The sequence below is a fragment of the Sphingomonas sp. CBMAI 2297 genome (assembly GCF_029870595.1).
Taxonomy (GTDB): Bacteria; Pseudomonadota; Alphaproteobacteria; order Sphingomonadales; family Sphingomonadaceae; genus Sphingomonas.
In genome coordinates this window covers 1-57,671 of the sequence record NZ_JAPDIR010000023.1, presented here as the reverse complement: position 1 = coordinate 57,671, position 57,671 = coordinate 1, and the positions used below count along the sequence as shown (strand labels likewise).

At 65.6% G+C, this 57,671-nt stretch carries 42 protein-coding genes and 1 pseudogene (1 of these 43 running past the window's edge); 16 read left to right on the top strand and 27 right to left on the bottom strand.

Annotation, left to right across the window (positions count from 1 at the left end):
• Positions 1–5,975: the 3' portion of an MBG domain-containing protein gene (locus OMP43_RS21635; RefSeq protein WP_280281636.1), read on the top strand. The gene continues 2,965 nt to the left of window position 1, outside the view; only the last 5,975 of its 8,940 coding nucleotides appear in the window; its start codon lies beyond the left edge, outside the window; it ends in the stop codon at positions 5,973–5,975.
• Positions 5,976–6,227: 252 nt separating this feature from the next.
• Positions 6,228–9,008, top strand: a complete 2,781-nt coding sequence (locus OMP43_RS21630; protein WP_280281635.1) for an ATP-binding protein — start codon at positions 6,228–6,230, stop codon at positions 9,006–9,008.
• Between the two features lie 3 nt (positions 9,009–9,011).
• Here OMP43_RS21630 and OMP43_RS21625 read toward each other — a convergent pair whose 3' ends face one another.
• Positions 9,012–10,412 carry a WecB/TagA/CpsF family glycosyltransferase gene (locus OMP43_RS21625; protein ID WP_280281634.1) on the bottom strand — a complete coding sequence of 467 codons (1,401 nt, stop codon included), beginning with the start codon at positions 10,410–10,412 and terminating at the stop codon, positions 9,012–9,014.
• Between the two features lie 193 nt (positions 10,413–10,605).
• Between OMP43_RS21625 and OMP43_RS21620 the strand changes: the two genes are divergently transcribed.
• The 4 genes from OMP43_RS21620 to OMP43_RS21605 are packed head-to-tail and all read left to right on the top strand — an operon-like array spanning position 10,606 to position 14,818.
• Positions 10,606–11,913, top strand: a complete 1,308-nt coding sequence (locus tag OMP43_RS21620) for an oligosaccharide flippase family protein (protein ID WP_280281633.1) — start codon at positions 10,606–10,608, stop codon at positions 11,911–11,913.
• Positions 11,910–12,836, top strand: a complete 927-nt coding sequence (locus OMP43_RS21615; protein ID WP_280281631.1) for a glycosyltransferase — start codon at positions 11,910–11,912, stop codon at positions 12,834–12,836. Before OMP43_RS21620 ends, OMP43_RS21615 begins: the two co-directional genes overlap by 4 nt.
• A gap of 39 nt (positions 12,837–12,875) precedes the next feature.
• Positions 12,876–13,838: a glycosyltransferase family A protein gene (locus OMP43_RS21610; protein ID WP_280281630.1), complete on the top strand. Its 963-nt coding sequence runs from the start codon at positions 12,876–12,878 to the stop codon at positions 13,836–13,838.
• On the top strand, positions 13,835–14,818 hold the full coding sequence (locus OMP43_RS21605; RefSeq protein ID WP_280281628.1) for a glycosyltransferase: 984 nt from the start codon (positions 13,835–13,837) through the stop codon (positions 14,816–14,818). The genes OMP43_RS21610 and OMP43_RS21605 overlap by 4 nt, the downstream gene beginning before the upstream one ends.
• On the opposite strand, the gene OMP43_RS21600 is transcribed toward OMP43_RS21605, so the two are convergent.
• Genes OMP43_RS21600 through OMP43_RS21590 form a run of 3 tightly spaced genes read right to left on the bottom strand, consistent with a single transcriptional unit; the run spans position 14,794 to position 18,636 of the window.
• Positions 14,794–16,053: an O-antigen ligase domain-containing protein gene (locus OMP43_RS21600; protein ID WP_280281627.1), complete on the bottom strand. Its 1,260-nt coding sequence runs from the start codon at positions 16,051–16,053 to the stop codon at positions 14,794–14,796. The genes OMP43_RS21605 and OMP43_RS21600 overlap by 25 nt on opposite strands.
• On the bottom strand, positions 16,008–17,423 hold the full coding sequence (locus OMP43_RS21595) for a hypothetical protein (protein WP_280281626.1): 1,416 nt from the start codon (positions 17,421–17,423) through the stop codon (positions 16,008–16,010). Before OMP43_RS21595 ends, OMP43_RS21600 begins: the two co-directional genes overlap by 46 nt.
• A gap of 1 nt (position 17,424) precedes the next feature.
• The gene (locus OMP43_RS21590; RefSeq protein ID WP_280281625.1) at positions 17,425–18,636 is read right to left on the bottom strand and encodes a polysaccharide biosynthesis/export family protein; all 1,212 of its coding nucleotides are present in this window, start codon (positions 18,634–18,636) and stop codon (positions 17,425–17,427) included.
• Between the two features lie 214 nt (positions 18,637–18,850).
• On the opposite strand from OMP43_RS21590, the gene OMP43_RS21585 reads away from it, so the two are divergent.
• A complete protein-coding gene (locus tag OMP43_RS21585; protein ID WP_280281624.1) occupies positions 18,851–20,221 on the top strand; it encodes a sigma-54 dependent transcriptional regulator in 1,371 nt (456 codons plus the stop codon).
• A gap of 782 nt (positions 20,222–21,003) precedes the next feature.
• Here the strand turns inward: OMP43_RS21585 and OMP43_RS21580 are convergent.
• The 5 genes from OMP43_RS21580 to OMP43_RS21560 form a co-directional block, all read right to left on the bottom strand.
• Entirely contained in the window at positions 21,004–22,173 is a 1,170-nt protein-coding gene (locus OMP43_RS21580) for an AMP-binding protein (RefSeq protein WP_280281623.1), read from the bottom strand.
• Positions 22,170–23,063, bottom strand: coding sequence for a glycosyltransferase family 2 protein (locus OMP43_RS21575; protein ID WP_280281622.1), 894 nt, complete (start codon positions 23,061–23,063; stop codon positions 22,170–22,172). The genes OMP43_RS21580 and OMP43_RS21575 overlap by 4 nt, the downstream gene beginning before the upstream one ends.
• Positions 23,060–24,298: a hypothetical protein gene (locus OMP43_RS21570; protein WP_280281621.1), complete on the bottom strand. Its 1,239-nt coding sequence runs from the start codon at positions 24,296–24,298 to the stop codon at positions 23,060–23,062. Before OMP43_RS21570 ends, OMP43_RS21575 begins: the two co-directional genes overlap by 4 nt.
• Positions 24,295–25,122, bottom strand: coding sequence for a hypothetical protein (locus OMP43_RS21565; protein ID WP_280281620.1), 828 nt, complete (start codon positions 25,120–25,122; stop codon positions 24,295–24,297). Before OMP43_RS21565 ends, OMP43_RS21570 begins: the two co-directional genes overlap by 4 nt.
• Before the next feature lie 412 nt (positions 25,123–25,534).
• Positions 25,535–26,008 (bottom strand): LysR family substrate-binding domain-containing protein, encoded by a 474-nt coding sequence (locus tag OMP43_RS21560; RefSeq protein ID WP_280281619.1) that lies wholly within the window; start codon positions 26,006–26,008, stop codon positions 25,535–25,537.
• Positions 26,009–26,018: 10 nt separating this feature from the next.
• On the opposite strand from OMP43_RS21560, the gene OMP43_RS21555 reads away from it, so the two are divergent.
• Positions 26,019–26,219 (top strand): hypothetical protein, encoded by a 201-nt coding sequence (locus OMP43_RS21555; RefSeq protein WP_280281618.1) that lies wholly within the window; start codon positions 26,019–26,021, stop codon positions 26,217–26,219.
• A gap of 104 nt (positions 26,220–26,323) precedes the next feature.
• Here OMP43_RS21555 and OMP43_RS21550 read toward each other — a convergent pair whose 3' ends face one another.
• Positions 26,324–27,622 carry a carbohydrate porin gene (locus OMP43_RS21550; RefSeq protein WP_280281617.1) on the bottom strand — a complete coding sequence of 433 codons (1,299 nt, stop codon included), beginning with the start codon at positions 27,620–27,622 and terminating at the stop codon, positions 26,324–26,326.
• A gap of 267 nt (positions 27,623–27,889) precedes the next feature.
• Here OMP43_RS21550 and OMP43_RS21545 point away from each other — a divergent pair, with 267 nt between their 5' ends.
• The 3 genes from OMP43_RS21545 (at position 27,890) to OMP43_RS21535 (ending at position 32,884) form a co-directional block, all read left to right on the top strand.
• Positions 27,890–28,429, top strand: a complete 540-nt coding sequence (locus OMP43_RS21545) for a sigma-70 family RNA polymerase sigma factor (RefSeq protein ID WP_280281616.1) — start codon at positions 27,890–27,892, stop codon at positions 28,427–28,429.
• Positions 28,426–29,490: a FecR domain-containing protein gene (locus OMP43_RS21540; protein ID WP_280281615.1), complete on the top strand. Its 1,065-nt coding sequence runs from the start codon at positions 28,426–28,428 to the stop codon at positions 29,488–29,490. Before OMP43_RS21545 ends, OMP43_RS21540 begins: the two co-directional genes overlap by 4 nt.
• Positions 29,491–29,611: 121 nt before the next feature.
• Positions 29,612–32,884 carry a TonB-dependent receptor gene (locus tag OMP43_RS21535; protein ID WP_280281614.1) on the top strand — a complete coding sequence of 1,091 codons (3,273 nt, stop codon included), beginning with the start codon at positions 29,612–29,614 and terminating at the stop codon, positions 32,882–32,884.
• 367 nt (positions 32,885–33,251) lie between these two features.
• On the opposite strand, the gene OMP43_RS21530 is transcribed toward OMP43_RS21535, so the two are convergent.
• The 3 genes from OMP43_RS21530 to OMP43_RS22840 are packed head-to-tail and all read right to left on the bottom strand — an operon-like array spanning position 33,252 to position 38,688.
• Positions 33,252–33,920 carry a 4'-phosphopantetheinyl transferase superfamily protein gene (locus OMP43_RS21530; RefSeq protein ID WP_280281613.1) on the bottom strand — a complete coding sequence of 223 codons (669 nt, stop codon included), beginning with the start codon at positions 33,918–33,920 and terminating at the stop codon, positions 33,252–33,254.
• Positions 33,913–37,950, bottom strand: a complete 4,038-nt coding sequence (locus OMP43_RS21525) for a Pls/PosA family non-ribosomal peptide synthetase (protein WP_280281612.1) — start codon at positions 37,948–37,950, stop codon at positions 33,913–33,915. The genes OMP43_RS21530 and OMP43_RS21525 overlap by 8 nt, the downstream gene beginning before the upstream one ends.
• Entirely contained in the window at positions 37,951–38,688 is a 738-nt protein-coding gene (locus OMP43_RS22840; RefSeq protein ID WP_348538627.1) for a hypothetical protein, read from the bottom strand.
• Positions 38,689–38,931: 243 nt separating this feature from the next.
• Between OMP43_RS22840 and OMP43_RS21515 the strand changes: the two are divergent.
• Positions 38,932–39,324, top strand: a pseudogene (locus OMP43_RS21515) (hypothetical protein); the annotation flags it as partial.
• A gap of 134 nt (positions 39,325–39,458) precedes the next feature.
• Here the strand turns inward: OMP43_RS21515 and OMP43_RS21510 are convergent.
• From OMP43_RS21510 to OMP43_RS21495, 4 genes are all read right to left on the bottom strand, one after another.
• Positions 39,459–39,884 (bottom strand): hypothetical protein, encoded by a 426-nt coding sequence (locus tag OMP43_RS21510; protein ID WP_280281667.1) that lies wholly within the window; start codon positions 39,882–39,884, stop codon positions 39,459–39,461.
• A gap of 390 nt (positions 39,885–40,274) precedes the next feature.
• Positions 40,275–42,698, bottom strand: coding sequence for an MHYT domain-containing protein (locus OMP43_RS21505; RefSeq protein WP_280281611.1), 2,424 nt, complete (start codon positions 42,696–42,698; stop codon positions 40,275–40,277).
• A gap of 351 nt (positions 42,699–43,049) precedes the next feature.
• Positions 43,050–43,418, bottom strand: coding sequence for a hypothetical protein (locus OMP43_RS21500; protein WP_280281610.1), 369 nt, complete (start codon positions 43,416–43,418; stop codon positions 43,050–43,052).
• Between the two features lie 60 nt (positions 43,419–43,478).
• Positions 43,479–44,042: a helix-turn-helix transcriptional regulator gene (locus tag OMP43_RS21495; RefSeq protein WP_280281609.1), complete on the bottom strand. Its 564-nt coding sequence runs from the start codon at positions 44,040–44,042 to the stop codon at positions 43,479–43,481.
• A 91-nt stretch (positions 44,043–44,133) separates the two neighbouring features.
• On the opposite strand from OMP43_RS21495, the gene OMP43_RS21490 reads away from it, so the two are divergent.
• Positions 44,134–44,589 carry a DUF6456 domain-containing protein gene (locus OMP43_RS21490; protein ID WP_280281608.1) on the top strand — a complete coding sequence of 152 codons (456 nt, stop codon included), beginning with the start codon at positions 44,134–44,136 and terminating at the stop codon, positions 44,587–44,589.
• Here the strand turns inward: OMP43_RS21490 and OMP43_RS21485 are convergent.
• Entirely contained in the window at positions 44,582–47,062 is a 2,481-nt protein-coding gene (locus OMP43_RS21485; protein WP_280281607.1) for a DUF2339 domain-containing protein, read from the bottom strand. The genes OMP43_RS21490 and OMP43_RS21485 overlap by 8 nt on opposite strands.
• 101 nt (positions 47,063–47,163) lie before the next feature.
• Between OMP43_RS21485 and OMP43_RS21480 the strand changes: the two genes are divergently transcribed.
• Positions 47,164–47,838, top strand: coding sequence for a glutathione S-transferase family protein (locus tag OMP43_RS21480; protein WP_280281606.1), 675 nt, complete (start codon positions 47,164–47,166; stop codon positions 47,836–47,838).
• 32 nt (positions 47,839–47,870) lie between these two features.
• The gene (dapF, locus tag OMP43_RS21475; RefSeq protein WP_280281604.1) at positions 47,871–48,818 is read left to right on the top strand and encodes a diaminopimelate epimerase; all 948 of its coding nucleotides are present in this window, start codon (positions 47,871–47,873) and stop codon (positions 48,816–48,818) included.
• Here the strand turns inward: dapF and OMP43_RS21470 are convergent.
• Together OMP43_RS21470 and OMP43_RS21465 are read right to left on the bottom strand one after the other, a co-directional pair.
• Complete coding sequence (locus tag OMP43_RS21470) at positions 48,815–49,288, bottom strand: SRPBCC family protein (RefSeq protein ID WP_280281603.1); 474 nt, start codon at positions 49,286–49,288, stop codon at positions 48,815–48,817. The two genes, dapF and OMP43_RS21470, sit on opposite strands and share 4 nt — an antisense overlap.
• Complete coding sequence (locus tag OMP43_RS21465) at positions 49,285–50,607, bottom strand: dihydroorotase (RefSeq protein ID WP_280281601.1); 1,323 nt, start codon at positions 50,605–50,607, stop codon at positions 49,285–49,287. The genes OMP43_RS21470 and OMP43_RS21465 overlap by 4 nt, the downstream gene beginning before the upstream one ends.
• A gap of 46 nt (positions 50,608–50,653) precedes the next feature.
• Between OMP43_RS21465 and OMP43_RS21460 the strand changes: the two genes are divergently transcribed.
• A complete protein-coding gene (locus OMP43_RS21460) occupies positions 50,654–51,406 on the top strand; it encodes a folate-binding protein (protein WP_280281599.1) in 753 nt (250 codons plus the stop codon).
• Positions 51,407–51,984: 578 nt separating this feature from the next.
• On the opposite strand, the gene OMP43_RS21455 is transcribed toward OMP43_RS21460, so the two are convergent.
• The 7 genes from OMP43_RS21455 to OMP43_RS21425 all read right to left on the bottom strand — a co-directional run.
• Positions 51,985–53,118 carry an OmpA family protein gene (locus OMP43_RS21455; protein WP_280281598.1) on the bottom strand — a complete coding sequence of 378 codons (1,134 nt, stop codon included), beginning with the start codon at positions 53,116–53,118 and terminating at the stop codon, positions 51,985–51,987.
• Between the two features lie 102 nt (positions 53,119–53,220).
• The gene (locus OMP43_RS21450) at positions 53,221–53,457 is read right to left on the bottom strand and encodes a hypothetical protein (protein ID WP_280281596.1); all 237 of its coding nucleotides are present in this window, start codon (positions 53,455–53,457) and stop codon (positions 53,221–53,223) included.
• 167 nt (positions 53,458–53,624) lie between these two features.
• Positions 53,625–53,915 (bottom strand): hypothetical protein, encoded by a 291-nt coding sequence (locus OMP43_RS21445; RefSeq protein ID WP_348538626.1) that lies wholly within the window; start codon positions 53,913–53,915, stop codon positions 53,625–53,627.
• A gap of 449 nt (positions 53,916–54,364) precedes the next feature.
• Positions 54,365–54,676, bottom strand: coding sequence for an EF-hand domain-containing protein (locus OMP43_RS21440; protein ID WP_280281595.1), 312 nt, complete (start codon positions 54,674–54,676; stop codon positions 54,365–54,367).
• 381 nt (positions 54,677–55,057) lie between these two features.
• The gene (locus tag OMP43_RS21435; RefSeq protein WP_280281592.1) at positions 55,058–56,368 is read right to left on the bottom strand and encodes a terminase family protein; all 1,311 of its coding nucleotides are present in this window, start codon (positions 56,366–56,368) and stop codon (positions 55,058–55,060) included.
• Entirely contained in the window at positions 56,361–56,810 is a 450-nt protein-coding gene (locus tag OMP43_RS21430; RefSeq protein ID WP_280281591.1) for a hypothetical protein, read from the bottom strand. Before OMP43_RS21430 ends, OMP43_RS21435 begins: the two co-directional genes overlap by 8 nt.
• Before the next feature lie 341 nt (positions 56,811–57,151).
• Positions 57,152–57,671 (bottom strand): DUF1134 domain-containing protein (locus OMP43_RS21425; RefSeq protein ID WP_280281590.1); only part of this gene is annotated, 520 nt, incomplete at its 5' end.

Sequence of the window (57,671 nt, the reverse complement as noted above, 5' to 3'; positions counted from 1 at the left end):
TGGTGTTCGGGACCAGCGGCGACCTGGTCGTGGACCGCATCGGCGACATCAACACCAGCTCGTTCGACGGGATCGCCGGCGGCTCGCTGACAGAGCTGGGCGCGGCGGGGAGCATCCGGCTCAATTCGCGGATCACCGGCGGCGGCGAGGTGCGGCTGCGTGCCAAGGGAGCGTTCGTCAACCGCGCCGGCCCCGATGCGGTTTCGGGCCGGTGGCTGATCTATTCGGCATCGCCGGCCGGAAATGATTTCGGCGGACTCGACAGCATGAACCGCGCGGTCTGGAACACCACGACCGACATGATGCCCGCTGTCAGCGGCAACCACTATGTCTTCGCCTATCGGCCGGCGCTGGAGGTGCTGCCCTACAACAGCATCAAGAGCTATGGCGACAGCGCCAGCCTCTCCTATTATATCTCGCCCTTGCAGAGCGGCGTCGCCGGCGCGTTCCTCGGTGATGGGCTGTCCGGAACCGTGTCGGTCAGCTCGGCCGGCGCCGCCGGGACCGCGGGGGTCGGCAACTATGCGATCACCGTGGACACCTCCGCCCTGATCGTGCCGGAAGGCTATGAGCTGCGGACCAGCAGCGCCACGCTGACGGTCAACCGGCGCGCGATCGACGTCTTCGCCAACTCCGTCACCCGTGTCTATGGCGAGGCCAATCCCGGCCTGACCTATCTCGTCGGCGGCGGCGGGCTGGTGAATGGCGACACGCTTGCCGGGGGCCTTGCGACCAGCGCTGCCCAAGGCTCCGGCGTTGGCGGCTATGCCATCACCCAGGGCACGCTTGCCAATGCGAGCTACGTGATCAACTTCATCGGTGGCACGCTGAGCGTCACGCCGCGGGCGATCAGCATCGCCGCCAATGCTGCCACCCGCGTCTATGGCGATGCCGACCCGGTATTCACCTACAGCGTGGGCGGCATGGGCCTGGTCAATGGCGACACCCTGACCGGCGCGCTGGCCGGCAATGCGACGGCGGCGTCGAGCGTCGGCAGCTATCGCATCGGCCAGGGCACGCTCGCGGCTTCTGCGAACTATGTGGTGACCGGCTATACCGATGCGGCGTTGACGGTGACTCCGCGCGTGATCCAGGTAACTGCGGATTCGCTCAGCCGAGCCTATGGCGATGCGAACCCGGTGCTCAGCTACACGGTCGGCGGCATGGGGCTGGCGAACGGCGACACGCTCTCCGGTGCGCTCGCCACCGCCGCCACGACCGGATCCGGCGTCGGCAGCTATGCGATCGGACAGGGCACGCTTGCCGCCTCGTCGAACTACAGCTTCGGCTTCACCGGCAGTACGCTGATGGTGACGCCGCGCCTGATCAGCGTCATCGTGGACCCCAAGTCGCGCGTATATGGCGGCGCCAATCCCGAGCTTACCTACACGCTCGCCGGCACGCTGGTGAACGGCGATACGATCAGCGGCATGCTGGCGACCGCAGCGACGAGCGGCTCGAACGTCGGCAATTATGCGATCACGCAAGGCTCGCTGGCGGTCTCGTCCAACTATCTGCTCAACTATGTCGGCGCGAACCTCAGCATCCTGCCGCGCCCGGTGCTGATCTACGCCCATGACGTGAGCCGCAGCTATGGCGATGCCAATCCCGCGATCGGCTATTCGGTGGTCGGGTTGCTCAACGGCGATGTCGTCACCGGCGCGCTCGCGGGGCCCGGTGCCGGCGCTTCGGTGGGCAGCTACGGCGTGACGCTCGGCTCGCTGGCCGCTTCGCCCAACTACCAGCTCAGCGTGATGTCGGGCACCGTGACGGTCATGCCGCGCGCGATCAGCATCGTCGCGGATCCGATGACCCGCTATTATGGCGAGGCGAACCCGGCGCTCACCTATACCATCACCGGTGGATCCCTGCCCAATGGCGACCTGCTGAGCGGCGCGCTTTCGACCGGCGCGACGATCGGCTCGGGCGTGGGCAGCTATGCGATCACGCTCGGCACGCTGGCGGCGGCGGGCAACTATGTCATCGACTTCACCGGCGGCACGCTCACGGTCGCGCCGCGTCCGATCACGGTGATCGCAGATGCCCGCCAGCGCATCTATGGCGAGGCTAACCCGGTTCTGAGCTATACGGTTGGCGGTTTGGGTCTGGTGAATGGCGACGCGCTGAGCGGTGCCCTGGCGACGGGCGCGGATGTCCGCTCCGGGGTGGGCGGCTATGCGATCACCCTGGGCACGATTGCCGGGGCCAATTATGCGATCAGCTATACCGGCAGCACGCTGAACATCACTCCGCGTGTGATCAGCATCGCGGCCGACACTCTCGCGCGCGTTTATGGTGATACGAACCCGGCGCTGTCCTACAGCGTGGGCGGTTTGGGGCTGGTGAATGGCGACACGCTGACGGGTGCGCTCGCCACTTCGGCGGACGCGCGCTCGAACGTGGGGAACTACGCGATCGGGCTGGGGACGCTGGCGGCCTCGGCCAATTATCATGTGATCGGCTTCACCGGCGCCGACCTGGCGGTGACGCCGCGTCCGCTGGTCATCCAGGCGAACGACCTGAGCCGCATCTACGGCAATGCCGATCCGGTGCTGTCCTATGTGGCGAACGGGCTGGTGAACGGCGACATGCTCACCGGCCTGCTCGCCGGGCCCGGCGGGGGCGCTTCGGTCGGCAGCTATGCGATCGGGTTGGGGACGCTTTCGGCTTCGCCCAACTACCAGCTGAGCATGGGCGGCGGCACGGTGACGGTGACGCCGCGGCTGATCAGCGTGGTGGCGGACCCGCTGTCGCGTATCTATGGCGAGGCCAATCCGGCGCTGACCTACAGCATCACCGGCGGCACGCTGCCGAATGGCGACACGCTGACGGGGGTGCTTTCGACGGGGGCTACGATCGGCTCGGGGGTGGGCGGCTATGCCATCACCCTGGGTTCGCTGGCGGCACCGGCCAATTATGCGATCGACTTCACCGGCAGCACGCTGACGATCCTGCCGCGCCCGATCACGATCAGTGCCGATGCCGCCACGCGCATCTATGGCGAGGCCAATTCCGTCTTCACCTATGGCATCGGCGGCATGGGGCTGGTGAACGGCGATGCGCTGACGGGCGCGTTGGCGAGTGAGGCGGGGGTTGCCTCGGGCGTGGGCAACTATGCGATCGCGCAGGGCAGCCTGGCCAATGCGAACTATGCGATCAGCTATATCGGCAACACGCTCAGCGTGACGCCGCGAACGATCAGCATCGCGGCCAACGCTGCCACGCGCGTTTACGGCGATGCGAACCCGCCGCTCACCTACTCGGTTGGCGGCATGGGTCTGGCCAATGGCGACACGCTGACCGGCGCGCTCGCCACCTCGGCGGATACGGGCTCGAACGTGGGCGCCTATGCGATCCGGCAGGGCTCACTGGCGGCCTCGGGCAACTATGCCGTGACCGGCTTCACTGGCGCCGACTTGCTGGTGACGCCGCGGACAATCAGCATTGCGGCGGACGCTGCCGCCCGAGCCTATGGCGATGCCAATCCCGCGCTCAGCTACACGGTCGGCGGCATGGGCCTGGTGAATGGCGACACGCTCTCGGGCGCCCTGGCTACGGCCGCGACCACCGGCTCGAGCGTGGGCGGCTATGCCATAACCCAAGGCACGCTTGCCGCGTCGTCCAACTATCTCGTGACCGGCTTCCAGGCCGGCATGCTCACCGTCGTCCCGCGCGAGATCGTGATCACCGCCGACAACCAGCAGCGCGCCTATGGCAATGCCAATCCGGTGTTCACCTATAGGGTGGGCGGCGCGGGACTGGTGAATGGCGACACGCTGACCGGCTGGCTTGCTACCGTGGCGGATGCGCGCTCCGGAGTGGGCGGCTATGCGATCGACCAGGGCACGCTTGCGGCGTCGGCGAACTACACCATGCGCTATGAAGGCGGTACGCTGACGGTCACGCCTCGCGCGATCCTGGTATCCGCGCACGACGCGCAGCGCATCTATGGCGATGCCGATCCCGTGTTCGGGTACAGCGTCGGCGGCCTGGGGCTGGTCAATGGCGACACGCTGAGCGGCGCATTGGCAAGCGTCGCGGACCTGCGTTCGGGCGTCGGCGATTATGCGATCACCCAGGGCACGCTCGCCGGAAGCAATTATGCGATCAGCTATGCGGGGGGCATACTCTCCGTGACGCCGCGGACGATCAGCATCGCGGCAGACACTCTCGCGCGCGTTTATGGTGATGCGAACCCGGCGCTGTCCTACAGCGTGGGCGGTTTGGGGCTGGTGAATGGTGACACGCTGACGGGTGCGCTCGCCACTTCGGCGGACGCGCGCTCGAACGTGGGGAACTACGCGATCGGGCAGGGGACGCTGGCGGCCTCGGCCAATTATCATGTGATCGGCTTCACCGGCGCCGACCTGGCGGTGACGCCGCGTCCGCTGGTCATCCAGGCGAACGACCTGAGCCGCATCTACGGCAATGCCGATCCGGTGCTGTCCTATGTGGCGAACGGGCTGGTGAACGGCGACATGCTCACCGGCCTGCTCGCCGGGCCCGGCGGGGGCGCTTCGGTCGGCAGCTATGCGATCGGGCTGGGGACGCTTTCGGCTTCGCCCAACTACCAGCTGAGCATGGGCGGCGGCACGGTGACGGTGACGCCGCGGCTGATCAGCGTGGTGGCGGACCCGCTGTCGCGTATCTATGGCGAGGCCAATCCGGCGCTGACCTACAGCATCACCGGCGGCACGCTGCCGAATGGCGACACGCTGACGGGGGTGCTTTCGACGGGGGCTACGATCGGCTCGGGGGTGGGCGGCTATGCCATCACCCTGGGTTCGCTGGCGGCACCGGCCAATTATGCAATCGACTTCACCGGCAGCACGCTGACGATCCTGCCGCGCCCGATCACGATCAGTGCCGATGCCCGCCAGCGTATCTATGGCGATGCGAACCCGGCGCTGAGCTACACGGTTGGCGGCATGGGGCTGGTCAACGGCGATGCACTGGGCGGTGCCCTGGCGACGGACGCCGATGTCCGCTCGGGCGTGGGCAATTATGCGATCGCGCAGGGCAGCCTGGCCAATGCGAACTATGCGATCAGCTATATCGGCAATACGCTCAGCGTGACGCCGCGAACGATCAGCATCGCGGCCAACGCTGCCACGCGCATTTATGGAGAGGCTAACCCGGCGCTCACCTACAGCATCGGCGGCAAGGGGCTGGTCAACGGCGACACGCTCTCGGGCGCCCTGATCACCGCCGCCGCCGCCGGCTCAAACGTGGGCAGCTACGCGATCGGGCAGGGTTCGCTCGCAGCTTCGTCCAACTATGTCGTGACAGGGTTCACCGGCGCGACGCTGGCGGTGACGCCGCGGACGATCTCGCTGACCGCCAGCAACCAGCAGCGGGCCTATGGCGATGCCAATCCCGTGCTCACCTATATTGTGGGCGGCATGGGCCTGGTGAATGGCGACCAGCTTTCGGGTGCCCTGGCCACCACCGCGAGTGCCGGCTCGAACGTCGGCGGCTATGTCATAACCCAGGGCACGCTTGCCGCGTCGTCCAACTATCTCGTCACCGGCTTCCAGGCGGGCACGCTGGCTGTCATTCCGCGAGAGATTCTCGTCATCGCCGATAATCAGCGGCGCGCTTATGGAGAGGCAAATCCCGCGCTCACCTACACGATCGGCGGTAGCGGGCTGGTGCAGGGCGACCTGCTCATGGGCGGACTGGAAACGGCCGCTGGACCGAATAGCGTGGGAAGCTTCGCGATTACGCGAGGATCGCTACAGGCCTCGGCCAATTATGCCCTTCGTTTCTCTCCCGGCACGCTCACCGTCCTGGCGGCTCCCGAGGGGAATAACAGCGCTTCGACGATCTCCCGCTGGCTCGGACAATCCATGGTGCTCCAGCCGCTGCGGTTCGGGGCGTCCTATGACCTGGCACCCGAATATTTCGTCCGGGATGCCGGCACGGATCCGCGTTTTAGCGGCACCTGGCTCTGTGCGGCATCGCTTTGCCGATGAAGTGGACTCTCGGCGATCCCTGGCGGCTTGCCGGAAGGCTGCCGGGGACTGACTGTCCAGTCTCGATACGCCGGCGCAACTATCTTCGCAGCATTGGGCGGTTTCCGAGTTTGCTAAGGGAAGCTCGGGTCACACTCCGTTCAAATAAGACTCTCACGAAAGTTTCGAACTTTAAGGTCACTTCAACCACGATATTCTAAATGTAATATTGTGGAACGTCAGAGTGCCCGCGTATCGGACGGCCGCGACCGCGTGCCGATCTATATCTTGCTATTCTGCGCGGTAGCGGGAGCGAGTTGGCTTGCGATCGAACTCACGCGCGATATGGGGCGCATAGCCGCGATCTGGCCCGCGAACGCAATTCTTGTCGCCGCATTGCTACTTCGCCGCGATCTCTCGACGCCAGTCATGCTGGTACTCGGTTTCTTCGCCACGCTTTGCGCGAACCTGGCCTCCGGCGACACCAGCGCAATCGCAGTTGCTCTATCCTCGTGCAACACGCTGGAAATAGTGATGGTCGTCGTCCTTTGGCGCCGGTCACGCATACCGGTGCCGGATTTCGGCGGCTTCGTATCGTCCATACGGTTCGGCATCTACAGCGCAGCCGCCTCTTTCGCCTCCGCATCGCTCGCATTCGTGATCCTGGCGCTCAAGGAAGCCTCCACCTCTCCGGCAGTGTTTCTCGACTGGTTCCGATCGGACCTGCTGGGGCTGCTCGTGGTGACCCCGCTCGTGGTGACGCTGCTCACCAACAATCCGCGCGAATGCTTCGCGAGAGCGGGGTTCTGGCGAATTGCAGCTACGCAGGCGAGCTTGATCGCAGTTTCGATCATTACCTTTACCCAGGATAGATATCCCTTCCTCTTCCTGGTCACGCCCGTGATGCTGGCCATCGCCTTCGCCCTTGGGGCCTTCGGCTCGGCGGTGGGCTTGCTGCTGGTGGCGTTGATTGCCGCGACGGCGACCGCCCTTGGCATGGGGCCCATAATGTTGGTCGGCGGCGGGTTGCACGACAAGGTGACGGTCCTGCAATTGTTTCTGCTGGCGAATGCGGCCTGCTCCCTGCCGGTTGCGTCAGTGCTTGCCCAGCGCCGGCGCCTGACGGAGGAACTGGCTGCCAGCGAACAGCAACTCAAGCTGCTTGCCGAGAATGCCACGGATGCGGTTTTCCGTGTCGGCCTGGACGGGCGATGCAAATATGCCTCGCCCTCGGTCCAGTCGGTCATCGGCGCTTCTCCGGACCAACTGGTCGGCAACGATCTGCTGGTGCGCTTTCATCCGGACGATAGAGAGAATGTCGTCGAGACCTTTCTCGCGCTGGGCAGGGGCGAAATCGAGCGGTGCGTCCTGACCTACAGATCGCGTCCGCTCGATCGGCCGGACCAATGGATCTGGCTCGAGGCCAATTGCGGCCTGGTCCGCAAGGGCGCCGAACTCGAAGAGGTGATCGTCTCGATCCGCGACGTCACGGCGCGCAAGCAGCTGGAGCAGGAGATCGAGCGGGCGCTCGCCCTGGCCAATCAGGCAGTGGAAACGCGTGGAATATTCCTCGCGAACATGAGCCATGAGATACGGACTCCGATGAACGGAGTCATCGGTTTCACCGACCTCCTGCTTGCGGGCGAGCTTGATCCCGTGCAGCGCAGTCAGGCCGAAATCTTGCGCCAGTGCGGGCAGGCGATGCTCCAGACCCTGAACGACATCCTCGATTTCTCGAAGATCGAGGCTGGTGCGCTTTCCGTCGTCAACGAGCCCTTTGCCCTGCGCCAGATGATCGCGGAGGTCGAGGCCATGTTCTCGCTCCAGGCGGGTGCAAAGGGCCTGGACATGCGCGTGACCGTCGCCCCCGATGTACCCGCCTTCATATCGGGCGATTCGCATCGCCTTCGGCAAATCCTCCTCAATCTCATTTCAAATGCCCTGAAGTTCACCGAGAAGGGGAGCCTGGACATCCGCTTTACGAAGGTGCCCGAGGACCAGCTCGAGGTAATCGTCACCGACACCGGCTGCGGGATTGCAGGCGATCGCCGGGAAGCGATCTTCGATCCCTTCGTCCAGGCGGATTCTTCGACGGCTCGTCGCTTTGGCGGTACCGGCCTGGGCCTCGCGATCAGCCGACGTCTCGCCCGCATTCTCGGCGGGGATCTTTGGATAGCGGGTTCCGATGCCTCGGGGTCGAGTTTCCATTTGCGCGTCGACGCGGCTCCCGCCGACCAGCGGCTGCGGGCCTCGGAGGCGCGCGAGCCGAGGGCGGAGGCGGTTAGGGCGCGCATTCTGGTCGCGGAGGATGTCGAGTTCAATCGAACGCTTCTCAGGATGGCGCTAGCAAGATCCGGCCATGAAGTGGTGCTCGCGAGCACCGGCGCCGAAGCGGTGGACAGCTTTGCGGCTTCGCTCGCGGTCAGGCCCTTCGACATCATTCTGATGGATGTGCAGATGCCGATCATGGACGGGCTGGAGGCGACGCGGCGCATCCGCAGCCTGGGAGAGGCCGGCGCGCGGGTTCCGATCTATGCGCTGACCGCGAGCGCCTATGACAGCGACGCCGATGCCTGCCGCCTGGCCGGCATGAGCGGCCACCTCGCCAAGCCCTTCGACTATCAGCGGCTTCAGGACATCATCCGCGAGGCCGGCGAACGGACCTCCATGGCGGCGTTTCCGGGGGAGATTGGCCCGGAGCTCGAGGACGAGAGCGCCAACCTGGCGATCATCGAAGCCATCGGCGCCCTGCCCGTGAATGCCAGGAGGCTGGTAGGCGTGAGCCTGAAGCGCGATATTGACGGGCTCGCGCAATCCGCATTGCACGGTCTGGCGGAAGGCGATGGCGAAAGGACGCGCCGTGCGCTCCATGCGCTGAAGGGCGCAGCCGGAGGTTTCGGCCTTGGCGAACTGGCGGAGCTCTGCCGGGAAGTCGAAACGGCGCTGGCAAATGGTACTGGCATGGACGCTGCCGTGCAGGCCGACCGGATCACGGTGGCGGTAGCGAGCGCGCTGGAACGGGTGGAACGCATCCTGGCGCGCCTCGCGGCCTGACGTTCAATAAGCGCCTCGCGCAGACAGTACGGCGGGCAGAGTGCGTGCGAGAAGGAGCAGGTCACCGCGCAGCGATATGTCGCGCAGATATGCGATATCCATTTCGACCTGTTGCGCGAAAGCGATTTCCGCTCTTCCGGAAACCTGCCAGGTGCAGGTGATGCCCGGGCGGCCGCGCAGCCGCCCGAGTTCGTGTTCACCATAGCGGGTCACTTCCTCGGGAAGCGCCGGGCGCGGGCCCACCAGGGACATGTCGCCCGAAAGCACGTTGAATATCTGCGGCAGTTCATCGACCGACCAACGCCGGATGGCGCGGCCGACACGCGTAACCCTGGGGTCGCGGCGCATCTTGAAGCAGGTGGCGTCCCGTTCGCTGAATGCCAGGAGCGCACGCCGCCGTTGTTCCGCATCGACCACCATGGATCGGAATTTCCAGATGCGGAAAGGACGCCCATCCCGGCCGATGCGTAGTTGTCGAAAGAATACCGGCCCCTGGCTTTCGAGCCGGATGGCGAGCGCGGCCAGGAGCATTATGGGGGCGGCGGCAAGCAGCAGTGCCGCGCCCAGGGCGAGATCGAAGCAGCGCTTGGGATTGGGCAATTTGCGCGGCGCCGTCCGCCGCGCGATCCCATATGCGCATGCCCTTATCAGGAAGGCGAAATTGCCGCGGACATAGCGTTGGGCGAGCCTGCGCGGTTCCAGGGCGAGCCGCCACATCCATTCGAAGCCGAGGCGGCGGACCGGCAATGGCGCACGCGGCAATCGACCGGAATAATAGTCGAACAGGCCTCCGACGCCGAGAGTGACCGTGGCGCCCAGGCGTGCGCGATGGCGGTGTATCCATTTTTCCTGCAGCGGCACGCCCATGGCGACGAACAGGAGATCGGGGCGCAAGTCTTCGATCTCCCGCAGCAGGGCTTCTTCCTCGGCGGCGTCAAAGAATCCGTCATGGGTTCCGGCGACCTTGAGTTCCGGATAGCGGGCCTGCATCGCCTGGGCGGTGCGTGACGCTAGGCCAGGGCCCGCGCCCAGCAGATATATCGACAAGCCGAACCGGGCGGCACGCTCGCACAGCAACGGGAACAGGTCGGTTCCGTTGAGATTTTCTCCGGTCGGGACTCCGGCAATCCGCGCGGCGAGTTTCATCCCGCTGCCATCGGGCAGCAGCAATTCGCTGCTCTCGAGGCATTCCCGATAGACGGGGTCGGTCGTGGCGACATTCACGCAATGCGCGTTCACGAAGTTGACCACCATGGCATGCCCCATGCGCGCGCGCTGCGCGATGAGATCGGCCATTTGCGCCTGGTCGCTTCGCGCAAGGTCGAGTCCGAATAGTCGCGACTTCTCGACCGATATGGCGCGCGGCTCGATGTCGGCGGAATTGAGATCCTGGAAACGATACATGGAGGAACTCCGGCTTCAGTTGCCGGAAACACTGGGCATCGAACGTGCCAAATCATCAGAATGGCGGAATCGCGTCGTTTTCCGCTTCTGCCGGCGCGTTCGGCGCGGTCCATAATGCAATTCGGATTGCACTCTACAATTTCAGATTGCGAATTTTCGGGCGGTTTCCGCGCATCGCCGCCTTGCCGATCAATTGGCACGCTTGATGCTGAGGGGGCGTCGAGGTTTTACGATGCTATTCTTTTCCCGCCTTTCGCTCAGACTTGCCGCGCATCCCGTGGTCCGGGGCATATCCGCCTATGTCGGAGGGGAGCTGGTTGCGCGGCTATCCCGCCTCGCCGCGGTCGTGGTGATCGCTCGCCACGTCTCGCCAGTGATGATGGGAACGGCGGCGCTTTGCCTCAGCCTGTTCGAGATCATCAGGGTGCTCGCCAATGCCGGGATCGGCCAGCGCATAGTGGCGGCCTCCGATGCGGAGCTCGCCTCGGTATGCAATGGCGCGGACCGGCTCTTTCGTGCCTGGTGCCCAATCGTCACCCTGTTGCAGCTCGGCGTTGCGGGCGGCCTGGCGATCGCTGGCCAGCGGGAGGCCGCCACGATGCTGGCGGTGCTCAGCACGGTCTATCTCATGATGCCGTTCGGTCTGGTGCGCGTCTTCCTGCTGATGCGCGATGGCCGGCTGGGGACGACGGCGCGCATTGGCTCGCTCCAGACGATCACGGACCATTTCCTGACCGCGGTTCTCGTTCTGCTGGCGCCGGGTGCCTGGGCGCTGGTGCTTCCCAAGCTCCTCACCACGCCCCTGTGGGTGCTGCTCGTGCGTCGCGCCCGTTCCTGGCGGCCGGCGATTGCCGCGCCAATGTCGGCGCGGCATTTTCTTCGCTTCGGAAGCGGAGTGATCGTCGGCGAGCTTGTCACGGCGGCGCGTTCCCAGTGCGACAATCTCATCATCGGGGCGCTGCTGGGCGTGAACGCGCTCGGCACTTATTATTTCGCCTTCGGCGCCGGCCTGGGCATCACCTATTCGTTCGTATCGGCAACGCAGATCGTGCTGTTTCCGTTCATCTGCGGGGCAAGCGGCGCCGGACGGCACCAGCGCTTCGTCCAGGGTGCGGCAGTGTCCGCCGCCATCCTTCTCCCGGTGGTCGGGACCCAGATCCTGCTTGCTCCCCTTTATGTACCGCTGGTCTTCGGTGCCCATTGGGCGATGGCGGCTCCCTTGGTCTCCCTGCTCGGCCTGGCCGCATTTCCGCTGCTGCTGGGCGCAGTCGCGACGGCGCGGATGCGGGCCGACGGGAACGCGGTTGCCGATGCGGGGATCAGCACGATCGCGACATTGAGCGCCCTGGGCGGACTGGCGCTGGGCGCCTCGCAGGGGCTGGCGATCGCCGTCATTGGCTATGTGCTCGGCCTGACGATCATCCTGCTTCCCTACTTCATCTGGAACCTTGCGAACCGTCCGCATGCGCGCGGTTCGCGCATCGAGGAGTATGTGCTGTGAGCAACCCCGATTTCAGCGTCATAGTGCCCGCCCGCAACGCGGCCGCAACGATCGCGGCGACGATCGCAAGCGTGCTTGCTCAGACCGTGCGGGATTTCGAATTGCTGCTGATCGACGACGGATCGACGGACCGGACACTGCACATCATGCTGGAAGCCGCCGCCCTGGACGAGCGGTTGCATGTGATCTCGCTGGACGGGGTGGGAGCGGCGCGGGCGCGAAATATCGGCGTCGAGCATGCGCACGGCGCGCTCATTGCATTTCTCGATGCGGATGATCTCTGGGTCCCGGAAAAGCTGGAACGCCATGCCGCGTTGCACGCCGGCCCCGTCGCCCCCGATGCCAGCTATGCGGCGGTGACGTTCCTGGACCCGCGCCGGACATATGCGCACGGTTCCAGCCGTTCGACCGTCGGTGCTGGGCCACTAACCCCGGCACAGGCCGTTGCCGAGAATCCGGTTTGCACGATGTCCAATCTGGTCGTGAGCCGGGAAGCCTGGAAACGAACCGGCGCGCTTCGCAATGGGATGCAGCACGCCGAGGATCAGGAATGGCTCGCGCGGGCGACGTTGGCAGGCTGCCATATCGTCGGGATCGACGAGGTGCTTGTGCGCTATCGTACGACCTCCGGTGGCCTATCGTCCGACCTGCGCCGCATGCATGCGGGGTGGCGTCGTTTCGCCAGGACCTATCAGGACCGCGTCGACATTCGCGCGGCGGAAGCAGTCTATTGCCGCTATCTGGCGCGCCGGGCCCTGCGACTAGGGGAGCCGGCCCGGGTTGCCCGGCGCTACGCGTTGCTTGGCCTGCGCTACTCGCCGAGCGCTTTCCTGGCCGATCGATGGCGGGGCGGCATGACCCTGGCCGGAGCATTCGCCGGTCCCTTCCTTCCCCTCGTCCTGCGGAATCGCCTGTTCGCCTGAAGGAGCAATGTCATGAATAAGCCCCTCGTTTCGGTCGTCATGCCGGTATTCAACGTCGAACGTTATGTCGGCGAAGCCATAGATTCGGTGCTGGCGCAGAACTTCATGGATTTCGAGCTGATCATCGTCGACGATGGCGGAAGCGACGGCAGCATGAGGATTTGCCGGGAATTTCTCGACCCCCGAATCCGCATCGTCCATCAGGCCAATCGCGGCCTTGCCGGCGCGCGCAATACCGGGATCGCCGCCGCAAGAGGCGAGTTCGTCGCGCTGCTCGATGCCGATGACCGGTGGGACCGCGCAAAGCTGACGCTGCACGCCATTCATCTCCGCACGAATCCGCATGTCGATGTGAGCTTCTCCGGCTCTAGGCTCATCGACGCGCGAGGCCGTCCGCTTCGGGTGGCGATGCGCCCCAAGCTCAATGACATCACGCCGGCGGACATTCTGATGCGCAATCCCGTCGGCAACGGATCCGCTCCCGTGATCCGGCGCAAGGCGCTCGATCGGGCCAGGTTTGCGCATCCCGAGGAGCCGGGACGGCCGTGCTGGTTCGATGAACGCTTCCGCCAGTCCGAGGATATCGAGCTCTGGATGCGCATGTCGGCGTGGCATGAATGCCGCTTCGAGGGGATTGACGGCCTGCTGACGGACTATCGGATCGTCGGCGGCGGTTTGTCGGCCCAGATCGCCAACCAGTTCGAGAGCTGGCAGCGCGCCGTCCGCAACTGCCAGCGACGGGCGCCGCAACTCATTGCACGGCACGGCCAGGATGCGCGCGCTTTCCAGCTTCGCTATCTTGCACGCCGGGCCGTGCAGCTGCGCGACGGTCCCTTCGCCGCCGCGTTGCTGCGCGCGGCATTCGGCGCGAGCCCCCGGGCCCTGATGGGAGAGCCCGGCAAGACGCTGGCCACGCTCGCGGGGGTGATCGTCACGCGATTGATGCCCCCGCGCTTTTCGGAGCGTCTGCTTGGGGGCTATGCCGGGAGGGCCGACGCATGATGCGGATAGTGCATCTCCTCGACGACTTCGCCCTGGGAGGAGTGACGAAGTCCTTCAGGATCTTCGAGCATCCGATGCTTGCGGAGGATATTCGAAGCGACGTTGTGGAAGTCGCGCCGCGCCGGCAATTGGCACCATCCCTGGCCGCGGATGTCATCCTGACGCATTTCCCGCCCAGCTGGGCGGCCTTGCCCTTCATCCGAACGCTGCGCCTGCGCAATCCGCGCGCGCGGCTGGTCCATGTGGAGCATAGCTACTGCGCTGCCTGGGAACGGCTGAAGGTGCCGTCGCTTCGACGTTTCCATGCGATGCTGCGCCTCGCGCTCCCCGCCTTCGATCATGTGGTGACCGTCTCGGACGGCCAGCGGCGCTGGCTTTCCGGTGTTTGCCAGCCACGCGCCATCTCCACGATCCGGCCATGGAGCGGGGAGGAGCGCCTGTATTGCGTACCTCCGCCCATGCCGGCGCAGCGGTTGACTGTCGGGGCATATGGCCGTTTTGCCGAGCAGAAGGGCTTCGACACTCTGATCCGGGCCATGCATCGCCTGGACCCCGAACGGTTCAGCCTTCATCTCGGCGGTTTCGGCCCCGACGAGGCGATGCTGCGCGCGCTTGCGGGCAATGCCCCGCATATCCGGTTTCTGGGCAAGCTGGACGATCCAGGCGTGCTGCTCGCCAATGTCGACCTGGTCGTCGTTCCTTCGCGCTGGGAGCCCTTTGGGCAGGTCGCGGCGGAAGCCAAGCTCGCCGGCCGCGCAACCCTGCTTGCCGATGTCGATGGTTTGCCGGAACAGTCGGTGGCCGGCCTGGTGAGCGACTGCACCTCGCCGGAACTACTGGCCGAAGCGATCGAGCGAATGGCGGGCATGGACCTCAGGGACATGGGCCGGCGTAACCGCGCCGCGATGGTGGATGCCGGCCATGCTACTCCGGCGGCATGGCGGGCCCTGCTCGATCATCTGGTTGCATCCGCCTGTTGAGCGGCGCCAATTCCAATCAGCAACAGGCCGGGCCAGACCAGATAGCCGAGTACCTCCAGGTTCTCGCCGAAGCTGTAGAGCAGCAGCACCATGAGCATCGCAAAGGCGACGCGCCCGCTTGCGGAGCCCCGCACGGCGGATGCCGCCGCATCGATCAGCCCGACGGCGAGAGGCAGCGCAAGCGCCACCACGCCGCATAGGCCTTTGACGAACAGCAGGCCGTACCAGCTGTGATGGCTGCCGATCGGCATGTACTCGACCAGATGCGGCCCACGTTCCACGACGCCGTGCCCGAACCAGGGTGCCTCGTGGCGCCAGCGTTCGACCGCGATCCTGCCGAGCGTGGCCCGGACCCTGCTTGAATCGGCCCGTGCGCCGTTGAAACGCTCCGTCGCCTGGCTTGCCATCGCCGCGAGCTCGCTGGCCCGCCATCCGGCCAGCAGCGCGGGGACGGCCGCGATGCGCCAGAACCAGGGATATCGCATGCGTGACACAAGATGCGCGAGCGGCCAGATCACGGCCAGCGCGACGAAGGCGAGGCGGGATTGCGAGAGCAGGGCGACGGCGATCCCGGCGGCGATGCCCACGGCCTTCCATCCGGGATGCCTTTCTTCCAGCGCGCAGAGGATATGCACCACCGCGATCATTCCGGCGGCGGGAGACCAGGGGGCGAAAAATTGCCAGCGCGGTGCTCCCACCTCGGGATCGATGGTGTAGAGGACGACCGAGAAGAATTCGGGGCCGGAACCCCCCAATATCCTGAGCGGCGAGACATAGATCTCGCCAGGCAGGTGGAGATAGGGTGCCGCGACGAGGAGCGGCAACAGCAATAGCGTTTGCAGCCCGAGCCTGCATACTGCACGGTAGATGACCTGCGGCCTTATGCCGAGTATCGCGCCGGCGAACGGGAACAGCGCCAGCAGCGCCCAGCCCTTGGCCCAGCCGGTCGCCGATTTCAGGGTCTGGTCGAGGCCGAGGTCGTTGAGGACATGCCCTGCCAGCAGGATGACGAGCATGGCCAGCATCCCGCCCAACCAGAGCAGGATCGGCGCCGGGACACGCTTTCCGGACAGACCCAGATAGAGTTGCGCGGCCGCCATCGCGGCGAGAAGCCAGCCGAGCAACGGGCCGACGAGATAAAGCGCGCCCAGCGCATAGAGCAGCCAGCTCGCTTCGATGGCGCCGCTGGTCAGGCGTTCGGCAGCAGAGCGCGTATGATCGGTTGACGGAGCCATGCGAGTACGAGTCCGACCAAGAGTAGCAGGGATGCCCCGACCGCTCCGCAAAGCGCGAGCATCAGGGAAGGCGAGGACCGGCCGGTTGGCAGCGAGGGTGCCTCGAGCGTCTGCACCAGCGGATAGGAGGCGAAGGGGTCCGCCTTGTTCGTATCGAGGCGGGCCAGGGCCGACGAGAAGACGGCGTCGGCCACGCGCAGGTCGCGTGTCAGGTCCGCGAGCTGGGACGCTTCGGCCGCCAGCTGTGGCACCCCGCTGGCCTGATCGCCGATCTGGGAACGGATCTCGGCAACGGCGGCCCTGGCGCCGGCGGCCTGGCTGTCGCCGGTTACCGCGGCGCCCAGCAGCTGCGCACGTGCATCCGAAACCGACAGGTCGGCAAAACGGGCCATTGCCGGCTCCGACATGCCGGTCAGTTGCCGTCCGCGCGCCGCCAGCGCCTGGTGCAGCGACAGGGTCTGGGCCTTCAGCTCTTCGATCGTCATATGCCGATCGCCCAGCGTTGCGCTTTTCTCGTTCAACTGCGTGTCGAGCGCCGAGAGACGCGCTAGGATCGACTGGAACTCGGGATCCTGGCGCAGCAGCATCGCATCGCGAGCCGTGATCATGCTTACGCCGAGACTTGCGGCAATGCGCCTCTGGGCGACGTCGCTTTGACGATACATCGTCTGCGCCTGATGCTCACGGTCGCGCAGGGTGTCGAGCGCGGCAACCCGGTTGTTGAACTGGTCCAGCGAGACCAGGCCGGTCCTCCCCTGGAACTCGAGCAAGTGCTGCTGCGCTTCGCGCGCCTTCTCCTGCAGATTGGCGATCTGGGCGCGATCGGCGGCTTCCCGCTTGCGAGCCTCATCGGTGCGCAGGCGGTCGAGTGACAGCAGGAAGGCCTGCCGAATGGCTTCCATGCGCCGTTGCGCCTGCGACGGTGTCGCACCCGCCATGGAGGTCTCGATCAGGTTGGTCTGATCGGTGAGCTTCACGATCGGCACGGGAAATCGGTCCGGCGCCTCGCCCAGCATGCTGGCGGCGTTGCGCCGGGTGATATCCGCCATCAGCAGCCGCTTGTAGTTCTCCGTGGGGCTCAGCGAGGGACTGGAGAAGGCCGATGAAGTAACCGTCGACGCCTGCCCGATGGTATCGAGGTTCATGCTGCCGCCAACGCCGCTGCCGGGCAGGATCAGGGTCGCCCGGCTGGTATATCGAACCGGAGCGGTCGCGAGATAGGCGATCGTGCCAATCCATATCATCAGGAACGGTATCGCCGCGCTGACGGCATAACGACGATACCGGCCGATGACGGGGAGGCCATCGCGTACGACGTGCCAGAAGCGCACGAGACGCCTTGGCGACGATGCCGGCCGCGGATCCAGCATTTCAATTGCCTCCCTTGCGTAGCAGAAGGGCGGGCGTCACGGCGCTGGCGGTGCCGCTGACCAGCGACAGGATGTCGCTGAAATTCATCCAGCGGCTATCGTAACAGGCCAGCGCGTCGCCCGGCATCAGGTACGGATCCGCCTCGTCACGCGATGCCGAGCGCACCAGGCGCTCGACGTCACGCTGGATCACCACGCTCTGGCCGGTAAGCGGATTGCGCGAGATCAATATTGCCCGGCGACCGGCGTTCATGGCCGAGCCGCCCACGCAGTTGGCCGCCACCAGCGCCTGGAGCAGGCGCGTGCCGTAGGGGAGGCTGGTCGCGTCGCGCCCGATCGCGGCGCCGGCGTTGTTCGCCGCGGGCCTCGAGAGATTGGACATGTAGACGCGGATACCCGGCGGCGTGAGCGGACTCGGCCGCACGAGCGCCTGGTCGAAACAGCCGCTGCTGGACACGAAAATACTGTCCCCGCCGGCGACCGGCATATCCGCAAGCCCCGTCCCGTCGAGCGCGCCGCGCAGATCGAGCGATATCCAGCGTCCCTGGCGCATCAGCCTGACGTCCGACAGATCGGCATCGGGCCGGATTCCTCCGGCTGCGCGCAGCGCCGCGCTCAGCGTGCGGCCGGCATTGGCATCGCCATCCGCGATGCCTTCCTTCTGGCCCACACGGTCTTCCGCCTGCCTTTCGCCGGCGCGAACCGTGCCCGCTGCGAACACCGCCCCTTGTACGGATACCGATACGCCCGCTGTCTCGATGAGGGTCGCGTGGACGAAATGCCCGGGTGCCCGCAGCAACTCCGCCTTGACGAGGCCGGCTTCGATCCGATGGCCCGCTTCGGCGATGTCGACGCCGGCGATTTCGATGGGTGCTACCCCGGGCATCGTGAGGCGGCCATCGTCGCCGATGACATGCACGCCCGTCATGTCGTTCTCATCGCCTGCGACCTGCACGCGAAGGCGATCTCCCGGACTCAGGATCGCGGCACTGCTTTCCAGCAGGGAGCGATCCGTGCGCCGGGCCGCATCAAAGGAACTGGGGAAGCCCGATGCCGAGCTTCGCATGCAACCGTCCTGAGCATCGGACACAAGCTGCTGCTGGGGCATCCACCCTGCCGCAGGTGCGTTGCGGGGAAGCGGGCCCGCCGCGCATCCCCCGAGCAGAAGCGCAGAAACACCATTAAGCAGGGCAAGACGTGAGATAATACGCATCGACACGACTCCTTTGTGTCGCGTCAATCAATTCGCGTGCCATTTTGTCGGCAGGTGCGGAATCGGCGAAGATTCACGCGGCTATTTGCAAATCGCAAATCATTCTATTGCAGAATGCGATGCGCTCGCGAAATGCGAAGACCGGATTCGCAGTCGTTGCGGGAGATTTATTGGCACAACCCTTGCGTGGCCATGCCCGCTTTGAGGTGATGATATGCCCGGACGAATTCTGATTGTTGAGGATACGCCCTCGATCGCATTGGCCTATGCGGCGCATATCGAAGCGATGGGCCATGCGGCCGAGATCGCGGAGACCGGTGCTGCCGCGCGCGCATTGCTGGCAGGGGCTTCCAGTTTCGAAGCCGTGCTGCTCGATTTGCAACTCCCCGATTGCAACGGTCTCGAATTGCTGGCGAGCATTCCCTCACTTGCCGCAACGTCGAGCGTGATCGTCGTGACCTCGGATGGCTCGATCAACCGCGCCATCAGCGCCATGCGCCTCGGTGCCTATGATTTCCTGGTCAAGCCGCTCACGCCGGAGCGCCTGAAGACTACGATCCGGAATGCGCTGGAGCGATCGACATTGTCCCGTGAGGTCGCCCAGGCCAAGCAAGTGGCCAGGCGCGATCATTTCCACGGGTTCGTCGGCCAGAGTGCCGCCATGCAGGCCGTCTATCGTGCCATCGAGAATGTTGCCGATTCCAAGGCGACCGTTTTCGTCACCGGCGAGAGCGGCACCGGCAAGGAAGTGACCGCGGAAGCGATCCATCGCGCGAGCGGCCGTCGCAACGAACCATTTGTTGCGATCAACTGTGGTGCCATTCCCGAGAGCCTGCTCGAATCGGAGCTGTTCGGGCATGTGCGCGGCGCTTTCACCGGCGCGATCGAGAACCGCCCCGGTGCCGCGCGCGCGGCCAATGGCGGCACGCTATTTCTCGATGAGATCTGCGAACTGGACCTCAAGCTGCAGGTCAAGTTGTTGCGTTTCCTGCAAACTGGCCTGGTTCAGCCCGTGGGCAGCAATCGGAGCGAACCGGTGGATATTCGATTGGTCTGTGCCACCAATCGCGATCCGGTCGAAGAAGTGGCGGCCGGCCGTTTCCGCGAGGATCTGTTCTATCGGCTGGCGGTGATACCGATCGAGTTGCCGCCTTTGCGACAGCGCGGCAATGACCTGGACCTGATCGCGCAAACCTTCCTCGAGCGATATGCCATCGAGGAGGGCAAGACATTGCCGCCGTTGAGCGAATCGCAGCTTGCCACCTTGCATCGGCATCGCTGGCCGGGGAACGTGCGCGAATTGCAGAATGCCATCCGACGTGCGGTGGTGATGAGCGGCGGTCGCGAGATCAGCCTGCCGATCCCGCAGGAGGGTGCGTCGCCTTCCGTTGCGGAAGCGCCTGAACTCTCCGCGGGAGGATGGCGGGGCCTGACGCTCGATCAGATCGAGCGTCTCGCGATCGAGCAGGCGATCGCGGATGCGGACGGGAATCTCCCCAACGCGGCTCGCAATCTGGGCGTCAGCCCATCGACATTGTATCGCAAACGGGAGCGTTGGCTCTCCGCGAACCATGGCGTGAAATGATCGCCGGACCTGGCCTGGGCCCTTGGTCGTTCTTCCAGCATCGCCCGGGCTGGAATTTGCCCGAGCGTAAATTCGAATGAACGGCAACTTCCGGATTTGGTGAAAGCGGTTGCGCTGAGACGGTTGGGGCACCTGGCGGCATTATCGCTTTTACCCTGGGGTACTGAATGGACGGGCGAAGCGACAGCCCGAGCGCTCGTACCTTGGAGGCTTGATCAGCAGTCGAGAATAGTCCGCAGCCCCCTGAGATCGCCGTGGGCGGGGCACATTCTTCGTTCAATGATGGCGCATCATAACCATCTGAATCAGAATATATTTTTATACAGCTCGTTTTCTGACGTACCGTTATCTGTAAAAGCCCGATTCCGAGGCGCCGTTAAACGGGCGGGCCATGCCCGCCGGAAAACTGCCTCTCGCGGTTTTCCGCCATTTTCTTGAGGCAGCCTTATCTGGGCTCAACAGGATTTGTCGTACCCAATTAAGACCGCCTCATATCCAAAATAAGGATGCCTCAGAGGGTACGCTTCGTTAATCTCGGCCGATTGGAGACGCCGAGCGACGGATTTTGGGCCGGTAGCGGCCAAGCGGCTTTTGGCACGGGATCGCGGAAAGCTGTCTTCCAGCAATCGGCCTCTCAACCGTTAATCGGGTAGCCGGATCTGGGCCCGTCGGGCCGCCATGCGGCACCGGATCGCCAAAGCGGACACCAGGCGCTCTGCTGGACAATGGCAGGATCAGGACCGGATGCCACCTGCGCGCTCGGGTGCATCGATCTCCGTCAATCAGTGCCGCAAGTCGGCGATCAGTGGCGACTTGGCGGTAACGGGATCGTGATGAAGCATGGCCATCGTGACGCGTCGAACTTCGAGGCCTACTCGCGATCCCACGTCACACATCAGTTGCGCGAGCCCTGCGGCAGCAGCATCGGTCGAGCAATTCCCGGCCGGATCGACTAGAAGCAGTTCTAGGCGATCCCCACCCTGTTCCCCCTGCCGCAGCTGAATCTGGAATGCCTCGGCGCCAGCGGCGAGCGGTGCGAACAGGGGAAGGTCGAAATGCTGCTCGGCAAGCAGGAACGAGCGCGCGTTGCGACCGCGCAACTCGAGGAGACGAGAACCATCGCGCTCGACCAGGCGACCGACATCGCCGACAAGATAGCGAAATACCGGAAAGCGCTTTCGATAGCCGTTGGTGACCGCGAGCTCGCCAAACCCTTCGGAATCCGGAGACACCACCTCGACAACGACCTGCGGCAGGATACGGAACAGGCCGGGTTTGCGGCTCGCGTCGGACCACGCCCAGATGCCGGTCTCGGCGCCACCGTATAGCGACCAGAAGTCACGCGTTCCGAAGCTTTGGGCGAAGCGCTCAACGGCGCTCGCGGGGAGTGGCTCACCAGCGTAGAGCAGCCGGGGAATCTCCAGGCGCTCACCGGTGGCGCTCAGAAATTCGGCGAAAAGTCGAAGCTTTGAGGGGGTGCCGAGCAGGTGCGTCGGCGTGAAACGCCGCGCCGTCGCCAGGACGTCTTCGTAGCGCGCATGCGCGCTCATCGGCAGCGAGGTCGCGGCGCACCTCTCAAGCAGGTCATCGAGGATCGCCGCGGTGCGATATAGATCGGCATAGCCGAACAGATTGAGCGCCACCGTCCTCGCATCGAACAGCCCTTCGGCGAGCAAGGCGCTGGCCAGGGCATGACGCTGGGCATGATTTTCGCCAATATCGACTGGAAACACCAGCGGCGTGCTCGTGCTCCCGCCCGAGCGCACCAGATAGACGCCGCTTGGCTCGGAGCCGGGCGCGAACCGGTCGAGATGCGGCTTCAGCACGGCTTTGTCGGTTGCCGGCGCTGCGCGATGGTCGCCAATCCCGGCGAAATGGTCGCGGTAGAAGGCATGTGCGCGAGCCCGGGCAAAACCGTCGCGCAGCAGCGCCTCGTCATCGGGATGAGTCACGAGACGGCCGCTTCGAAAAGGTTGCGATAGTGCGCGAGGAACAACTGTCTCTGTTCCTCGGGGATGGTCGCAAGCGCATAGTCATGCCAGCGCGCAAGGAGCATCGCCGCCATCCTGTGATCGCGGGGATCCGCGCTGTCGCGATAGCGCAGCACCGTTGGGGGAATCTCGAGTGTGCGCCAATCATCGCGGCGGCGGCGCGACAAGCTATCGGGCACGACACGAAAGTGGATCAGCGGCGCTGCGATCAGCCCCACGCGCGCATCGGCGGCGGCGGCGTCCTTCAGCACACGATACCAGAGATCGACGCCCTCGTTGAGCTGAGCGCTCACATAGCGGTGTGCGCCAAGCCAGCGGCGCCGAACGATGACGTTGCTGGCGCGGCCCAGCATGAACTCGGGATGCGCAACGGCACGCGGAGGATCGACGAGAAGGAAGAGTTCATCCTCGATCGGCGTGAGCTCATCAGCGAACAGCTCAAGCTCCGGGAAAACCTCACCGGCGGGTTCGCTCGCAAAACCGACTACCGCCATTGCCAGTGCATGCCGGTCCATAGCGCCTCGCATGCGCCGCAGCGCATCGGGGCGCAGCATGTCGTCTGCGTCGAGGCAGAGGAGGAACTCGCAATCGGCGCGTTCGATGCCGCAATTGCGGGCCGCACCCGGGCCACCATTCGTCGCCCGCCGCACCAGCTCGATCTGTGTGCCGCCGAATGCGGCGGCGTGGAGGGAAAGTGCTTCCTCCGCGACTTCCGCGCTGCCATCCGTGCTCGCATCATCGACGATGATCAACACATCGGGCGGGGTTTCCTGGCCAGCAAGCGACGCGATTGCCTCGCCTATGAACGCCCGCTTGTCGAACAGCGGGATGACGACCGCGAGGCTGGTCATTGTGCGATCACCGGGACGTAGATCAGGCCGCGGTCGCCGTGGAGGTTAATCACCGACGCGCTGGAGCCTCGGAATATGCCCGGGCCATAACTGGTTGCGTCACGACACAGCTGCAATCCAATCAGATGCGTCGCGCGGGCATCGCCAGGCGCGCCGAAGTCGCGCTGCGCAAGATAATGCTGGTACATGTCCTGCGACCAGTCGCGCTCGACGCGCCTGCGCCATGCCGCCTCGCTGCACTCGCGGCGCACCAGCACGTCGATTCCGCGACCGCCGCTGCTCCGTTTCGCGATCATGTCCTCTCGGCGCGAAAGCAGGGCTTCGCAGCCACCGGCATCGGCGATGGTCCAGGAAGGGATCAGGAAGGCGCGCAACGCCTCCGCCTCGTCTGCCGACAAGAGATCCCGTCGGATCGCATCGTCCCACAGCACGGCGAGTACGCGCTTGTCATGCACCAGGATCAGCGTGCGGACGTCGTTGAAATAGTTCCCGGTGTCGATCAGGTGGCGCAGCACGTCATCGGGGATGGACGCCAGCTCGCTTCGGTCCATCTCGAGAATGACGTGGTTGATCGTTCGCCCGTCCGCGCGCAACCCGCCGTCTTCCAGCGCGATCGCCTCCGGTGCGAGGGACATGAAGCCGATGCCGCGTTCGCGAAGTGCGTCGGCAAGGAGAAATATCTCGGTTCCGGCCTCCGCTGCATGCAACATCGCCACGGTTTCGCCTGGACGATATCGGCTGCACAGTGCATCGACAAAGCCGTGCCCGGTCACCTCGCCCAGTCCTGTCGCGGCTGCGTGTGGTGCAAGCGCTTCGGCTGCCCGTTCACTCACCATCCAGCCGTTCAGTGGATAACGGGCGCCGATCTCGCAGACTCGTGGCTGGCCATCTGCATCGTGGACAAGGTCCGGGCGGTACCAGCCGATGCGGTAGGGCCTTGTGCTGGCCAGCCGCAGGATCGCTTCTATCGATTCGGGCAGCGCGTAGACGGAGCGGATTCGCGGATCGTCGAAATAAAGTTCGACGATCGCGCGCAGCGCCTTGTCAAGCAACTGGTTCAGCCGATCGAGTCGCGTCAGATATGCGGGCGCGATCAGCACCGGCATCGCCGCGAGTTGTTCGCTATTGATGATCGGCGGATCACCGAGTTGCGCCACCAGCGCCAAGCGTGGGGCTTCGGCGAAGCTGCGCTCGGCGATCCGTAGCAATGGCGCGCCGGCGCCATTGCTGCTCAATGGACTGCCTCGACCTCGATCGCATCGCGCAGGCAGACATGGTCGAGCACGGCGGCCTTCTTTGCGAGATAGGTAGAAACAATGTCGTCGAGCGAATAGTCGGCGATGGTGACGCCCGTCGCCTCGGCAAAATGCTGCAGCGCGCTCAGCGCATAGAAGAAATGGTTCTTCTCGGTTGGCCCGGTGTGGACGCTGATCCAGGCGAGCGTCTGGCGGATCGCCGCGTCGGTGAAGCCATATTCCTCGGCCAGCCAGCGCCGGAACAGCGGAAGGATGAACTCGACCTCGCCGTGCGTGTAGATCTCGTGTGCCAGCGTGGTGAGCAGCGCAATCACATGGTCGCGCTCTCGCAGCGAATTATGATCCTTCCAGTCCTTGAACTCCTTCGCCGCAGGATGAAGATAGCGTCGCGACAGCCACCGGTCATCGCCGACGATGTCGGTTGCCATACGGTAGAACATGTCCGCATGGAGCACCCTGTGCGTGACCGCGAGATCCTCATCGATGATACGGTCGAGGCTAGTGAGGGCGCGCAGCAGGGCGGCCTCATCGCCGACATGTTGCCCGCGATGGAGCAGGAGTGTCAGCCGGTTGCCTATCCCTGCAACAGTCACCGCACTGTTGTTGGTCTGCGACCAGCTGTGGAAGAAGGCACATAGCGCTTCGGGATCCTGCCGCTGCCGGGTCAGAGCTCGGAATCCATTCTCGATAGCGTGGAAATAATGGGAGTGCTCAGAAAAGCACCGCGCCAGATCGTTCTTGATATGCGAGTCCGGCACCGCTTCAAATACAGGCAATATGATGCCCTGTAGAGAATTCGCCATATTCCACCCCTGAGCTTACTGCTGTCTATCCGATGTGGGATAATTAGAATAGTTCAACATGCGCCAAAATGGATAGTTATGACTTCGAACTCTCTGTGATGAATAGAGAGTTATCCATAGAATTCCCGAAATTTCGAAATAATAAATTCATGCAGTTGTCGCGAATTAGTCGCAATTTTCATCGCCTGAACGGAAGGCGGTTTTCCGGATAACCCTGCGAGCAGGCTGAGCGGCTGAGATGGGCGCGTAGCTGATCGGCGGATCACGCGGGAGCTGTCTAGCGGCTCATGGGTACACCGTAGAACGGCAACCGTCATTGCCAATGATCCGAGGGGAAGGTTCATTTTGACGCTGTGGTAACGCAAAGCGGTGACCCGCGGCGTGCCCGGTAATAGATCTGATAATTGCCTGGTCAATATTCGCCGAAGTATTCCGGCATGGGCTCCCCTGCTCTGACAATCCGGACCAGATGGCCCAGTGCGCCAACCTCGCGCTGTGCCTTCCATGCAGCGCCGATGCTCCATGCCGCTTCCTTCCCCTCCACAGCCAGAAGCTTCAAACGGCCGGGAAGCAATGCTTCGGAACTGACTGGCACGACGGCGCAACCCAGCCCTGCTGAAACCAGTGCGAGGACCGTCTGTATGTCATCGGCTGCCTGCACGACCTTCGGATCAAAAGCGGCGGAGCGACACCAGGCTCGAACTTGGGCGGCGAGCCCAGGTCCCCGTGCCTCCCGCAGCGCAATGAAGCCCTGTGCTGCGAGCCAACTTCGCAATCTCGCTCCCGAAGGGATGCCGAGATTCTGCGGAACCGCAATCGCAAGACGGTCGGATGCCGGTGGGCAGGCCGTTAGGCCCGGTGGCGCGGGCAGCCCGTCATAGGCCACCGACGCGAAGATGTTCTACGCGATCGTCGCCGCGAGCGTGTTGCTGGCGCTCGTGCTGCAATACTTGCCAATCGGGCCCATGCAGGCGCTGGTCTGGAGCGCGGTCATCAACGGCATCGTCGCGGTGCCGCTGTTGGTGGCGCTGATGATCCCGGTCTCGCGCCGCGAATCGTCGACAGCTTCCGCACGTCGCGCTGGCTCCTCATTCTGAGCGGCGCTGTCACGGTCATCATGGGGATTGCCGGCGTCGCGACGATCGCTAGCCTGTTCTAGGATCGTTGGGACGCGAAGAAGCGGTTGCTGAACTCGGGGCCGTCAGAACGCGGCATGCATGCGCAGCGCGAAGACGTTTGCCGGCCCACGATCTCGATTATAGCCCGGGTTGGCTACCAGCTGGTAATCCGCCGCGATGGTGATGCCTTTGCGCAGCGAGAGCTGGTAATAAGCCTCGCCGATCGCTTCCGCGCCATAGTGCGGCAACTTCCCGTCGCCCACCAGCAAGCCCAATCCCCCGGCCGCGAGATACCGCCGGTGCGGCGCGGTGATGGAGTTGACGATGGCGACGACGCCGACCGTGTCGTCCGGCCGCCCCCACTTGGTGCCCCCGATCGATGTCCCGAATTGCGCGGTGCGGTCGATATCCGTGAAGTCGTAGGGCTCGATGGAGCCATCGGCCACGCCAGCGCGACCGAACAGCCCCACCGTGTCGCTCACCGCCTGTTCCAGGTTGACGCTGGCGCCCCAGCGCGATCGCCGCATGCGCGTGAGCGACAAGTCGGGCAGTTGCCCGGTGGCGTTTGCCAACGCGACCGCGTCGTCGAAGCGGCTGAACCGCCCGCGATTGCGGAATATCGTCAATCGCATGGCCCCGGTCCGGCCAGCGATGCTGAAGCGACGCTCGACCTCCGCATTGATCTGGTATTGCCCAAACCGGGGCTCGAGCGTCTCGCCATTCGGCACCTTCGATAGGTTGAACAAGCCGCCGCGAACCGTCCAGGGGCCGACATATGCCTCGATTGAGACGCCAGTCGAGTATCCCCAGGCATCGGCGGCGTAGTCGAAAGTGCCGGCGTCGACCGCCGCCCAATTGAGGAAGTCGCCACGCGGATCGTGCGCATAGGCGTTGGTGTCGAAAACGTCGCCGACCGCGAACTTGCCGATCGTGACGACAACCCGATTGCGGGGCCGTGTGCCGGCGAGCTGTCCCGCTGCGCCGGCGACGTACTCGCGACCGTCACCGAGTGCGATGGCCTGCCTAAGATAGAGTCGCTGTAGCCGCAGATAGGGGGAGTTGCGACCGACCTTGTATGCCTCGGCGCTCGGAAAGCCGGCAACACCCAGCGTGTTGGACAGCCCGAAGCCCTGGTCGATCTCTGGACTGATCCAGACCTCGGCCCCACGCCAGAGGCGAGCACCGGCGAACAGCGTCGCGTCGAACGTTTCGCGCGCTTGGTCAGGAGTTAAGCTGTTGTCGCCCACATAGGGTGACCGGAAAGCGGGCGTTGCCTGGACGATGAAGGTGGCTTGGCCGTGAAGCGCCAGCCCTTTGTCCGAGCCGGTCGTCGTCGTGGATTCCTGCGGAGCGGCTTGAGCCCGCGCCGCCAACGGCGCCATTAGGCACGCGACCACTATCCCTGCGACTACGAGCCACCTCATTCCATGGACCTTCATGCAACGCCGCCCTTTCAGGGTATCGCGTCCGGCGTCAAAGGGCCATGTGGCCAATGGCCGCGCGGAACTGACGCAGGCCCAATATGTAGGGCGGTTTTTGACGGTACCGGTCCGGCATTTGACGACGGACGTTACGGTATTTGCGCGGGCGAACGTCTCTGAGATAGGATCTTCCGACATCGGGGCACCCGAAATGCTGACCATCGGCCAATGAAGGGCAAGAGTCCGATCCGGAAGCTGGATATCGATCGCCATGTGGTCGATGATCTGGCGCGGCGGTATCGATCCACGTTGCTGCGCTATTTCCAGCGCCGGGGAGTGGCGCCGCTCGACGCGGAAGACGCCGTGCAGGAAGTCTTCGTCCGGTTGAGTCAGCGCAAGGCGCTCGCGGACGACGTCCATCAGCCCGAAAGCTATATCTTCGCGACCGCGGCCAATGTAGCGACCGACCTGCACCGCCGTGCCACGGTGCGCGCGAACGGGCGGCACGAGTTGTTCGACGACGTGCTCCACGCGCCGCTCGACCTCGATCCGGAAACCATCTGCGCGGGACGCGAGGCATTGCGAGCCGTCGTGGTGGCGTTGAAGGAACTGCCCGAGCGCACGCGCACCATTTTCATCCTGGCCCGGCTCGAGCAGATGAAGCAGGCAGAGATCGCGCGCCGGCTCGGCGTTTCGCTCAACACGGTCGAGAAGCATTTGCATAGGGCGGTTGCTTATCTTGGCGAAAGGGCGGGGCGACGGTCATGAGCAATCACGCTGCCCCTTCCGGAATCCCCGAGATGTCGCCGCATGAAGTGGCGGCCAAATGGTTCCTGCAAAGCGAGACGGGCGCGCTGGGGCACGCTGAGCGCGCACGCCTGGAGACCTGGCTCGCGGATGACCCGCGCCACCAGGCCGCATGGGATGATGTGACCGCGGCCTTGCGGACAGTCGCCGACAATGCCGCCGACAAGGAGTTCCTGGCGATGCGATCCCGGGCCCTGGCGGCCCGGCCGGAGCGTCGCTGGCCGCTGTCCCGTATGACGGCGGTGGCCGGATTGCTGATCATCGCCTTGACGTCGGTACTCATCTTCCGTGAAGTCTATCCGGGGCTGAGTCATCGCAATGGCATCGCCGTCGCCGGCCCGGCGCGCGGGCTCTATCGAACCACTATCGGCGGTCGCGCCGAAGTAACGCTGCCCGATGGTTCGGTGGCGGTGCTGGATACGGACAGCGCGATGCGCCTCGCCTATACCGACAAGGAGCGGGGAATCCGCCTGTTGAAGGGCCAAGCCCTGTTCGTCGTCGCCAAGCATCAGTCGGCGCCGTTCCGGGTATATGCGGGCAGCCAGCGGGTGACGGCGGTCGGCACCCGGTTCAACGTTCGGGTGGAAGGCGAAGGACGGTCCCCAAAGACAAGCGTCGCGCTCATCGAGGGCGTGGTACGCGTTGTGGGCCTCAATTCCGCCGGGTCGACCATGCCGGATCGCCGGGCAGACGAAATCACCATGCGCGCCGGTGAAATCTTCGATTCCGCCAAGCCCGGCGCGCTCAGGGTATCCGCGTCCGAAGCGGAGGGTGCGGCCAGTTGGGTTTCGGGAACCTTGTCGTTCAACGATATGCCGCTCGGACAGGCGGTTGCCGAAATGAACCGCTATACCGCGCGCCCGATCGGCCTCGGCGACCGGGGCATCGCGAACCTCAGAGTCAGCGGCGTCTTCAAGACCGGCGATTCCCAGCATTTCGCAGAGTCGATGGCGGAAGTCTTTCATTTGCGTGTGACGCATGATGAACGCGGCAATCCGCTCCTCCTGCCCAGGGCGGAATGAGCCGGGCGGCCTCGCGATCGGCCCCTTCGGAATAAAGTGACGATGCGGTTACGGGTTCTCGACTTGCCTGCGTCCCTGAAATTGGCAGCCGATAACGGCGCCCATATAGGGGAGGATATCGATGGCACGTCGCTTCGGGCTGCGCGTGAGAATCGCGGCACTTGCCGGCTGCGCTTCACTATGGATTTCGATGCCGGCGACGGCGCAGGGCAACCCCAGGACAAGCTTCGATATTCCTGCGCAGGATCTGGGCGCGGCCCTGAACCGGGCGGCAATCCAGAGCCACCGCGAGATCGAATTCAACGCGGACCTCGTCCGGTCGCGCAGGGCGCCCGCGGTACGAGGGAGCTATTCCATCACCGAGGTGCTCGAGCGGCTGTTGGCCGGGTCCGGCCTGCGCGCCCGCACGACATCCTCGGGAGCGATCCTCATCGAGCCCGTGCAGCAATCCAGCATCGGCATGGACAACAGCCGCGACGCGCAGGATCAGCCGGCCGAAGCGGACATCATCGTGACTGCGCAGAAAGTTCGCGAAAAGATACAGGATGTCCCGATCGCCATTTCGGTTTTCACCGCCAAATCCCTGGACGACCAGAAGATCGAAGGCGGGTCGGAGCTGTTGCGCGGGACGCCGAACGTCAGCTTCTCCAAGACCAATTTCGCCAGCTACAACTTCCAGATCCGTGGTATCGGCACACAGGCGCTGTCGGTGACGACCGATCCGGCGGTCGCAATCAGCTTCAACTCGATGCCGCTCATTCGCAATCGCTTGTTCGAGCAGGAGTATTTTGACGTCGAGCGGGTCGAGGTGCTGCGTGGCCCGCAGGGTACGTTGTATGGTCGCAACGCGACCGCCGGCGTGGTCAACATGATTCCGATCCTTGCCGATCCGGGCCGGATGGCGGGATCGCTCAAGCTCGAGACGGGCAATTATTCAGCGATGCGAGCGAGCGGAATGCTCAATCTGCCCCTGACCGATAGCTTGGCGGTGCGCGTGGCGGGGGCATGGACCTCCCGCGATGGCTACGACTACAACATGGTGACGCAACGGCGCGTCAACGGCCGCGATTTGTGGGGTGCGCGCGGATCGATCCTGTGGAAGCCGTCCTCGCGCTTCACCGCCAGCCTGGTCTGGGAGCATTTCCACGAGGACGATGATCGATCCCGGACGGGGAAACAGCTTTGCCACAACGATCCCAGCCCCACCAATCTGGACGGCATTTCGATCTATCCTCAGAATCGCGGATATTTCAGCCAGGGCTGCAAGCCGGGTTCGCTTTATGACGACGCCGCGTTCGGGGTGCCCAACGGAGCCAGCCTGCCCAATGTAGCGGCGGCGAGCTCGAGCGTGTCCGGAGCGCTGGGATTTCAGGGCAATACGGGCACCGGGGTCTTCGCCATCCCGTTCGCCACCGATCCCTTTGCCGGCGTGGTGCAGTCGCGTGACCTGCGCGTGATCGGCACAACCTATGATCCGGTGTTCCGCGCGAAGAACGACGTCGTGCAGTTCAATCTTGAATTCAAGTTCAACGATGGGTTGCGGTTCGTGTCACAGACGGGATGGTCCCGTGACGAATATTACTCGACTCAAGATTACAGCCGGTTTCCCTCGCAGTCGATCTTCACCGACACGGACCCGTCGCAGGGCATAACCTATGCTGATCCCAATAATGTGCGCACGCCCGCGTATAATCTTCTGCCGGGTGGCGTCTGGTGCGACCCGCAACTTGGATGCTCGAAGGGGTATCTCGCTGTGGACCTCAATAAATCCAAAAGCAATCAATGGTCCCAGGAGTTTCGTCTGCAATCATCATTCGATGGTCCGATAAACTTCAACCTCGGAGCAAACTATCTGGATTTCAGTATCGATGAAGATTATTATGTATTTAACAATACATTTTCACTGGTGGGGACGATATTATTTAATAAATCCGGTACAGCTGGATCCGTACCAGTGGACTCATGTCCACAGAATGTAACCACGCTTCCCTATGTCGGCGCTGGTTACTCTTGCATGTACATCGATCCCAATCCTATTGGAGGCATCGACGGGAATGGGCATAATTATTTCCGCAGCCGCAATGTCGCGCATACGCAATCCTGGGCCGGGTTCGGAGAAATCTATTGGAAGGCGGCCGATCGCCTGAAGATCACTGCGGGGCTGCGCTATACCCGCGACATCAAGACCACCACGCCCTATCCCACGCAATTGCTGTTGACGCCCGGACCCTTGGGCGGAGGTTATGTCAATAGCGGCTATCCTGCCTCTCCCGATATCAGGCAGAAATGGGGAGCGGTGACCGGGCGCTTCGTAGTCGATTGGAAGCCACGCCTATCGTTCACCGATGACACCCTGCTCTATGCTTCCTATGCGAGAGGGTACAAAGCCGGCGGCACCAATTCGCCCGGCATCGGCTCCGATCCTGCCAATATCGGCTTCTTCCAAACCGACCCTCGCTTCCGGCCGGAATATATCAATGCGTTCGAAGTCGGCACCAAAAACAACCTTGCCGACGGCAAGCTGAGCCTCAACGCCACTGCATTCTATTACGACTACAAGGACTATCAGGTTTCCCAGATCATCGATCGTGCGACCAAGAACGAGAATTTCAACGCAACCAGTTACGGCCTCGAACTGGAATCGATCTGGCGGCCCACATCGCGGCTGAGCTTCAACGCCAACCTAGGCCTGCTCAAGACCCGCATCGGCAGCGACATGCGCTCGATCGACGTCATGAATCGCATGCAGGGGCACGACGACTGGATTCTGGTCAAGCCGTGGATCCAGACCGCGTCCAACTGCATCGCGCCCAAGGCGCTGGTCGAGAAATACCTTGCCGTAACGGCCGCCAATCCGCGCCGCTTCGGTTCCATATCCGACACAAGGATCACCGGATTCTGTCCGTACACCAACAATCTGGCCGCGGGCACCTTTGCGCCCGGAAGCGCGGGATCCGTCTTGTATGGAGTCACCTACGACCCACTTACCTACGCCGATGTCGGCCAGAATCAGGGGCGCGGTTTCTACGCTGATCTTTCGGGCAAGGAATTGCCCAATGCGCCACACTGGACCTTCAACCTTGGCGGGCAATATTCGCTCCCGATCGATAATTGGAAGGCAACGCTTCGCGCCGATTATTATGCGCAGGGGGCAAGCTGGGCGCGGGTCTATAACGCCATCAACGATCGCTTGCGCGGATGGGACAATGCCAACCTCGCGCTCACTGTCGAGCGACCCACTTCCGGCCTCGCGTTCCAGTTCTACGTCAAGAACGTCTTCAACAAGACTCCGATCACCGGCGCGTTCATCAATTCCGACGACAGCGGCCTGACCACCAATGTCTTTACTCTCGACCCTCGCATCTTCGGGTTCAGCATGGCCAAGCGGTTCTAGGGCCTGGAATGCCTATGGTTCGGCGCGGCCGCTGCAACTGGGGACATCGCCGGCAGGCCCGCGGCTTTCGTCCCGTTGGGTGGCGTTTGTCTGTACCCGGCCGAGCGGCAGTTGATGCCACGGAGCATCTGGAAATCGCCGAGCATATTCCTCTTTGACGCGGCGTTCCCGCCACACCGGCCCTCCAATGTGCCAAGGAGCTTCCTCCTCCCCAGAATCGGCGGTCGGCCTCGCTGGAATGTGCTGCTGGGTATCCCAGAGCGCAACGCTCGTGTAATCGATGGATGGCCAACATCTATGACGGCCACCGCGCCTCGATAACCACTTCCGGGGACGCGCTCGAAGGGCGTTCTCGTATTCTTCCCGCTCAAGCTCTTGATTGACAGGCAGGTTCATCACCCTGTGCCAAGGCGCATACGATCGCGTCGCTATGATAGAATGATATCGTCGACCGGCCGGATGCCGAGCGGGCGATCGCACCAGCATGCCCGATGCAGGTCTCGATGGTGTTCGCATCTGTTTGCGCGGCAACACCGAAGAGCTTGGCATGGGCTTCCTTCATGAGCCACCGTTCCAATCGTGTGTCGCCAACGCACCCCGAAAGCTCGATCCGCTCACGCTCAGTGAATGCGTCGAGAGGCGGCGGCGGGGCTCCGCGCGGCTCGATGTCCACACCAAGCGGCCACCGCGCAACTCCTATGAGGCAATGAGGCCATTGTCCGGCCACGCTCAGATACCAACCGACAGGTTCGATGATGCGCGGCGCGCCGGTCGCTGATCGTACGATTATAACGGCTTGCGGATGCATGTCGTTCAGCGTCGCAAGCAGAACCTTGGTCAGCTTCCGGCGCATGGCGCGCATGGCTGATTGGGGTCGCGCTGCGAGTTCGCTGAAGTCGGCTGCATCGAGCGATGCGCGGCTGGCCAGCGCCGCCGTCGTCGGATCGTCAAGCCGCGTAAGCCAGAGGAGCGGGACTTGAATTGGTTCTGGAGCGACTTTCAACGCGCCGGTCAGCCAGATCGCCTTGTCATCCATCTGTTGCAAGACGTGCCGGCGAGCCTTCCCAGGAAGTACCGGCGGGCAGCATCTCCCCTTTCATCACCACCGAAAGATCTCCAAGCTGCGCGTCCTCACCGATCTCCGCGTCATAGAGCACGATCGCGTAGGAGCCGATCGTCGCGCGATCGCCCACCGTCACGCCGCTGACCTTCATCACGCGATCCTCGAACAAGTGGGTCTGGAGGCCTGCAAAGTCGTTGAGCGCGACGTCGTCTCCGATTTCGACCAGGTCATGTTCGGTAATGTCGGTCGTATCGATGTAGCATCGCCGCCCGATCTTGCAGCCCATCAGCCGCAAATAGGCCGGTAGCCAGGGCGTGCCGCGAAGAGGCTCGAGAAGATTGGGTACCGCAAGGTTCTCATAGGTCGCCGTGACGAGCTCCGTACGCCAGACGAACGTGCTCCAGAGCGGCCTGGTCGTCGGCCGGTAACGCTGCATCACCAGCCATTTCAGCAATACCACCGACAGGCCGCACGCCGATGCGAACCCGATATAGAGGAAGGGGAAGGTATAGAGGATCACCGTATCCCCGTTCCGAAGGTCGTCGAGCCTGCCCACGGCCGAGAACAACAGGCTGAAAAAAGCCACGAACAGGGTCAGCGACAGCGTAACTCGAACGGCTTCGATCGCAAGCCGCATCGCGACCAGCCGCTTGCTCGGGTTGAAACGCGCGCCTTCATCGAAGAGCCCGACAGTCTGGCGGACCGGCAGCGAGATCGGCGGGGAGCCGAACCAGGTTCCATCGGCTCTGGCGGCTCCGCCATCGGCGGGGGGCTGGGAAAGGACGCCGATCAACACGCCGTCACCGATCGTGGCACCCGTCGGCAGCAGTGCGGAATTGCCGATGAACGAGCGCCGCCCGATGCGCGTGTGGGCGAGTTCGATCACGCCCGGTTCGACCCGGGCCGCGCCGAACAGAACCGCGTCGGCGATGAAGCTCTCAGGGCCGATATCGACCAGATCCGGCACGATGGCGGCCGCGGTCGAGATTTCGGCGCGCCGGCCCACCCGCACCCCGAGTGCGCGGTACCAGGGAAGAACATAAAGGGTGGCGTAGATCGGATGCAGCAGCCGCAATGCAAGGTCATTGACCTGCTGGACGAACCAGAAGCGGACATAGAACCAGCTGTGGATCGAATAGCGGCCCGGCTTGACGGAGCCGAGGATCAATCGTTTGGCGGCAACCGTCAGCGTGCACATCAGCAGCACATAGGTGACGGCCAGGAACGGAGAGAGCAGCAAATAGGTGTAGCTGTCGCTGTTCCAGTCGATCTCCATCATGGTGATCAATCCGGGCGCGATCGGCATGATGGCCACCACGGGCAAGATGAGCGCGGCGATCGCCAGGCCGGTGGTGGTGAGGCTTCTCCGCAGAGAGCTCGCCTCCCGATCCGCCTTCGGCGTAATTCCGGTAGCCGTCACGGCAGCCGGCGAGCCGCTCCACCGTTCACCGGCGGGGATCCGCTGGCCGGGTGGGAGCGCCGAGAGGTCTTCGATGACGGCACCTTCGCCAATCGTGCAATCGCGGCCGACAACGGCCATCGATCCGACAAACGCACCGGCCTCGATTGTCGCCGTTCCCAGCCGGAGCAGCCCACGTTCGACCGAACTCGTCGCGAGCATGGAATAGTCGCTGATGACGGCATCGTCACCGATCGAAACGAGATCCGCCGTGTCGATACTGACTCGCCCGATGAACGCCCGCTTGCCGATCCTGGCACCCAGCAGGCGATAATAGCCCCGGATCATCGGCGTACCGGCAAGATAGGGCGTGGCGATCACCTCCGAGAAACGGCGCACGAACCACCAGCGAAAATAATAGGCCCCCCAGAGCGGATAATCGCCGGCGCGAAACCGGCCGATCACCAGCCATTTTATCAGGATCGAGGCAACCATCGCCAGCGGCGGGATGAAGATGAAGCTCAGCCCGCTCAGCAATAGCGCCGTCACGCGATCCGTCTGATCGGCGAGACGGGTATAGGCGAGATAGGGAAAGAACCATTGCAGACCGGCGATCGTGTAGATCGGTATCAGCGCAATCGTCTGGGCGATGTAGCAGAGCCAGCGTCCGGTCGTTGAGATATGGTGATAGGGACGCGCCGCCTCCGCCGGCTCCCGGATGACCGACTCTTCAAGCCGTGCCGCGAGCAGCCGGATGGTCGGCGCTGCGTAGAGGTCCTGGATCGATATGCCGGCCAGGCTGGGTATTTTCCGGATCGCGGACACGAGACGCGCCGCCTTCAGCGAGTGCCCGCCAAGATCTTCGAAGAAATCGTCGAGTACGGACACTTTCTGCGGCGCCAGCGCCTCGCTCCAGATCGTGTGCAGCTGCGTCTCGAGCGGCGTTGCCGGCGCGACCGTCGATCGATCCTCTGCGGGAACGATCGTTGGACGCTGCAGCGCCTTGCGATCGACCTTGCCCGAGGCGGGCAGCGTCGGCAGCTCCGCAAGCAGCTGATACGCCGCCGGGCGCATGTAATTCGGCAGACGCTCGCGGACGCGAACCCGGGCAGCATCGAGGTCGACGGTGGCATCGCCGCGCGCGACGATGAACGCAGCAAGGAATTCCGCTCCATCATCGTCGCGAAAGAGGTGGACGATCGCCTGGGCGATATCGGGATCGTCCGCGATCACAGCCTCGATCTCGCCCAGCTCGACCCGGAACCCGCGGATCTTCACCTGGGTATCGATGCGCCCGATGAACTCGATATCGCCAACCGAATCGAGCCTGACCAGATCGCCCGAGCGATAGATCAAGGCGGATTCTCCGTTCGGCCCGTGAAACGGCGTGTGGACGAATTTCTCGGCGGTAAGGTCGAGCCGGTTGACGTAGCCGGCACCCACGCCGGGGCCGCCGATCACCAACTCGCCTTCCGCCCCCGCCGGCACCGGCCAAAGCTTCTCGTCCACGATCCATGCCGTATAGCCGGGCAGAGGACGGCCAATCGTAACCCGCCGGCCCGGCTGCACCTCGGTCCAGGTTGCCGTTACCGTGGTTTCGGTCGGGCCATAGGTGTTGAGCATCCTCAGGCCCGGGCGTGCCCATCGTTCGACTAGGTCGGGAGGGCAGGCTTCGCCGCCAAGATTGAGCAACCGCAAGGCAGGCAATTCGATTTCGACAAGCGCGAGGAGCGACGGGACGACGTGCCAGACCGTCACGCCCTCGGCCGCCAGCGCCACCGCCATATCGGGCCCGGCCTTGGCGAGCGCTTCCGATGCGACGAAGAGTTCGGCGCCCACGAAGAAAGCGCTCCACATCGTCTCTACCGACATGTCGAAGGCGAGGCTGAAGCCGCCGAATACCTTGTCGTCGGGATCGAGCGCCAGGATCGCGCATTCGGAGCGTACGAAGTGACAGACGTTCCGATGCGTGATCATCACGCCTTTCGGGCGCCCCGTCGTGCCCGATGTGTAGATGATATAGGCCAGGTCGTCGGGCACCGCGCCGGTCTCCGCGCGATCGATGGGCAGCGCCTCGTGCGCGGCCAGATCTCCCAACGCGGTGTCGACGGCCAATGCACGTACCGGCATGTCGCCGGCGCGCTCGCTTTCCGTCACGATCAGGACCGCGCCGCTGTCCTCCGCGATGAAGTCGATGCGGTCCTGCGGGTAGGTCCAGTCCACCGGAACATAGCAGGCGCCCGCCCGCAGCGTACCGAGGATCGCCATATACTGATCGAGCCCCCGCGGCAGGCAGATGACGACGCGGTCTCCGCGCGAGACACCCATTGCCCTGAGCTGGCGGGCGAAACGCAGCGAGCGCTCATACAATTCGGCATAGCTCAATATCGTCCGGCGGCTGTTGTCCGGATCGTCCCCCAGGAATCGTACCGCGTGACGATCGGGATACCGGTGACTGCTGGCGTCGAATATCTCGTGGAGCAGTTCGTCCCTTGCATAGGGCTCGTCATCTCGCAGCGCCGGTGTCGGCGCGATCGGCGAGAAAACGGTCGGTGCCAGGTCGTGCGGAGCCGTTTCCGGCAAGTCTGAGTAGCGATCAAGCATCTAGTGTTCCTTGGCCCGTAAGCGGGCTCTTTCCTGTTCCATTCCCTCGAAGAACCGCCGTTTTCCGACGTGGCGAAGGGACGAACGTCGAAGCAGCAGCGCGATCACGACGTCGATCCTTATACCGGAACGGCAATCGATATCGACCCGGATTGGCCTTATCTGCGCACGCATCATGTGGCGCGGCAAGGCGGCGGCCACCCTTATCGGGGCCGTGGGCGGCACCGTGCGCGGCTGCTGGGAGTAATCGACCGCCAGCACCCCCGGTGCCGGACTGGGACTGGCACTGGTCGCTTCGATCGCCCGGCTGCACGGCGCCGAACTGGTCTTCGCCACACGTTGAGGCCGGGTTGGCGGGCGGGGAAGAAGAGCAGCCGCAGTCCGCGATTTCCTGGGTCTCATCACGCCGGCATCCGCCCCTTCGGCGAAGGGCGCGCGGACGGTCAGGGCGAGTTGGCGATGGCGCCGGATCTCTCCGGGTGTCCGCCGCACGATCTGCGCGCCGCCGCTGATGCCGAGCGTCGCCATCACGCCGGCGACGATCAGATCGTGCCAGGCGGCGCGGGTGCCGAGCACGCCAGCGGCCGCAAGCACCACCGCGACGTTGCCGATCGTATCGTTGCGCGAGCAGCTCCAGACCGAGCGCATGTTGGCGTCACCGCTGCGAAACCGGTAGAGCATCAGAGCCATGCCGCCATTGGTGACGAGCGCGATCCACAGCGCGCGGCGCCAGCACAATCTTCGCTCAATTGGCGATCATCGTAACCATCTGAAGCGGAACAGATTTTATAGGGTTCGTTTTTTGAGGCATCGTTATCCGTGAAAGTCCGATTCTGAGGCGCTGTTAAACGGATGGGCCGCGCTCACCGGAAAACTGCCTCTCGCAGATTTCCGCCATTTTCTTGAGGCAACCTTATCCGGGTTCAACATGGATTTGATGTGAGCGTCGCGATCTGATTCGGGCTCCGCGATGCGGCTGTTATGAGCGACCTGCTTTGGCTGACGAATGAGCAGATGGAGCGGCTACGGCCATTCTTTCCGAAGAGTCAGGGCAGGCCCCGTGTCGATGACCGCCAAGTGCTGAGCGGCATCGTGTCCGTGAACCATAGGGGGCTGCACTGGGGGCGAGGCGGGCGCGTTCACGCGCATGATGGAAGGGCTGACTGCATCGGATGCCGAGCCGAACAGGGTGATGTTTGACGCGACCTACCTGAAGGCGCACCGCACGACAAACGCCGCTATCGACGCCGTAGCCGCATCGAGATCATGTTCGGCCGCCTCAAGGACTGGCGACTCGATGTTACCCGCTACGACCGTTGCCCTACTGCCTTCTCCTCCGCCGTCGCCATGCCCGCCTCCTACTCTTTCAAGATCGCGATGATCTGCTCTTCGCTGAACCCGCTGTGCTTCATTCCGTCCGACTCCTTCCGTCGGACTCTACTCAAAATCGCTCACATTTCAGGGGCGCACGCCAGCCGTTGCGGCGACAGCAAACCCGACAAAGGCGGTCATCGCGCGGATCCCTTCACGCGCATATATCTCGCCGTGTCGCAAAATATGGTGGCGGCGCAGACCTGCACGTCGATCCTGTCGGCGTTCACCAGGCGCACGCGGGCCGGAAAGGTCTTACGATCGGAGACGTATTCGCCTTTCCAGCCACCGTTCGCGGGCCGCAGGTTCCGCACAACGACCCGGCCGAGCGAGGAGGCATCGCCAGGCGCGAGACGCTCTTCGATCACGGTGGCGCAGAGGCCTTCGCCCGCGGAACAGGCCGTGATGCGCGCGACCGCCGAGCCGTCATGCGCGCGCCAGTCCCCCAGCAGCGGGGACGCCGCCTGCGCCTGGGCCTGCGCCGCACCGGCGGTCGCCATCATACAAGCCGCAACAATCACAAGAGCGCCCAGGGATTGGCTCGCCTTTATCGGATAGGTCATCTCGTCTCTCTTCCTCGGCAACGAAAGCGCTGCCAGGAACACCATCGCCCCGCCTCGTGGAGCGGATATGGAGATTTGAGGAAGGGTTCGTAGAAGCACCGGCACTTGAGCCCGGTGCTGGAGCGAAGATTTACCGACATGTCGAACGCGCCGCCAGCGAAGCGATGGTTCCTGGGGCAGCCGGGAGGCCGCGCTCCACGCGCCGCGCGGTCACGAGGCCGATCCCCGCCATTTTTTCGAGGCAGCCTTATCTGGATACGACATGGATTGTCCTACCCGATCATGACCGCCGGCGCCGGGTGTTTCTATGCCCGGACATCGGCGGCGAGGCATGTCTTCCGGCGCCGGCTTCCCCCCAAGCGCGCGGGCGGCGATGGATTCCCGCGCCTGCTAGCTGCGCAGCGCGTCCTCCAAGGCCCTCAGCAACTCGTCCATGTGAAAGGGCTTGCGTAGAATCGTCGGCGATCCCTCGATCGCCTCGATCGCCCCGACATCCGGAAAACCACTCGCGAATATGATCGGGAGCCCTGGCCTGCGGCGGCGAATCTCGCTGGCGACCTCCACGCCGTTCATTCCGGGCATCGCGAAATCGAGCAGCAGCACGTCCGGCGCCGCCCGATCGAGCAGGGCGAGGGCGGCAGGTCCATCGGCGGCACTGGTCACGACATGCCCCGAGGCTTCCAGCGCGGCGGCGAACACCACCCGCAGCTCCGGGTCGTCGTCCACGAGCAATATCCGGCAGCGCCTGCCCGGAGCGGCCGCGATTTCCGGATTGCCCTGCTCGATCCGCATCGGCGCCTGATCCGTGCGCGGCAGCAGCACGCGGACGATGGTGCCCTGCGCGACCGCGCTCTCGATGCGCACCGCCCCGCCCGCCTGGCGCACGCTGCCATAGATCTGGGCCAGGCCGAGGCCGGTGCCTTTCCCTATTGGCTTGGTGGTGAAGAAGGGCTCCATCGCGCGGCGCAGCGTGATCTCGTCCATGCCCGTGCCCGTGTCCGCGAAGGCGATCTCGACATAGTCCCCATCTTCCATCTCGGGATCGCCGGCGATCGCGCGCACCGCCGTCGAAATGGTCAGCCGCCCCCCGTCCGGCATCGCGTCGCGCGCATTGATCGCCAGGTTGAGGGCCATCATCTCGACCTGAGTCGGATCGGCCATGACCGGTGCCGGCGACGGGTCGAAACGCAGCTCGAGCGTGATCATCGGGCCGAGCGTTCGACGCAGGAGATCGGCCAGCGCGCCGATCACGTCACGCACCAGCATGGGTTGCAGCTGGATGTCCTGGGCGCGGGAGAAGGCAAGCAGCTGCGCGGTCAGCCTTGAGCCCCGCTCGGCGGCCTGCAGCCCGGCTTCGGCAAAATGCCGAACCTTGTCGGGCTCGTGCATGCGGCGGCGGATCAGCTCGAACGCGCCCACCACCGCGCCCAGCACATTGTTGAAGTCGTGCGAAAGGCCGGCAACCAACTGGCCGACCGCTTCCATCTTCTGGCTCTGGAGCAAGGCTTCCTGTGCATGCCGGAGCTCGGCCGAACGAGCCTCGACACGCGCCTCGAGAGTCGCGTTGAGCTCGCGCAGCTGATCCTCGACCGCGGCACGCTCGGTCACCAGGCGGGTGCGCTCGCCAATCTCCTCCATGAAGGCGATCTCGTCCGGCCGCCAATGTCGCGGATGGCGATCGTTGAGATAGACGATGGTGCGCAGGCGCCCATCCCGAAGGAACGGCACGACCAGGATCGAGCGGGTGTCGACCTTCTGCGCGGTATCGCGGGTCCGCAGCTCGTCGCTGAGCTCGGCCTCCAGCAGATCCTCGATCACGACCGTCTCGCCCGCGCCGAGCGCGGCCACGATCTTGACTCCGAAGGCAGCGGCCGGAAGCCGGCCGAGGAGCGGAGGCACGGACCCGTCCGTCCAGCAGACATCATAGTCGAACAGGTTCTCGGCCGGGTCCAGCCTTCCATAGCCGGTCCGGGTGACGCCGAAATGCTTCCCCATCAGCGCCGCGACCTGACGCAGCGCTTCCTCCGTGTCGCGCTCCCGCAGGATGTCCGCGATCTCGAGGCGAAGCGCGCTCCGCGCCTCCCGCCTCGAAAAGCCCTGGAAGAGCCGTTCCAGCGTCGCGGCGCCCAGGGCAAGCAGCAGGATCAGCACGGTGATGGTGGCGATGGCGGTGGCGAGATAGGCTTGGCCGACGCTGGCCATGCCGTCGCCGATGGCGGTGGGCGTCCCCGCCGTGAACACCGCGGCCTGCATGCCGGCATAATGCATGCCCGCTATGGCAATCCCCATCAGGATCGCGGCCGCGATGCGATGGCTCATCTTGCGGTCGCGGGACGCAAGCCACACCGCGGCGGTGGCGGCCACCAGCGCGATCAGGACCGAGATGCCGAACCAGAGGCGCTCATAGCTGAGCCGGGCGGGCATCCGCATGGCGGCCATGCCGACATAGTGCATCGCGATGACGCCCGAGCCGATCAGCAGGCCGGCCGCGACGATCCTGCCCCGGGAGACCGACTGCCAGTTCAGAATGGCAAAGCCGACACCCGTGAACCCAAGCGCGAGCGCGAGGGAAAGCAAGGTGAGCCCGATGTCATAGCTCATCCGCATGCCCGGCATGTGGAAGGCCAGCATGGCGACGAAATGCATCGACCAGATGCCGCCGCCCAGGGCCGTCGCCGCCGCCGAGATCCAGACGCGCCGTGTCCAGCCTCTCGATGATCGGACGCGACCTGCCAGACTGAGCGCGGTGAAGGACGCGAAGATGGCAATCAGAATCGACAGCATCACCAGAAAGGGGTCATGGCTGCCAGTCATGATCATGAGCTTCTAAATTCCACGGCGCATGAATTCTTGCAATCGTCTGGACATTAAAGCCCATATCTAAAGTTTCTGCTTCGGCCCATCATGCGGAACCATATCAGGAAAAATACAGATCCGCGGGCGCCGCCTCGTCCATAATAGCGGCGCGCCCGGCCGATTTCCACGCGAACCATGGCGTGCCGGTCGGTCGCGCGTCGGACGGTGTGCCGTTCCCGTTCGCGATCCATGGCGGTCGGCGAGAAGGGCGGGCAGGGGGCGGCACCTCGCTGTCCCCCGGCACATGCGCGAATGGCGGAAGATCGGCCGCGCGATCCTCCGCCATTCGAAGCCGGCCAAGCCGCGCGGTCAGTTCGCCGTGAAGATCGTCGCGCCTGCCGGGCTGTACTTCACCGTGACATAGGAATTGTCGCATACGTTGATGCCCATCCATACGCCGCTGCTGTTGTCGGAGAAGTTGAGCTTCAGGTCGTATTTGCAGACGGTGCCCTTGTTGAAGTGGACGGTCATCCGGGCACCGGACTTCACCGTCGCATCTTCCTTCTTGAAGTCGGGATCGACCTTGTTGGGCTGCCAGGTGGTGGTGCCCGTCGGCGCGATCTCGACCGTCTTGATCGCCTTGCCGCTGTTGTTGATCAGCACGAAATCCCAATCGTCGGCCATCGCGGGCGTCGCGATCGCGATTGCGGCAATTGCCGCCAGACCCAGTTTCAGCATGATATGCCCCTCCTGCTTTTGCGGCAAAATGCGCCTGTCCGCGACTCTCCGCAAGCCGATTCAGAGCGGCCGGACCAGGCGGACCGCTTCGGCGATCCAGGGCGGGTCGGCCACCACCTGCTGGCGCGCACCGGCGCCAAGCGGAAGGAGGTGGAGCCGGTCGCCCTCGCGCCCGATCAGCCGCCCGAACAGGAAACGCCCGGCGGGGCGCGGCACGAGCACGTCGCGATTGAGCGCGCCGGCGAAACCCTCCGGCGCCAGCGTCCGGCACCAGATCTCGTCGCCGGTGCGATAGTCGCCGATGCCCGCCGCCACGGCGATCGCCACCATGCCCGGCTCGGCATGCGGAGGCACCACCGCCGCCGGCCTGCGCGGCGCCTGGGCGCCGGCACTGTCGAGCGTTGCCGCCACCGGAATCTCCGGCCGTTCGGGCAGCTTGACCAGATCGGCGGCATCCGCGCCGAGCGCCGCGGCGATGCGATTGAGCCATCCGACCGAGACGGTGCGCGTGCCCATTTCCAGCCGGCCGATCGTCTGCGCCGTCGTGGGGGGCTCGCACCGCGCCGCCACTTCCTCCAGCGTGAGCCCCTTGGCGCGGCGCACCTCGCGGATGGCAGTGATCATCGGCTCGTCTCCTAACCAAATCGGTTTTCCTCTTTCCTACAATCGAGCCGCCGTGGCAAGGGCGCGGAAATGGAACAAAAGGAGACCATCGATGCGTGAGCTGATCGAGCGGACGATCGAAGATGCCGCTGGGGCACGGCGGCGCGTGACGGTGAACCAGGCCGAATCGCCACTGGCGTGGCTAGCGGCCCGGGGACATGTCAGCTTGCGGCAGCTCGAGGCGGGGGAGCGGCTGCGCGCCGATTATGAGACGGCCGCGCTGGGGCCGCGCGTCACGATGCGGTGGGACGCCGCGCCGGCGGCGCGACCACGGGGCGGCGTGCCGGAACGGCTCGATCCCACCTTGGCGCAGATCGCCGCGCGGCGTCGCTTCGACGGGGCGGTGGCGGCGGCCGGGGCCGGGCTCGCCGATATATTGTGGCGCGTGGTCTGCGCGGGCGAGGGATTGGGGCCGGCGGAAAAGGCGCTGGGCTGGCCGAGCCGCGCGGGCAAGCTGGTGCTCTGCTTCGCGCTCGATCGCGTTGCCGATTTCTACGGCATCAGTTGAGCGGCTCGGGCGCCGCGGCACCCTTGCCCACGAAACGGCCATAGGCCCAGCCGATCCCGATCAGCGCCAGGCCGAGGCCGAGGAAGGAGAGGATGCGCAGCAGTCCGTCGAGCGCGGCGGCATCGATCAGGAACACCTTGAAGGTGACGCCGGTGAGCAGGGCGAGCCCGAAGACGCGCAGGTCGCGCGCGCCCGTGGCGATGCCGCGCCACAGCCAGAACAGCGCGAGCGCCAGCATCGCCGCGCTGTACCCGCCATTCTCGGCCGTGCCGATCGGGCCGGTAAGCAGGTTGCCATGCGCGGCCTGGCGAACCGCCGCCAATAGGGCGAGAAGGGTGAGCAGCGCGGCGCCCGGCCGCCAGCGCGGCGGCAGCGTCCATAGCCAGAAGCTCGCGAGCCCGAGATGGAGCGTGGCGGCGTTGAGGAGCGGCAGCGGGCCGACTGCCTGGGGCTCGACCAGCGGTGTCAGCAGCAGCAGGTCGAACCACAGGATCCGGAACAGGCCGAGCGCGAGCAGCACATGGCCAAGGGTGACGGCTCTGGCGCGGCGAACCAGCATCCAGCCGGCGGCGAGGCAAGCCTGGGACAGCAGGGCGCGCTCGATGAAGCCGAGCGCCTCGAAGCGAGGCAGCGTGGCGATGGCGAGCGGCTGCTTGGCGAGCGCATAGAGCAGCAGCACGCCGAGCGCGGTGGCGAAGAGCGCCGCGACGCGGCGGATCCGCCCGAACTGCGCGGGATCCAGGAGCAGCGCGGCGCCCAGCGCTACCGGCAGCGCCAGTTCGCGCAGCAGTTCGGGCAGGGCGGGAAGCAGCGTGTAGGTGAGCCGTTCTCCGGAAAGCGAGGCGAGGATCAGTTCGCTCAGGGCGCCGAGCGGCAGCGCGGCGGCGATCAGCGCGGCGGCAAGGGGATAGGCGGGAAGCGCATAGAGCAGCGGCGTGCGAATCTTGCGAGCCCACCAGGCGAGGGCGGCCGCGATGCAGGAAAGGGGAAGTGCGAGCCAGTCGCCCGGCACGAACTGGCCGAGGCCGAGGCCCGCGAGAAAGGCCGCCAGCGCGGTCGCCGGGACGAGCATCGAATGCTCGCTATCGGCCCGGCTCCTCCAGGCGAGCGCGAACACCGTGCCCGCCGCCGCCAGCTCGAGCCACCCCCATTGCATCGCGGACAACAGGCCCGGCGCGCGCAGATGCGCGATGAGGAGTGGGCCCGCGGTGCCGAGCAGGGCGATCCCGCCCCAGAACGGATGGCGGCGCGCGAGCGCGTGGCCGGGCATGGCGAACAGCGCGGTGGCGAGGATCGCCGCGATCGGCGTGAAGCCGGGCGCGAGCAGGCCGATGGCGAGCGTCTCCAGCACGAGCAGCAGGACGCAGGCGGCGAGCGCGCCCGGAAGATAGGCGCCGTCGCGCCACCCAAGGAACAGCGCCGCGCCGGCAAGGCTGAGATAGAACCCCCAGGCGAGCCAGCTGAAATCGAGCGCGGGGGCGAGCACGGCGAGCTGCAGGCAACCCGCCACCAGGGGGGCCAGGCGAAGCCAGCGATTGCCCGCGCCGGTCGCCGGCAGCGCGGCACTGGCGCCGACCGCGAGGAGCATGGTGAAGGCGCCGACGGCGGAAAGATCTCCCGCGCGTGCCGCCAGCATCGCGATCAGGAAGTTGATCCAGGCGAAGCCGGCCACGCAGGCGGTCAGCGCGAGCCAGGCCCAGCCGCGATGGATGGCGAGGCCAAACAAGGCGGCGGTGAACAGCGCGAGATAGACGAGCAGCGCGCCGATCCCCGCCGCGTCGAACCCCGCGACCAGCGGCGCGGCGAATCCGCCGATCAGCGCCATCGCCGCCGTGGGCGGCCCGTGGCGCAGCGCCAGGGCGAGCGCGCCGCCGGTGACCAGCAGCACGAGGAGGAAGGCGGGGAGCGGTGCGATCAGATGATAGAGCGCGGCCGCCATGTAGAGCGTGCCGTAGAGGCTGGCGATGCCCGCCCCGGCCAGCGCCTGCGCGACCCGCGGGTCATCGGCGGTGGCGGGCAGGCGCCGCGTGATCTCGCTGCCCAGGATCAGCGCCACGCCGAACAGTGCCGCCAGCACGGTGCGCGTCCCGGGGCCCAGCAAGCCGCTCTCGATGGAGTAGCGGACGAGGAAGAAGCCGGCGAGCACCAGCGCCGCGCCGCCGATCCAGATCGGCAACCGTCCGCCGATCAGCGCCTCGAAGCTGAACTCGGGCAGGGGCCTCGGCTCGATTTCGATTCGCCCGCGCGCGCGCTCCGCCCGCGCTTCGGCGACCGGGCTCGGCGATTCGGTCTCCTGGATGGGCGGGGCCGGGGATTCGGATGGAGGAGCCGGCGTTTCGCGGACTTCGGGATCGTGCCTGGCGATCAGCGATTCGACACGGCGCAGTTCTTCCTCCAGAAAGGCGATGCGCCGCAGCACGATATAAAAGGCCGCAGCCGCGCCCAGCGCGAGGAGGAGGGTGAGAGCAATCACTCGCCCCTTCTTCGCACAGTGGAGCGCACCTGTCGCGCACAAACCAGTTGCAAATGGCAACTGATTCGATAGCCTTATGCCCAAGCCGAGGAGAGGTTGGCATGATCGTGTTTGGTTCGACGCTTTCGCCCTATGTGCGCAAGGTAATGGTGTTCGGTGCGGAGAAGGGGCTGGATCTCGAGCTGCAGGCCGCGGGCATGGGCCGGGGCGGGCCGGAATTCATGGCTGCCAGCCCGTTTGGCAAGATGCCGGGCTTCAAGGACGATGACTTCCTGATCTCGGACAGCTCGGCGATCGTCGCCTATCTCGACGCCAAATATCCGGATCCGAGCCTGATCCCGGCCGAGCCGCGCGCCCGTGCGCGGACGATCTGGTTCGACGAGCTCGCCGACACGATCATGATGGCGGCCGGCGGCGCGATCTTCGGCCAGCGCTTCGTGCGTCCGCGCGTGCTCAAGATGGAGTGCGACCATGCCGCGGCGGATGCGGCCGAGCGCGACCTGATGCCGCCGATCCTCGCCTATCTGGAAACCGCGATCCCCGAGAGCGGCTTCCTCGTCGACGACCGGCTGACGCTGGCGGACATCGCGGTGGCCAGTCCGCTCGCGACGCTGGGCTGCATCGGCGTGACCGTGGATGCAGCCGCCTATCCGCGGCTCGCCGACTGGGTCGCCGCGATGCATGCGCGGCCGAGCTTCGCATCGATCATCGCGCGCGATCGTGCGATGATCGATGCGATGGGCGGTCCCGTGCAACGCGAGGTGCTTGCCGGCTAGCCAGCGCGGCCTGGCGTCCCTAGATGGGCGCCATGCGGTTCGCCTTCCTCAAATGCCATGGCTCGGGGAATGATTTCCCCCTGATCGACGCGCGCGCGATCGACCTGACCGATGCGGATTGGGCGGGGGTGGCGCGCGCGCTCGCCGATCGTGCCGGGCCGGTCGGCGGCGATGGGCTGCTGCTGCTCACCGCGGGCGACGATGCCGGCCATGATTTCGGCATGCGCATGTTCAATTCGGACGGCTCGGAAGCGGAGACCTGCCTCAATGGCCTGCGCTGCGTGGCGCGGCTGGGATTCGAGCTGCTCGGCCTCGATACGGCGCGGGTGCGGCTGAAGACGAGCAGCGCCGAGGTGGCCCGTGCCGAACCGCTCGCGCCGGGCGTGGTGACGATCCGCGAGACCGCCGGCCCGGCCGCCACCGGCAGCGGCGCCGTCGGCCTGCGCATCGCGGCGGAGAGCGTGATCGACGCGGCCATTCCCGGGCTGCCCAGCACACGGCCCTTCACGGCGGTCGCGATGCCCAACCCGCATCTTGTCAGCTTTGTCGATGCAGTGGACGAAGCCGAGCTGGTCGCGCTCGGCGATTGGTGCGAGGCGGGCCCCGATCTGATCCCGGCGCGCGCCAATGTCTCCTTTGTCGAGCTGCGCGGGCAGGACCTGTTCGTGCGCACCTATGAGCGCGGCGTCGGCCTGACCGACAGTTGCGGCAGCGCCATGGCATCGGCGGTCTATGCCGCCGGCCGCACGGGCCGCGTGCCGTTCGGCACGATGATGAAGGTGTTCAACAAGGGCGGGCTGGTGATGGGATCGGCGGATGCGGCCGGCATGGTCACGATCCTAGGCAATGCGACCTTCCTCTACGATGCGGGCATCGAAGTCGATCCGGCCATGGCGACCGCCGAGACGCCGCTCGTCCATGCCCGGCGCGAGGACGAGGCAGCCGACTGGGCGGCCGCCATCCCCGAGGGCAGGCGCTAGCCGCCGACGAACGCCGCGAGGTTGGCGAGCGAGGATTTCAATCCCTGGACATGGTCCTGCTTGCGGATGCCCTGGGGCACGTCCTCGCAGACGATGGCGACCCGGGTGCCGCCTTCGGCCGGCTCGAAGGACCAGGTCATCCGCATCGTGCCGGCAAAGGCGGGGTCGTCCGAATCGAACACTGCCGACTGGACGATGCCCCGCCCCGGGTTCAGCGCGACGAAGCGGGTCTCGACCACGTCGCCATGTTCGGAGGTCTTGCCGGGCGCCGCATGTTCGGCGTCCACGTGATGCAGCGCCATCCGATAGCCGCTGCCCGGCCGCGCGTCGAACGCCAATATCTCGCCGGTCATTCCCTCCGGGGGCAACCAGCGCACCAGCGCCTCGGGATCGATGAAGGCCCGATAGATCTGGCTCGCCGGCGCCTTGATCAGCCGCGACGCGCGATCGGTGCGGGAGATGGTCCTCACCCGAACTCGACCGCCTCGAAGCGCACCGGCCTGCCCGTGGCCTGGCTGGCCAGTTCGGCTTCCCACATCACGCGGTTGCCGCGCACGATCGTGCCGATCGGCTTGCCGGTCAGCGGCATGCCGGTGAAGGGCGACCAGCCGCACCGCGAGGCGAGCCAGCTCTCCTCCACCGTCCAGCGTGCCTTGAGATCCACCACGGTGAAATCGGCGTCATAGCCCACCGCGATCCGCCCCTTGCCGGCGATGCCGAAGATGCGCTGCGGGCCCGCGCTGGTCAGGTCGATCACGCGCTGGAGCGTCGTCCGTCCCTCGGCGACATGGTTGAGCATCAGCGGCAGCAGCGTCTGTACCCCCGGCATGCCGCTGGGGCTGTCGGGATAGGGCCTGGCCTTTTCCTCGCGCGTATGCGGCGCATGATCGGAGCCGAGCACATCGGGCACGCCCTGGTTGAGCCAGTGCCACAGCCCGGCGCGGTGCGCGGCCGAGCGGATCGGCGGGTTCATCTGCGCGAAGGTGCCGATCCTGGGATAGGCTTCCTCGCCCGCCAGCGTCAGGTGTTGCGGAGTGACCTCGCAGGTGGCGATGTCCTTGTGCTGGCCGAGCAGCTCGAGCTCTGCCGGCGTCGTGACGTGGAGGACATGGATCCGCCGCCGTGCCGCGCGCGCCAGGCCCAGGATGCGGCGCGTCGCCAGCATCGCGCTCTCGTCGTCGCGCCAGACCGGATGGCTGGCGGGATCGCCGGGCACGCGCTCGCCGAGCCGGTCCTGCATGCGGAACTCGTCCTCGGCATGGATCGCGACGCGGCGATGACCCGAGGCGAGCACGCGCGCCAGATTGGCGTCGTCGGAGACGAGCAGGTCGCCGGTCGAGGCGCCCATGAAGATCTTCACGCCCGCCGTGCCCGGCAGCCGCTCCAGCTCGGCGAGATGCTCGGCATTGTGATTGGTCGCGCCGACATAAAAGGCGTGGTCGCACCACATGCGATCGCGCGCGCGGGCAAGCTTGTCCTGCACCGCTTCGGCCGAATCGGTGTTGGGCTTGGTGTTCGGCATCTCGAACACCGCAGTCACGCCGCCGAGCACCGCGGCGCGGGCGCCGCTCTCCAGATCCTCCTTGGCCTCGAGCCCGGGCTCGCGGAAATGAACCTGGCTGTCGATCACGCCGGGCAGGACATCCAGCCCGGTGCAGTCGATCGTCTCGCCCGCATCCAGCGGGCCGCCGATCGCGACGATGCGTCCATTGGAGACGCCGATGTCCGTTTCGGCCGGACCACCGGGCAGATGCACGCGCCCGCCCTTGAGCTTCAGATCGACATTCATATCCGCGCCTCTTCCGTCGCCCCCGGCTACCCCCTACCTGTTCGGCATGACCGATACCAGCATTGGCGATTCCGGCACCTGGCTGACCGATCGCGCCCTGATCCGCATTTCGGGCGAGGATGTCCGCGGTTTCCTCCAGGGCCTGGTGACACAGGATCTGGCGGCCGTGGCTCCCGATGCGCCGCAATGGGCCGGGCTCCTCACGCCGCAGGGCAAGGCATTGTTCGATTTCATCCTCTGGGCGGAGGGGGAGGCGATCCTTATCGATTGCGAGTCGGCCCAGCGCGAGGCGCTGATGCGCAGGCTGACCCTGTATCGATTGCGCCGCCCCATCGCGATCGAGTCGGCCGAAGGAGGCGTGCACTGGTCGCCCCTGCCGGGGCGCGGCGGCCCCGATCCTCGGCTGCCGGCGCTGGGCCATCGCTGGCTCGGTAGCGCCGAAGGCGCGGCCGCCACGGGCTGGCAGGCGCATCGCCTGCAGCTGGGCGTGACCGAAGGCGCGGCCGAGCTCGGCCAGGACAAGACACTGTGGCTGGAATGCAACACCGCCGAACTGAACGGCGTCAGCTTCGCCAAGGGCTGCTATGTCGGCCAGGAGAATACGGCGCGGATGCACTATCGCGCCAAGGTCAACCGCCGGCTGGTCGTCGCGCCCATTGGCGAGCCCGGCGATCGCACCCGGGCGGCTTATCCTGAGCTGGGCCTGATGGTGGAGCTGCGCCGCGTGGACGCGCTGGGCGATGCGCTGGTGCCGGAATGGCTGGCGGAAGCGCTGGCCGAAGTGCCGGCCGAGGGCTGAAGCGCTTCGATTCGGCGCTTGCCCGCCGGGACGAATATCGCTCCATCCCGCGCGGGTATCCGCCCTGACCATGGAGCCGATGGAACCGAAACGGCGGCGTCGATGGGCGCCATCGGCAGCCCCAGGTCCCGGGGAGATGGCCGCCCGGCAACGGGCGTGTCTGTGCGTCATGCGGGGGGCCGGCGTGCCGTGCTGCCCCCATGGTGGCGGCGCGCCAGTAGGGGCGGGCCTGGCGTGATCTCCCGGTCGCGCGACGGCAATCGGCCGGATCCGGGCATGCCGCCACATTATGCAGGTCGACGACCCGGAGGCGGCATCGGGCCGCCCGCGATCGCCGATGTCGTGGAGCATGAAGGGAAAGGAATGCCTCGCGGCCGCGCGGTGCCGGCGCGCGATTACGCCTGGCAGGGACCAATTCGATCGGGCGCGGCGCGACAAGGACCTCTCGGCGCGGGCAGCGCCATGGGCATTATCGTCTCATCGTCTCGGCCCCGCTCGCGCCCCGGCGATGACGCAAAGAAAAAGGGAGGCCGGTTTCCCAGCCTCCCCAATTCTCAGTCCTTGCGGACGGGTCTGGCTTAGTTGCCCGAACCCGGACCGTAGGTGACTTCCACGCGACGGTTCTGCAGCTCGCGAACGCCATCGGCGGTCTCGACGCGCGGCTTGCTCTCGCCGAAGGCTTCGGTCGAGATCACACCGGCGGCGATGCCACGGGCGGTCATATAGGCCTTCACCGAGTCTGCACGACGCTGCGAGAGGCCGACATTGTAGCTGGCCGAGCCCGAGCGGTCGGCGTGGCCAGCCAGCATCACCTGCGCGTTGCCGCAGTTCTGATAGTTGCTGATGGCGTTGTCGAGGATGCTCGCGGCTTCCGGCGTGATGTCCGACTTATCCCAGTCGAAGAACACGATGTACGGTCCCGGGGTGCAGACGACGGTCGGCGTCGGGGTCGGCTCCGGAGTCGGCGTCCAGGTCGGCGTCGGAGTGGGCTCCGGCGTCGGAACCGGCGTCGGGGCCGGGGCCGGGGCGCCGAAGTTGAAGATCAGGCCGCCCAGGATCGAGTGCGAACGGAAACGGCCGTCCCACACGCGACCCGAAACGTCGGTGATCTTCACATTGTCGGCGTTGAAGAAGCGATACTTCAGCGAGATGTCGATCGAGTCGGTCAGCGGCGCGCGGATGCCCGCGATCGCCTGCCAGGCGAAGACCGTGTCCGAATCGTCGATCGAGTCCTGATAGGTGTTCAGGCCGACCTTGTTCTTGACGCGCGCGACACCCACGCCGCCGCCGACAAAGCCCTGCACGCCGGTGTCTTCGCCGAAGTCGAGCAGGCCATTGACCATGAAGCTCAGCGCCGAGGAACGGCCGCCGGCATAGCCATAGCTGCCCGGGAACGCGTTATACGCGGTGCCGGCCGAATTGCGGGCGGGCATGGTGACCGTGCTGTTGAGCCGGTTGACCGAAGCCTGGCGATAGCCGACCTCGGCTTCCGCGCGGAACGGACCGAAGTCATAACCGACCACGGCGTCGGCATCCCAGCCGGCCTTGTGGTGCACGGTCGCGGCCTGCTTGGCCGTGCCGACGTCGAACTTGATGTCCTCGACGAGCATCGCGCCGCCTTCGACACCCACATACCACGCATCGTCGCGGGCGAGGGCGGGCGTGCTGAGCGCGGTCGTCGCGAGTGCCAGAGTAACGGCAAGCTTCCGCATCTTAATCCCCTTTCATGATTGTCACTACGGACAGCGAAAAACTCAGTACCGAAACGAAAGTTTCTGCGCAAGCGCACAAATCCGGGTACTGTTGCATGAACGTCACAGTCCGCCGTCTTCGATCAGACCATGGGCGCGCAACGCAACCAGTACCGCGGAGATTGCGGCCCGCGCTGCGGCATCAACCACCGTCCCGCCTTCTGGTTCCGGGATCGCGGCGGCGCGGGCGCCGACGACCTGTTTCCCGGCGACGATCAGCCGGCCATGGACCTCGCCCCCGTGCCAGCCGCCCCCGGCGAAGCATGCGTGCCCCGCGCTGCGGCTCAGCCACAGGCGCATGCCTTCCACCGGGGCCGCGAAGCGCCAGCCGCCCTCGGTCCAGCCGGCGATCTCGCGGGCATGGCCCCGCCACGCGCCCTCGGGCGCATCGCCGATGATCCAGCACTGGCCGGGCAGCGGGTCGGCGGGCGGCGTATCCGCGCCGAGCGCCTCGGCGGCGGCCTGGGTCAGCAGGTCGAGCCGCGCAAGCGCTTGCCGTGCAGCAGCAGGTGCGCGGCCAGCGTCTCGATCAGCGGCTGGCCGCCCGAGCGCGCGGTGACGAGCGCGAGCAGCGCGGGGTCGCTCGCGGTCAGCCCGGCGCTGCCGGCGCCTTCGGCGACCAGCTTCACGGCCCGCTGCGCCACCGGATTGTGGCAATAGGCGTCGCGCACCTGCGCTTCGTAGCTGCGCGGCCATTCGCCCAGCGCCCCCATCTGGGTTCCCGCGCGCGACAGCGCCGGCCGCGCGCCTTCGCGCACGGACTTTCGCCCGAACCATCTCATGCCCCGAACCATTTCGGGGCCCGAACCATTTTCATGCCCCGAACCATTTTCATGCCCCGAACCATTTTCATGCATCGTCTCCTGAAACCCGGACGGTCCGCCCGCCGCGCATTTTCCCCGGTGGAGACCGGGGCTGGTCCTCGACGGAGAGGGACCGGGCTGTATCGACAGCCGGGTGGGCACCTCTCTTCCACGCGGCGCTTCTCCCCTTTGAGACAAGCACGCCTGCTTCCGTCATCCCCGCGCAGGCGGGGATGACGGCTATTGGGAAAGCCTTGTCTTTAGGGGATAGGCGCCCCTCTACCCCCCGCCCTTGCAGGGAGGGGATATCGAGTGCCGATATGGCCTGGGACGCGTAGCTGGCTTCACCGTCATCCCGGCTCGAAGCCGGGGTGGCGGCAAAGCAATGCTGCGCAACCCGGGCATCACCCGCAGGGATCGCTCGCCGCCATCTCCGCCGCGGTCAACCGGCCATCGCGGTCGCAGTCGCGCGTCCAATAGCCGGCGGCCAGCCCGGCGCGCAGCGCATCGCGCTCGATGCCCTGGCCCCGCACCGCCGCCGCGATCATCGCGGCCAGCTCCGTGCGGTCGAGCCCGCCGTCCCTGTCCGCATCGAAGCGCGCCACCAGCACGGCGCTTCCCGCGCCGCGCAGCGCGGCGCCGCCCGCCATGCATCCGCACAGCGCCAGCATCCCGGCAAGCGCCATGGCCTGCCGGGCCCGGATCGGTCCCGTCATTTCGGTTCTCCCGTTGTCTCGTTGTCCGTGTTCGGTGAAAGGCGTGGGCCTCACCCGTCCTGCTGAACTCGTTTGGCACGTGTCCCGCTGGAACAAGTACCTCTCCGTCATCCCCGTCTTGGCGGGGATGACGGTTATTGGGCACCCCTTGTCGCAGGTGGGTAAGCGCCGAACGAGTTCAGGGTGACGATGGAGATCGGGCAGTCGATGGCCCGCAATCCACCGGATGATGGTATTTTTCCAGGTTGGGGACTCATATCCTCCTTCGTCATCCCGGCCTTGAGCCGGGGTCCCGCTATCTCGTCAGCGCAAGAAGCAGCGGGATCCCGGCTCAAGGCCGGGGTAACGGCAGAAAATCAAATACTTGTCTGGGTTCTCAACCTAGAGCATCCGGATCGCCGCCCGTCCGCGCCGGCTCAGCATCAGCTCGGTCACGGCCCATACCAGCGCGTCGGCCCGGTCCGGCGAGCGGCCGGGGCCTTCATAGCCGCCGCCCGCCACCAGCCCGCACAATTCGTCCTCCAGTGCCGGAAAGGCACCGGCGTGGCGCACCTTGCCCGCCTCGTAGAGCAGGCTCACCGGCTCGGCGCGCGCGGCCTTGCCCCGGCTGGCGTGCACCAGCTTCACCGGCAGCCCGCTGTCGGCGCCGCGCAGCACGCTCTCCACCATGGCGCCGCCCTGGTTCTTCTCCGCCACCACCCGGTCGGCGCCGTGCCGTCCGGCACAGGCCGCCACCGCGCGCGCCCAGCCCTCCGGCGTGGCGCCCGAGACGCTGGCGTCCTCGATCACATAGGCCCTGCCGTCGCGGCCCAGCGCCACCGCCACGATTCCGCAGGCATCGCCCCCGATGCCCGCCGGCGGATCGACGCCGATTACGCAGCGCGCCCGCTCGGGCACCGCCCGCGTCCGGCACCGCTCGATCACGGCGCGCGGCCACAGCGCGCCCTGCACGTCGTCGATCATCTCCCCGTCCAGCTCCTGCCGGCCGAGCCGGGTGCCGCCATAATCGGCGATCATCGCCTCGACGAAGCTGCGCGGCAGCCAGGGATTGCCCCGCGTCTGCCCGAAGGTCGGCACGAAGCCGGGCAGCGCCATTACCTTGCGCATCAGCTTCACCGGCCGGGGCGTCGTCGTCACCAGCGCCTGGGGCGTCTCGCCCAGGCGCAGGCCCAGCATCATATTGTCCCATGCCGCCTCGCCGCCCCGGCCCCATTTCGCCAGCTCGTCGCACCAGGCGAAATGATGTTCCGGCCCGCGCAGCCCCTCCGGCGCGACGGCGGAATAGACGTGCGCGCGCGCGCCGCCGGGGAACAGGAGCTCGCCCGAGCTGCGGTGCCATGTCAGTTCCTCGTCCCGCCGCGCCACCGCCAGCAATCCGCTCGTCCCCTCGATCATCACCTGGCGCACTTCGTCCACGGTCGCGCCCACCAGCGCGATCCGGGCGTCCGGATTGGCCCGGGCCCGCGCGCTCACCCATTCGGCGCCGGCGCGGGTCTTGCCGAAGCCCCGGCCCGCCCGGATCATCCAGACGCGCCAGTTTCCGGGCGGCTCGCGCTGGCCGCCATGCGCCCATTGCCACCAGCGCTCGGCATATTCGCGCCGCTGCGGCGCGTTGAGCGCATGGAGCAGGCTCACGCGCCTGGCGGGATCGAGCGCGAGCACGCGTTCGAACAGCGCCTCGCCGTCAATCATGGTCGCGCTCCAGGGCGCGGGCGCGGTCGATCGCCTCCAGCTTCTTCAGGATCGCCTTGTTGGTGTCCTCCGGGTCCGCCCGGCGCAGCGGCGGTCCGCCGCGCCATTTGCCCTGCAGGCTCCGGCGATGCGCCTCGAGCAGCTGAATCAGCATCCGCATGTCGATCTGCCCGCCGTCCAGCCGCGTGATCGTCTTTCCCGGATTGCCCGAGAGCAGGTGCCCGAGCAGCTCGGTCTCCAGCATCTCGTATCCGGCGAGCAGCGCCTCGTGCCATTCCTCCACGAAGCCGGGGTCCTTGCGCCGCAGCCGGTAGACGCTCTGCGGCGTCACTCGTGCCGCCGCCGCCGCCTGGCGCACATTGCAGGTGCCCGCCAGCTCGTCGAGAAAGGCCGCGCGCTTCTTCTTGGTCCAGCGCGTCCAGCTCCGGTCAGCCTGTTCCACAACGCCTCTCCCGAAATGAAAAGGGGATCGCATCGACTGCCGGCGGCGCCTGCCGCGATGCCGTCGCCGCTCCGCCGCCACCTGGTGGCATGTGCGGGACGCGGGGCTCTCGCCCCGTCCGCGCGGCGCGCCGGCAGGCGGTTGCAGTCGATGTGATCGCCTATGAAAAAAGGGCCGGAAGGCGTTGCCGCCCCGGCCCGACTCGCAATTCTTCAGCGTGCCTTCTTGTGCCATATCAGCGTTACGATGTCAAGCGTAAAGTACCTATATGGTTCGTTGACAAATATGCGGCATCGCGGTCCCGGCGCGCGCGAATGCCGATGCTGTCGGGGATCGGTGCCCTAGAAGGGCAGCCAGCGCTTCTTCTCGCTGAACTTCATATAGCCGGCGTTCACGCCCAGCCGCCAGCCCACGCCCAGGCGGACGGGGATCAGCACGACGTCGCCGCGCCGCAGATAGGAGGCGGAGAGGCCGCCGACGAAATAGGCGCGGCCTTCGCCCTGCGGGAAGCGCTTGTAGAGCTCCTGGCTGTCATAGAGATTGTAGACGAGGACGAACACCTTGTTGGCGTCGCCGCCCAGGTCGAAGCCGATCGACGGGCCGGTCCAATAGACCTTTCGCTGGCCCTCGACCTTGTGGAACATCATGCCCGATCCATAGCGCAGGCCCACGCCGACCGCGCCCGCGGCCTCGCTGCCGGCGATATAGGCGTTGGGCTCGCCCTGGTCCTTCAGGATGTCCTCGATCAGCTTGCCCAGGCCCGATGCGCCCTTGCCGAACACGCCTTCGGCGGCGCCGACCAGTTCCTCGCGCTGATAGGTGGTGGCCTGCTGGCGGGCGCTCGCGGCGGGGGCATAGGGG

Excerpts from the sequence above, each read along its gene's own strand:
- OMP43_RS21480 (WP_280281606.1), top strand. The coding sequence starts at position 47,164 with ATGATCGTGTTTGGTTCGACGCTTTCGCCCTATGTGCGCAAGGTAATG.
- OMP43_RS21525 (WP_280281612.1), bottom strand. The coding sequence starts at position 37,950 with ATGCTTGATCGCTACTCAGACTTGCCGGAAACGGCTCCGCACGACCTG.
- OMP43_RS21455 (WP_280281598.1), bottom strand. The coding sequence starts at position 53,118 with ATGCGGAAGCTTGCCGTTACTCTGGCACTCGCGACGACCGCGCTCAGC.
- OMP43_RS21625 (WP_280281634.1), bottom strand. The coding sequence starts at position 10,412 with ATGTATCGTTTCCAGGATCTCAATTCCGCCGACATCGAGCCGCGCGCC.
- OMP43_RS21585 (WP_280281624.1), top strand. The coding sequence starts at position 18,851 with ATGCCCGGACGAATTCTGATTGTTGAGGATACGCCCTCGATCGCATTG.
- OMP43_RS21465 (WP_280281601.1), bottom strand. The coding sequence starts at position 50,607 with ATGAATGTCGATCTGAAGCTCAAGGGCGGGCGCGTGCATCTGCCCGGT.
- OMP43_RS21600 (WP_280281627.1), bottom strand. The coding sequence starts at position 16,053 with ATGGCTCCGTCAACCGATCATACGCGCTCTGCTGCCGAACGCCTGACC.
- OMP43_RS21440 (WP_280281595.1), bottom strand. The coding sequence starts at position 54,676 with ATGACGGGACCGATCCGGGCCCGGCAGGCCATGGCGCTTGCCGGGATG.
- OMP43_RS21595 (WP_280281626.1), bottom strand. The coding sequence starts at position 17,423 with ATGCTGGATCCGCGGCCGGCATCGTCGCCAAGGCGTCTCGTGCGCTTC.
- OMP43_RS21555 (WP_280281618.1), top strand. The coding sequence starts at position 26,019 with ATGTTCTACGCGATCGTCGCCGCGAGCGTGTTGCTGGCGCTCGTGCTG.
- OMP43_RS21505 (WP_280281611.1), bottom strand. The coding sequence starts at position 42,698 with ATGACTGGCAGCCATGACCCCTTTCTGGTGATGCTGTCGATTCTGATT.
- OMP43_RS21545 (WP_280281616.1), top strand. The coding sequence starts at position 27,890 with ATGAAGGGCAAGAGTCCGATCCGGAAGCTGGATATCGATCGCCATGTG.
- OMP43_RS21500 (WP_280281610.1), bottom strand. The coding sequence starts at position 43,418 with ATGCTGAAACTGGGTCTGGCGGCAATTGCCGCAATCGCGATCGCGACG.
- OMP43_RS21535 (WP_280281614.1), top strand. The coding sequence starts at position 29,612 with ATGGCACGTCGCTTCGGGCTGCGCGTGAGAATCGCGGCACTTGCCGGC.
- OMP43_RS21550 (WP_280281617.1), bottom strand. The coding sequence starts at position 27,622 with ATGGCGCCGTTGGCGGCGCGGGCTCAAGCCGCTCCGCAGGAATCCACG.
- OMP43_RS21495 (WP_280281609.1), bottom strand. The coding sequence starts at position 44,042 with ATGATCACTGCCATCCGCGAGGTGCGCCGCGCCAAGGGGCTCACGCTG.
- OMP43_RS21490 (WP_280281608.1), top strand. The coding sequence starts at position 44,134 with ATGCGTGAGCTGATCGAGCGGACGATCGAAGATGCCGCTGGGGCACGG.
- OMP43_RS21435 (WP_280281592.1), bottom strand. The coding sequence starts at position 56,368 with ATGATTGACGGCGAGGCGCTGTTCGAACGCGTGCTCGCGCTCGATCCC.
- OMP43_RS21540 (WP_280281615.1), top strand. The coding sequence starts at position 28,426 with ATGAGCAATCACGCTGCCCCTTCCGGAATCCCCGAGATGTCGCCGCAT.
- OMP43_RS21565 (WP_280281620.1), bottom strand. The coding sequence starts at position 25,122 with ATGGCGAATTCTCTACAGGGCATCATATTGCCTGTATTTGAAGCGGTG.
- OMP43_RS21610 (WP_280281630.1), top strand. The coding sequence starts at position 12,876 with ATGCCGGTATTCAACGTCGAACGTTATGTCGGCGAAGCCATAGATTCG.
- OMP43_RS21530 (WP_280281613.1), bottom strand. The coding sequence starts at position 33,920 with ATGGATGACAAGGCGATCTGGCTGACCGGCGCGTTGAAAGTCGCTCCA.
- OMP43_RS21575 (WP_280281622.1), bottom strand. The coding sequence starts at position 23,063 with ATGACCAGCCTCGCGGTCGTCATCCCGCTGTTCGACAAGCGGGCGTTC.
- dapF (WP_280281604.1), top strand. The coding sequence starts at position 47,871 with ATGCGGTTCGCCTTCCTCAAATGCCATGGCTCGGGGAATGATTTCCCC.
- OMP43_RS21460 (WP_280281599.1), top strand. The coding sequence starts at position 50,654 with ATGACCGATACCAGCATTGGCGATTCCGGCACCTGGCTGACCGATCGC.
- OMP43_RS21590 (WP_280281625.1), bottom strand. The coding sequence starts at position 18,636 with ATGCGTATTATCTCACGTCTTGCCCTGCTTAATGGTGTTTCTGCGCTT.
- OMP43_RS21450 (WP_280281596.1), bottom strand. The coding sequence starts at position 53,457 with ATGCGCCTGTGGCTGAGCCGCAGCGCGGGGCACGCATGCTTCGCCGGG.
- OMP43_RS21510 (WP_280281667.1), bottom strand. The coding sequence starts at position 39,884 with ATGACCTATCCGATAAAGGCGAGCCAATCCCTGGGCGCTCTTGTGATT.
- OMP43_RS21605 (WP_280281628.1), top strand. The coding sequence starts at position 13,835 with ATGATGCGGATAGTGCATCTCCTCGACGACTTCGCCCTGGGAGGAGTG.